This is a genomic window from Halobacillus amylolyticus (genome assembly GCF_022921115.1).
Classification (GTDB): Bacteria; Bacillota; Bacilli; order Bacillales; family Halobacillaceae; genus Halobacillus_A; species Halobacillus_A amylolyticus.
Map to the genome: position 1 here is coordinate 2,267,672 of NZ_CP095075.1, position 57,671 is coordinate 2,325,342.

The 57,671-nt window shown below is 41.9% G+C and carries 57 protein-coding genes, 3 pseudogenes and 1 riboswitch (2 of these 61 running past the window's edge); of the genes and pseudogenes, 17 read left to right on the forward strand and 43 right to left on the reverse strand.

All coding sequences use genetic code 11. The features are described from left to right. On the forward strand, window positions 1-1,505 hold the 3' portion of the coding sequence (locus MUO15_RS11695) for a BCCT family transporter (RefSeq protein WP_245029468.1). The gene continues 16 nt to the left of window position 1, outside the view; the window shows 1,505 of its 1,521 coding nt (coding positions 17-1,521); its start codon lies beyond the left edge, outside the window; the stop codon is at window positions 1,503-1,505. Window positions 1,506-1,745: 240 nt separating this feature from the next. Here MUO15_RS11695 and MUO15_RS11700 read toward each other — a convergent pair whose 3' ends face one another. The 4 genes and pseudogenes from MUO15_RS11700 to MUO15_RS11715 all read right to left on the reverse strand — a co-directional run. Beyond that, the gene (locus tag MUO15_RS11700; RefSeq protein WP_245029469.1) at window positions 1,746-2,357 is read right to left on the reverse strand and encodes a metal-dependent hydrolase; all 612 of its coding nucleotides are present in this window, start codon (window positions 2,355-2,357) and stop codon (window positions 1,746-1,748) included. Between the two features lie 68 nt (window positions 2,358-2,425). Beyond that, the gene (locus tag MUO15_RS11705; RefSeq protein ID WP_245035983.1) at window positions 2,426-2,956 is read right to left on the reverse strand and encodes a chromate transporter; all 531 of its coding nucleotides are present in this window, start codon (window positions 2,954-2,956) and stop codon (window positions 2,426-2,428) included. Beyond that, window positions 2,956-3,537, reverse strand: a complete 582-nt coding sequence (locus tag MUO15_RS11710) for a chromate transporter (RefSeq protein ID WP_245029470.1) — start codon at window positions 3,535-3,537, stop codon at window positions 2,956-2,958. Before MUO15_RS11710 ends, MUO15_RS11705 begins: the two co-directional genes overlap by 1 nt. A gap of 12 nt (window positions 3,538-3,549) precedes the next feature. Next, window positions 3,550-3,959, reverse strand: a pseudogene (locus tag MUO15_RS11715) (gamma-glutamyltransferase); the annotation flags it as partial. Window positions 3,960-4,299: 340 nt separating this feature from the next. Here MUO15_RS11715 and MUO15_RS11720 point away from each other — a divergent pair. Continuing rightward, the gene (locus MUO15_RS11720) at window positions 4,300-5,310 is read left to right on the forward strand and encodes a nuclease-related domain-containing protein (protein ID WP_245029471.1); all 1,011 of its coding nucleotides are present in this window, start codon (window positions 4,300-4,302) and stop codon (window positions 5,308-5,310) included. Between the two features lie 157 nt (window positions 5,311-5,467). On the opposite strand, the gene MUO15_RS11725 is transcribed toward MUO15_RS11720, so the two are convergent. The 5 genes from MUO15_RS11725 to MUO15_RS11745 all read right to left on the reverse strand — a co-directional run bounded on the left by MUO15_RS11725 (window position 5,468) and on the right by MUO15_RS11745 (window position 8,273). Beyond that, window positions 5,468-6,379 carry an IS3 family transposase gene (locus MUO15_RS11725; RefSeq protein WP_245029472.1) on the reverse strand — a complete coding sequence of 304 codons (912 nt, stop codon included), beginning with the start codon at window positions 6,377-6,379 and terminating at the stop codon, window positions 5,468-5,470. Then, on the reverse strand, window positions 6,379-6,684 hold the full coding sequence (locus MUO15_RS11730; protein WP_245029473.1) for a transposase: 306 nt from the start codon (window positions 6,682-6,684) through the stop codon (window positions 6,379-6,381). Before MUO15_RS11730 ends, MUO15_RS11725 begins: the two co-directional genes overlap by 1 nt. Window positions 6,685-6,926: 242 nt before the next feature. Next, on the reverse strand, window positions 6,927-7,211 hold the full coding sequence (locus tag MUO15_RS11735; protein ID WP_245029474.1) for an iron-sulfur cluster assembly accessory protein: 285 nt from the start codon (window positions 7,209-7,211) through the stop codon (window positions 6,927-6,929). A gap of 291 nt (window positions 7,212-7,502) precedes the next feature. Further along, a complete protein-coding gene (locus MUO15_RS11740; RefSeq protein ID WP_305853244.1) occupies window positions 7,503-7,919 on the reverse strand; it encodes an organic hydroperoxide resistance protein in 417 nt (138 codons plus the stop codon). 75 nt (window positions 7,920-7,994) lie between these two features. Further along, on the reverse strand, window positions 7,995-8,273 hold the full coding sequence (locus MUO15_RS11745) for a YkvA family protein (RefSeq protein ID WP_245029475.1): 279 nt from the start codon (window positions 8,271-8,273) through the stop codon (window positions 7,995-7,997). A 169-nt stretch (window positions 8,274-8,442) separates the two neighbouring features. On the opposite strand from MUO15_RS11745, the gene MUO15_RS11750 reads away from it, so the two are divergent. Next, complete coding sequence (locus MUO15_RS11750; RefSeq protein WP_245029476.1) at window positions 8,443-8,982, forward strand: NADPH-dependent FMN reductase; 540 nt, start codon at window positions 8,443-8,445, stop codon at window positions 8,980-8,982. Window positions 8,983-9,050: 68 nt separating this feature from the next. On the opposite strand, the gene MUO15_RS11755 is transcribed toward MUO15_RS11750, so the two are convergent. The 7 genes from MUO15_RS11755 to MUO15_RS11785 form a co-directional block, all read right to left on the reverse strand. After that, on the reverse strand, window positions 9,051-9,395 hold the full coding sequence (locus tag MUO15_RS11755; protein ID WP_245029477.1) for an ASCH domain-containing protein: 345 nt from the start codon (window positions 9,393-9,395) through the stop codon (window positions 9,051-9,053). A 147-nt stretch (window positions 9,396-9,542) separates the two neighbouring features. Then, a complete protein-coding gene (locus tag MUO15_RS21675; RefSeq protein ID WP_256464122.1) occupies window positions 9,543-10,199 on the reverse strand; it encodes a lytic transglycosylase domain-containing protein in 657 nt (218 codons plus the stop codon). Window positions 10,200-10,302: 103 nt separating this feature from the next. Continuing rightward, window positions 10,303-11,181 carry a diacylglycerol/lipid kinase family protein gene (locus MUO15_RS11765; protein WP_245029478.1) on the reverse strand — a complete coding sequence of 293 codons (879 nt, stop codon included), beginning with the start codon at window positions 11,179-11,181 and terminating at the stop codon, window positions 10,303-10,305. A gap of 14 nt (window positions 11,182-11,195) precedes the next feature. Continuing rightward, window positions 11,196-11,657 (reverse strand): GNAT family N-acetyltransferase, encoded by a 462-nt coding sequence (locus MUO15_RS11770; protein ID WP_245029479.1) that lies wholly within the window; start codon window positions 11,655-11,657, stop codon window positions 11,196-11,198. A gap of 89 nt (window positions 11,658-11,746) precedes the next feature. Next, complete coding sequence (locus MUO15_RS11775; protein WP_245029480.1) at window positions 11,747-13,186, reverse strand: carbon starvation CstA family protein; 1,440 nt, start codon at window positions 13,184-13,186, stop codon at window positions 11,747-11,749. A gap of 138 nt (window positions 13,187-13,324) precedes the next feature. Continuing rightward, a complete protein-coding gene (locus MUO15_RS11780; protein ID WP_245029481.1) occupies window positions 13,325-14,050 on the reverse strand; it encodes a LytR/AlgR family response regulator transcription factor in 726 nt (241 codons plus the stop codon). After that, a complete protein-coding gene (locus tag MUO15_RS11785; protein ID WP_245035987.1) occupies window positions 14,047-15,792 on the reverse strand; it encodes a sensor histidine kinase in 1,746 nt (581 codons plus the stop codon). Before MUO15_RS11785 ends, MUO15_RS11780 begins: the two co-directional genes overlap by 4 nt. A 120-nt stretch (window positions 15,793-15,912) precedes the next feature. Here MUO15_RS11785 and MUO15_RS11790 point away from each other — a divergent pair, with 120 nt between their 5' ends. Beyond that, the gene (locus MUO15_RS11790; protein WP_245029482.1) at window positions 15,913-16,695 is read left to right on the forward strand and encodes a carbon-nitrogen family hydrolase; all 783 of its coding nucleotides are present in this window, start codon (window positions 15,913-15,915) and stop codon (window positions 16,693-16,695) included. A 104-nt stretch (window positions 16,696-16,799) separates the two neighbouring features. Here the strand turns inward: MUO15_RS11790 and MUO15_RS11795 are convergent, their stop codons facing one another. The 3 genes from MUO15_RS11795 to MUO15_RS11805 form a co-directional block, all read right to left on the reverse strand. Beyond that, a complete protein-coding gene (locus MUO15_RS11795) occupies window positions 16,800-17,531 on the reverse strand; it encodes a class I SAM-dependent DNA methyltransferase (RefSeq protein WP_245029483.1) in 732 nt (243 codons plus the stop codon). Window positions 17,532-17,613: 82 nt separating this feature from the next. Next, a complete protein-coding gene (locus MUO15_RS11800; protein WP_256464123.1) occupies window positions 17,614-18,693 on the reverse strand; it encodes a nitric oxide synthase oxygenase in 1,080 nt (359 codons plus the stop codon). A 649-nt stretch (window positions 18,694-19,342) separates the two neighbouring features. Continuing rightward, a complete protein-coding gene (locus tag MUO15_RS11805) occupies window positions 19,343-20,677 on the reverse strand; it encodes an FAD-dependent oxidoreductase (protein WP_245029484.1) in 1,335 nt (444 codons plus the stop codon). A gap of 142 nt (window positions 20,678-20,819) precedes the next feature. Here MUO15_RS11805 and MUO15_RS11810 point away from each other — a divergent pair, with 142 nt between their 5' ends. After that, window positions 20,820-21,998: a pyridoxal phosphate-dependent aminotransferase gene (locus MUO15_RS11810; RefSeq protein WP_245029485.1), complete on the forward strand. Its 1,179-nt coding sequence runs from the start codon at window positions 20,820-20,822 to the stop codon at window positions 21,996-21,998. A 39-nt stretch (window positions 21,999-22,037) separates the two neighbouring features. Here the strand turns inward: MUO15_RS11810 and MUO15_RS11815 are convergent, their stop codons facing one another. Both MUO15_RS11815 and MUO15_RS11820 read right to left on the reverse strand, forming a co-directional pair. Beyond that, window positions 22,038-23,492: an aldehyde dehydrogenase family protein gene (locus tag MUO15_RS11815; protein WP_245029486.1), complete on the reverse strand. Its 1,455-nt coding sequence runs from the start codon at window positions 23,490-23,492 to the stop codon at window positions 22,038-22,040. A 79-nt stretch (window positions 23,493-23,571) separates the two neighbouring features. Beyond that, window positions 23,572-24,015, reverse strand: a complete 444-nt coding sequence (locus tag MUO15_RS11820; RefSeq protein ID WP_245029487.1) for a GNAT family N-acetyltransferase — start codon at window positions 24,013-24,015, stop codon at window positions 23,572-23,574. A gap of 352 nt (window positions 24,016-24,367) precedes the next feature. On the opposite strand from MUO15_RS11820, the gene MUO15_RS21680 reads away from it, so the two are divergent. Continuing rightward, window positions 24,368-25,003: a DUF2254 family protein gene (locus MUO15_RS21680; protein ID WP_256464124.1), complete on the forward strand. Its 636-nt coding sequence runs from the start codon at window positions 24,368-24,370 to the stop codon at window positions 25,001-25,003. 20 nt (window positions 25,004-25,023) lie between these two features. Further along, window positions 25,024-25,557, forward strand: coding sequence for a DUF2254 family protein (locus MUO15_RS21685; RefSeq protein WP_256464125.1), 534 nt, complete (start codon window positions 25,024-25,026; stop codon window positions 25,555-25,557). A gap of 156 nt (window positions 25,558-25,713) precedes the next feature. On the opposite strand, the gene MUO15_RS11830 is transcribed toward MUO15_RS21685, so the two are convergent. Then, the gene (locus MUO15_RS11830) at window positions 25,714-26,139 is read right to left on the reverse strand and encodes a pyridoxamine 5'-phosphate oxidase family protein (RefSeq protein ID WP_245029488.1); all 426 of its coding nucleotides are present in this window, start codon (window positions 26,137-26,139) and stop codon (window positions 25,714-25,716) included. A gap of 149 nt (window positions 26,140-26,288) precedes the next feature. On the opposite strand from MUO15_RS11830, the pseudogene MUO15_RS11835 reads away from it, so the two are divergent. Together MUO15_RS11835 and MUO15_RS11840 are read left to right on the forward strand one after the other, a co-directional pair. Then, window positions 26,289-27,010: pseudogene (locus MUO15_RS11835) on the forward strand (Bax inhibitor-1/YccA family protein). A gap of 129 nt (window positions 27,011-27,139) precedes the next feature. Beyond that, the gene (locus tag MUO15_RS11840) at window positions 27,140-28,009 is read left to right on the forward strand and encodes an alpha/beta fold hydrolase (RefSeq protein WP_245029489.1); all 870 of its coding nucleotides are present in this window, start codon (window positions 27,140-27,142) and stop codon (window positions 28,007-28,009) included. Window positions 28,010-28,232: 223 nt separating this feature from the next. On the opposite strand, the gene MUO15_RS11845 is transcribed toward MUO15_RS11840, so the two are convergent. Both MUO15_RS11845 and MUO15_RS11850 read right to left on the reverse strand, forming a co-directional pair. Beyond that, entirely contained in the window at window positions 28,233-28,760 is a 528-nt protein-coding gene (locus MUO15_RS11845) for a hypothetical protein (RefSeq protein WP_245029490.1), read from the reverse strand. 58 nt (window positions 28,761-28,818) lie between these two features. After that, window positions 28,819-29,997 carry an MFS transporter gene (locus MUO15_RS11850; protein WP_245029491.1) on the reverse strand — a complete coding sequence of 393 codons (1,179 nt, stop codon included), beginning with the start codon at window positions 29,995-29,997 and terminating at the stop codon, window positions 28,819-28,821. Window positions 29,998-30,112: 115 nt separating this feature from the next. Here MUO15_RS11850 and MUO15_RS11855 point away from each other — a divergent pair, with 115 nt between their 5' ends. After that, the gene (locus MUO15_RS11855) at window positions 30,113-30,937 is read left to right on the forward strand and encodes a helix-turn-helix domain-containing protein (RefSeq protein WP_245029492.1); all 825 of its coding nucleotides are present in this window, start codon (window positions 30,113-30,115) and stop codon (window positions 30,935-30,937) included. Between the two features lie 112 nt (window positions 30,938-31,049). Here the strand turns inward: MUO15_RS11855 and MUO15_RS11860 are convergent. The 5 genes and pseudogenes from MUO15_RS11860 to nagE all read right to left on the reverse strand — a co-directional run bounded on the left by MUO15_RS11860 (window position 31,050) and on the right by nagE (window position 36,427). Continuing rightward, window positions 31,050-31,864, reverse strand: a pseudogene (locus tag MUO15_RS11860) (SIS domain-containing protein). Next, on the reverse strand, window positions 31,785-32,510 hold the full coding sequence (phnF, locus tag MUO15_RS11865; RefSeq protein ID WP_245029493.1) for a phosphonate metabolism transcriptional regulator PhnF: 726 nt from the start codon (window positions 32,508-32,510) through the stop codon (window positions 31,785-31,787). Before phnF ends, MUO15_RS11860 begins: the two are co-directional and overlap by 80 nt. A 16-nt stretch (window positions 32,511-32,526) precedes the next feature. Next, window positions 32,527-33,258 carry a glucosamine-6-phosphate deaminase gene (nagB, locus tag MUO15_RS11870; protein ID WP_245029494.1) on the reverse strand — a complete coding sequence of 244 codons (732 nt, stop codon included), beginning with the start codon at window positions 33,256-33,258 and terminating at the stop codon, window positions 32,527-32,529. After that, complete coding sequence (gene nagA / locus MUO15_RS11875) at window positions 33,255-34,439, reverse strand: N-acetylglucosamine-6-phosphate deacetylase (RefSeq protein ID WP_245029495.1); 1,185 nt, start codon at window positions 34,437-34,439, stop codon at window positions 33,255-33,257. Before nagA ends, nagB begins: the two co-directional genes overlap by 4 nt. 56 nt (window positions 34,440-34,495) lie before the next feature. After that, complete coding sequence (nagE, locus tag MUO15_RS11880; RefSeq protein ID WP_245029496.1) at window positions 34,496-36,427, reverse strand: N-acetylglucosamine-specific PTS transporter subunit IIBC; 1,932 nt, start codon at window positions 36,425-36,427, stop codon at window positions 34,496-34,498. A 267-nt stretch (window positions 36,428-36,694) separates the two neighbouring features. On the opposite strand from nagE, the gene MUO15_RS11885 reads away from it, so the two are divergent. Further along, window positions 36,695-37,000, forward strand: coding sequence for a hypothetical protein (locus tag MUO15_RS11885; RefSeq protein WP_245029497.1), 306 nt, complete (start codon window positions 36,695-36,697; stop codon window positions 36,998-37,000). A 42-nt stretch (window positions 37,001-37,042) separates the two neighbouring features. Here the strand turns inward: MUO15_RS11885 and MUO15_RS11890 are convergent, their stop codons facing one another. Beyond that, a complete protein-coding gene (locus MUO15_RS11890) occupies window positions 37,043-37,990 on the reverse strand; it encodes an NAD(P)/FAD-dependent oxidoreductase (protein WP_245029498.1) in 948 nt (315 codons plus the stop codon). Between the two features lie 280 nt (window positions 37,991-38,270). Between MUO15_RS11890 and MUO15_RS11895 the strand changes: the two genes are divergently transcribed. Continuing rightward, window positions 38,271-39,101 (forward strand): halocarboxylic acid dehydrogenase DehI family protein, encoded by an 831-nt coding sequence (locus MUO15_RS11895; protein WP_245029499.1) that lies wholly within the window; start codon window positions 38,271-38,273, stop codon window positions 39,099-39,101. A gap of 205 nt (window positions 39,102-39,306) precedes the next feature. Then, window positions 39,307-40,296, forward strand: a complete 990-nt coding sequence (locus tag MUO15_RS11900; RefSeq protein WP_245029500.1) for a TIGR00341 family protein — start codon at window positions 39,307-39,309, stop codon at window positions 40,294-40,296. A 106-nt stretch (window positions 40,297-40,402) separates the two neighbouring features. Here the strand turns inward: MUO15_RS11900 and MUO15_RS11905 are convergent, their stop codons facing one another. The 11 genes from MUO15_RS11905 to MUO15_RS11955 form a co-directional block, all read right to left on the reverse strand. Then, complete coding sequence (locus MUO15_RS11905; RefSeq protein WP_318036230.1) at window positions 40,403-40,555, reverse strand: DUF3953 domain-containing protein; 153 nt, start codon at window positions 40,553-40,555, stop codon at window positions 40,403-40,405. 148 nt (window positions 40,556-40,703) lie between these two features. Next, window positions 40,704-41,018 (reverse strand): hypothetical protein, encoded by a 315-nt coding sequence (locus MUO15_RS11910; RefSeq protein ID WP_245029501.1) that lies wholly within the window; start codon window positions 41,016-41,018, stop codon window positions 40,704-40,706. Window positions 41,019-41,175: 157 nt separating this feature from the next. Further along, window positions 41,176-42,588, reverse strand: coding sequence for a LysM peptidoglycan-binding domain-containing protein (locus MUO15_RS11915; protein ID WP_245029502.1), 1,413 nt, complete (start codon window positions 42,586-42,588; stop codon window positions 41,176-41,178). Window positions 42,589-42,733: 145 nt separating this feature from the next. Next, complete coding sequence (locus tag MUO15_RS11920) at window positions 42,734-44,191, reverse strand: MDR family MFS transporter (protein ID WP_245035993.1); 1,458 nt, start codon at window positions 44,189-44,191, stop codon at window positions 42,734-42,736. Between the two features lie 49 nt (window positions 44,192-44,240). Further along, window positions 44,241-44,858, reverse strand: coding sequence for a TetR/AcrR family transcriptional regulator (locus MUO15_RS11925; RefSeq protein WP_245029503.1), 618 nt, complete (start codon window positions 44,856-44,858; stop codon window positions 44,241-44,243). Window positions 44,859-45,039: 181 nt separating this feature from the next. After that, window positions 45,040-45,597, reverse strand: coding sequence for a beta-class carbonic anhydrase (locus MUO15_RS11930; protein WP_245029504.1), 558 nt, complete (start codon window positions 45,595-45,597; stop codon window positions 45,040-45,042). 156 nt (window positions 45,598-45,753) lie between these two features. Beyond that, window positions 45,754-46,740, reverse strand: a complete 987-nt coding sequence (locus tag MUO15_RS11935) for a bile acid:sodium symporter family protein (RefSeq protein WP_245029505.1) — start codon at window positions 46,738-46,740, stop codon at window positions 45,754-45,756. Beyond that, window positions 46,737-48,131 (reverse strand): FAD-binding oxidoreductase, encoded by a 1,395-nt coding sequence (locus MUO15_RS11940; protein ID WP_245029506.1) that lies wholly within the window; start codon window positions 48,129-48,131, stop codon window positions 46,737-46,739. Before MUO15_RS11940 ends, MUO15_RS11935 begins: the two co-directional genes overlap by 4 nt. Window positions 48,132-48,301: 170 nt before the next feature. Beyond that, window positions 48,302-49,024, reverse strand: a complete 723-nt coding sequence (locus MUO15_RS11945; protein WP_245029507.1) for a nucleotidyltransferase domain-containing protein — start codon at window positions 49,022-49,024, stop codon at window positions 48,302-48,304. Between the two features lie 241 nt (window positions 49,025-49,265). Beyond that, a complete protein-coding gene (locus tag MUO15_RS11950) occupies window positions 49,266-49,592 on the reverse strand; it encodes a YnfA family protein (RefSeq protein ID WP_245029508.1) in 327 nt (108 codons plus the stop codon). A gap of 93 nt (window positions 49,593-49,685) precedes the next feature. Beyond that, a complete protein-coding gene (locus MUO15_RS11955; RefSeq protein ID WP_245029509.1) occupies window positions 49,686-50,366 on the reverse strand; it encodes a class I SAM-dependent methyltransferase in 681 nt (226 codons plus the stop codon). Window positions 50,367-50,897: 531 nt separating this feature from the next. Next, window positions 50,898-51,077, forward strand: a riboswitch (cobalamin riboswitch). 229 nt (window positions 51,078-51,306) lie between these two features. Between MUO15_RS11955 and MUO15_RS11960 the strand changes: the two genes are divergently transcribed. Continuing rightward, window positions 51,307-53,538, forward strand: coding sequence for a ribonucleoside-diphosphate reductase subunit alpha (locus tag MUO15_RS11960; RefSeq protein WP_396266219.1), 2,232 nt, complete (start codon window positions 51,307-51,309; stop codon window positions 53,536-53,538). A 15-nt stretch (window positions 53,539-53,553) separates the two neighbouring features. Continuing rightward, complete coding sequence (locus tag MUO15_RS11965; RefSeq protein ID WP_396266221.1) at window positions 53,554-54,594, forward strand: ribonucleotide-diphosphate reductase subunit beta; 1,041 nt, start codon at window positions 53,554-53,556, stop codon at window positions 54,592-54,594. Window positions 54,595-54,653: 59 nt separating this feature from the next. On the opposite strand, the gene MUO15_RS11970 is transcribed toward MUO15_RS11965, so the two are convergent. Beyond that, window positions 54,654-55,559 (reverse strand): SDR family oxidoreductase, encoded by a 906-nt coding sequence (locus MUO15_RS11970; protein WP_245029510.1) that lies wholly within the window; start codon window positions 55,557-55,559, stop codon window positions 54,654-54,656. 189 nt (window positions 55,560-55,748) lie between these two features. Here MUO15_RS11970 and MUO15_RS11975 point away from each other — a divergent pair, with 189 nt between their 5' ends. Beyond that, window positions 55,749-56,333, forward strand: a complete 585-nt coding sequence (locus tag MUO15_RS11975; protein ID WP_245029511.1) for a sigma-70 family RNA polymerase sigma factor — start codon at window positions 55,749-55,751, stop codon at window positions 56,331-56,333. After that, window positions 56,326-56,988, forward strand: a complete 663-nt coding sequence (locus MUO15_RS11980; protein ID WP_245029512.1) for a hypothetical protein — start codon at window positions 56,326-56,328, stop codon at window positions 56,986-56,988. The genes MUO15_RS11975 and MUO15_RS11980 overlap by 8 nt, the downstream gene beginning before the upstream one ends. 61 nt (window positions 56,989-57,049) lie before the next feature. On the opposite strand, the gene MUO15_RS11985 is transcribed toward MUO15_RS11980, so the two are convergent. Further along, on the reverse strand, window positions 57,050-57,671 hold the 3' portion of the coding sequence (locus MUO15_RS11985) for a uracil-DNA glycosylase (RefSeq protein ID WP_245029513.1). Its footprint extends 17 nt past the window's final position; 622 of the gene's 639 nt are visible here — the last part of the coding sequence; its start codon lies off the right edge, out of view — the gene reads right to left on this strand; the stop codon is at window positions 57,050-57,052.

Sequence of the window (57,671 nt, forward strand, 5' to 3'; positions counted from 1 at the left end):
TTAACCCCGTTTTTCTTGTATCCGCAATTATTGTAGGTATACTCGTAATCATCGGTGCCGTTAATCCTAGTGGTTTCGGTGCGGTAGCTTCTACACTTTTCGACTTTACTACCACTAACTTCGGCTGGTTCTACTTAATCGCCGTATTTGTGTTTGTTTTCTTCCTATTTGCATTAGCCATTAGTAAATATGGAAAGATTAGACTTGGTCCGCCGGATTCAAGACCTGAATATCCATTCTTCACTTGGATCGGTATGCTATTTTCAGCAGGTTTTGGTGCAGGACTTGTATTCTGGGGCGTAGCTGAGCCTATGAGCCACTTCTTTAATACCCCTTTTGCTGACTTAGAAGCTCAGACAGAAGAAGCGGCTCGTGTAGCTATGGGATATGCATTTTTCCATTGGGGGGTAAGCCAATGGTCCGTTTTTGCCATTGTTGGTCTGTTAATTGCCTTCCTTCAGTTTAGAAAGAATAGGGATGGTTTAATTTCTACAGCCGTTGAGCCCGTTGTTGGAAAAAATAAAGGAATTAAACATACAATTGATTCCCTAGCCGTTATCGCTACCGTTATGGGGATTGCAACATCCTTAGGGCTAGGAATTTTACAAATGAACGGTGGACTCAATGCCGTTTTTAATGTACCAAATTCCATTTGGGTACAGCTTGTCATCACAGGAGTCCTGCTCGCCCTTTATCTTACATCCTCAAGTACGGGATTAGATAAGGGGATCAAATGGCTCAGTAACTTAAACCTTGGTTTATGCTTACTTTTACTGGCATTCGTATTTATTGCTGGACCTACTGTGTTTATTCTGAACACATTTACGTTAGGTCTAGGTGATTATTTTGCTAATTACATCACTTACAGCCTCAGATTAACGCCCTACAAAGGGGGGACCTGGCTGCAAGACTGGACAATTTTCTACTGGGCTTGGGCTATTGCATGGTCTCCATTCGTAGGTGCATTTGTTGCTCGTGTGTCTCGGGGCCGTACAATACGTGAGTTTGTCGTTGGCGTACTTATTGTTCCTCCTTTAATTGCTTGTTTATGGATCGCCACATTTGGTGGAACAGCCTTAAATAGTGATTTAATGAACGGAACAAATATCGCTGAAGTAGTAAACAGTGATTTAACGCTTGCTCTTTTCGAGACCTATAACTATCTGCCAATGACAGATATCCTATCTATTTTATCTATTGCGCTGATTGCAACCTTCTTAATTACGTCTGCTGACTCTGCTACTTACATCTTAGCAAGTATGACGGCTGAAGGAAGTCTTGTTCCACCATTAATCGCCAAAATGGTATGGGGCGTGTTAATGGCAGCGATTGCCGCTGTCCTCTTAGTTGCCGGTGGGCTTGATGCACTGCAGACAGCTTCACTTGTATCTGCTTTACCATTTGCTGTAATCCTATTCATTTTCATGTATGCCTTTATGAAAATGATTCGTCATGAACCGATTCCACAGAGGAAATTAAAACAGCCTAAAAAGAAAGAGTCATAAAAGAAAGAGTGCCTGATCATAGCCAGGCACTCTTTTTGATTAGCGAAGTGTACTTTTATAATCTTGTACAAACTCCGACAGATACCTCGGATCTCGTTGCAATATCCGATTCAGGCAAGCTCTCTACCGACGTGACTGGTCATTCCTGTAATCAACATGATGTTAGTGCCCCTTCCAAAATTCATTATGCTTAGTATATACACTATCATTCACTCTTCAAATCCTTTTAGCGATAAAAGTTTAGAAAGCTTGGGTTATAAGAAACCAAACATTCCAGATACTTAAAGCGAATACAGTAATTTTTTCCACTTGAGACCCAGTTCTAAAGGTCAAAAGAAATCGATAATGTCTTTTGGTGAGGGGATAGAATAAAGGAATTCCTTTACTTGTAACCACATCTCCGAGTAAGTGAGATAATGTCCCTATCATTAAACCGAGAAAATAATACGATGGTACAGTCACGAGATAACCAATTAAGTAACTATATACTCCTAACAGCACAATAAACGATAAGGAATGCGTCATTTTTCTATGAGTACGAACCATAATGAGAAGAGGCAGCATGAGTATAGCAAAGATTTTCAACTCATCACGATACACATTGAAAAATTCCGGTGCAAATAAATACAAAAGAAATGCCGCTAACAGAATGAGCATGAGTATTCTCCAGAACTTTTGGCCGAGCGTTGACCTTGGTGTATCAATGTCTGGAAGCAGCGACCCAAATAAAACAAATACAAAGAACAAAATGGTTTGCAGCGGTGTTTGTGGCAGCAAGGTTAATTTAGGTAAAAGTGTCACCGTTGCCACTCCACATGTAAAGCCAACGACTTGGTGCCCTGGTGCCATCATGTTGTCAAACCCTCTAATCATAATAATATAGGGACCTTGATCATGATTAGATCAAGGCCCCTATCATCCTATCCTAAAAACAAACCACCGTAAACTAGTGAGATAAGTATCACAAAGGCAGGATGGACTTTCATACGTTCAATAAGCAAGTAGCTGCTTCCCGCGATCAACAGCATTTGAATCCAACCAATTTGCGCCTGTGACTCTGCAAAGAATCGGTAAGCTATCAGACCAAGTAGAATAGCTATAGCCGGGCGGACATATAACGTCATACGCTGCACTTTTGGCGAGTCCTTATATTTATATAACAGCCCAAGTAAAAAGACCATAATGATTAAGGAAGGAGCAACTGTAGCAAACACACCAACGGCTGCTCCGAGAATTCCACCTTGCTCATACCCGATATAACCAGCTAATTTTGTAGCAATCGGCCCAGGTAAGGCATTTGCCAACGCCAGCACTTCACTAAACTCCTGTACATTCATCCATCCATAACGACTGACGACTTCATTTTCTACTAACGGAATCGAAGCGGGGCCACCGCCATAACCGAGCACACCTGGTATGAAGAATGCGAGGAAGATTTTCCAATACAAAATCACCCCTCATCCCCTCCTTTCACTGCATCCTTCTTTTCTTCATTCTTCGGCTCTTTGCGTAAGATGGCCGCACCTAATAGAACCGCAATAATAATACCAGGGTGCACATGTAACAGTTCCAACAAAACAAGGACACCTATAGTGAACAGGATCGTCTGTATCCAGCCCATCCCTTTTCTAGCTTTATTAAAAAACTGCCAGGTTAACACAGCCATCATCACCCCGACCACAGGCATAACCGCACTCGTCATGCCTTCCACCCAGCCGACCCCTTGAACTGATGTTAAGGAGCCTAATAAGACAATCATTAAGAAGATGGTTGGGATCATCACGGCCATCACCGCATTAATGAGACCAATCCAGCCACTTACCCGATAACCGATATAACCAGCCATCTTCGTAGCAATCGGGCCAGGCAGCGTATTCGCAAGCGCCAATATATCACCAAATTCGGAATCGTCCATCCATTGATATTTTCCAACAACCTCTTTATGAACAAGTGGGATCGAAGCGGGTCCTCCCCCGTAACCAAGCATCCCTACTCGGAAAAAGGCGACAAATAAATGCCATTGTGTTTTCATGCTCTCATTCCTTTACCAAACAGCAATTGTTCCATCCGTACGTGATTCCGTACCGCCAGGCAGGACACCTGTTTCATTATTTCTTAATATAATTTGACCACGGCCGAAGCGGCCTGTGTCCAGTTCTACGCGAATAAGATGCCCTTTTCTTTCTAGTCCTTGGGCAATGTAAGTCGGAAACTCAGGCTCAACAGAACTCCCTTTTCTTTTATCCACTGCCACCTCGGAGCATCCAGAGCCATTTGTGGATTTAACTGGCAGTCGATCAAATGACTAACCACTTGCATATGACCTTGGGGCTACATAAATCCACTCATAACACCAAATGGCCCCATGGCCTTACTATCTTTTGTTAAAAAGCCTGGAATTATGGTGTGAAAGCTCCGTTTACCACCTTCGAGTGCATTCGCATGCTTTGGATTCATCGAGAGGTGGCGACCATTCCCTTAGTCCCGTAAGTTGTCAGTCTTGTGGCGGGGTATGGATTATACAGAGAATCGTACGTGTTCATTCACATCACCCTTTCCTGTTTAGTTGGTATGCTCATTATCTCAAATACAAGATTAATAGTGAAATATTCTCGACTTTGGAGTTAGGGGAGAATCATTGGGATTTTGGGAAGAATCTTTATGACTACCGGCAGAATAACATTCATTTTGGGTAGAATCCTTGAAGATTCAGGAAAAATCACCATGACTTTCAGTAGAATAAAACTTGATTAGGGGAGAATCATTTAAAAGACTCTTCAAAAAGAGGAAATGGGTGACCTGTAGCGAATATTATAGTATGGAAATGGAGAGTGATCTATTGATTGTTAACAAAAGAAGCAAAACATTACAACATATGCAACTTGAGGCCGTTTTAAACCGCTTATCGTCTGAAAAACCGATTTACAATGAAGTCCATGAGCATTTATTAAAACAGTCGGCTGGACATTTCGGTGAAACCACCTTGGACTTTTATCTTCAATATCTCCCCGAACATTTTCATGTTGCCCAAGATATCCGCTTGTTTGATGGAATACACTATTTTCAAATAGACGCGTTGGTCATCTGTCCTGATTTTATCCTCATCCTTGAAGTAAAAAACTTCAAAGGAGAATTAACCTTCGACCTCGAGTGGAATCAGCTTTCTCGTGTTTATAACGGGCAAAAGGATATTTTCCCCGATCCCTTTCTACAAGTGGAACACCAAACTCGACAGCTTACCCGATGGCTTGAGCGCTTCAGCTTCCCGTCTGTCCCCATCTATTCTTTTATTGTCATTTCGAACCCCTATACCACCATTGCCGTGCAAGGACAAGACCCAGCTAATTTAAAGAAAAGAATCGTCCGACCGAAAAATCTGCTGACTAAAATGGAGAGTATCTCTCAGCATTTTAGTGAATGTACCTGGTTACCGAAAGAATTCCAAAAGTTAATCCATTTAATCGAAAAAGAAAACCTTCCCTATCAAGCTGCCATTATGGACCGTTATTCCCTCTCGATCAATGACCTTATTATTGGTGTGCAATGCGAACAATGCCAAGCTTTCCCCATGCGAAGGAGACATGGTCGTTGGTTCTGCCCCAGCTGCTCTTACATCTCTAAAAATTCCCACATAAAAACCCTTAGGGATTATCAGCTCCTCGTTAAAAACACTATTTCTAATCGTGAATTCCGGGAATTTGCTTTTATCCATTCAAAGAAAGTAGCCAGGACACTTCTTTTAGACGTATGCCACCAATATACTGGTGATACAAAAGACCGTAAGTATGTGCTTGATCTAGTTTAGTAAGAATACTTATGTGTTTGGGCATAATTGGAGATCTGTCAATATAGTGGACATTCATAGACCGGTATTTGAACCATTCTTTTTCTTCCGCGCGTCCTCTTTCGAGACGCTTGGATGCCTCCGCCTAAAGGAAAGAATCAAAAACCAATTCATTCCTTTAGGCAGAGGACATTCGGTTCTTTTTGAGCTTTTTATCATGGTTCATTTTATAGCTCTTTTCTTTTTCTAACGGAGTTAAATAGTCCAATGTAGAATGGATTCGTTTTTGGTTATAAAAATTGATGTAAAACTGAATGGCTAGTTTGGCTTCTGCTTTTGTCTCATAAACATGTTTGTACAGGTATTCTTTTTTCAGAGAGGCAAAGAAACTCTCTGCACATGCATTGTCGTAGGGGTTTCCCTTCCGACTCATACTTATGGTCGCTCCTGCCTCCTTAAGTGTATCTAAATAAGCCTTAGAACAGTACTGAGAGCCACGATCTGAATGGTGAATCCAACCCGACTTAGGGTTACGAATGGCCAAAGCCTTTTCTAAAGCTTTTAAGCACAGGGTGTGATCCATATGATCGTCTAACTGATAACTTATGATCCGTCGGGAAGCAAGATCAATGACAGGATTCAGATATAAAAAGCCTTCTCCTGTGTGAATATAAGTAATATCAGTAGCCCAAACCTGGTCTGGGGCCTCTGGAAGAAAGTCACGGTTTAAATGGTTTGAGTGAATGGTTTCATCGTGATCAGAGTCTGTCGTATTGATGAACTTTTTAGGTGGTGTGGCATAAAGGTCCAGTTCTCTCATTCGATTCGTCACTTTCTTTTGAGAAACCTCCACCTGATCCACTTCTCGAAGCATAAAGTGGATGCGAGGGCTGCCGTAACACCCATAATTATCATGATAATGGAAGAGGATCCGTTCATCGATATAACGGTTCCAAGCCTCTCTTTTCGTTTCTTCTCTGTCCAGGCGATTCAAATAATCATAATAACCAGATTTAGACACACCAAGAACTTGGCACATCCTCGAAATGGTGTGTTCGTGTCGGTGTTCATGAATGAACTCGAACTTCACTACTTTTCCTGATTGAAGATGTGCATGGCCTTTTTTAAAATGTCGACTTCCTCCTGGAGCTCTACGTTACTTTTTTTCTCTTTTTCATACATTTCCTTGTACTCAGAGGCGGTCAACAGTTGATTCTGTGCTTCTTTTTCTTCCTTCTTTTTTTGGTCACGATACTCCGTCTTCCATCTTTTAAGGTTACCGTAGGGAATATCGAGTTTCTGACTAAGGTCCGTCATTTTGTGTCCGTCCAATTCCATTAACTTCACAACATAAAGCTTAAACTCAGGGTCATAATTTCTGTACTTTTGGGTCAATGTGAACACGTCCTTTAATGCTTTGTGATGATTAAAACATGGTTCAATACTTGTGTCCACTTTTTATACTAACTCTATAATCATCAGCATTTCGGGCATAATCCCAGTGAATTTGGATAGAATACCTGAGCTTCTGGAAAGAATCCTTAATATTAAGGGTAGAATCTATAACAGCATGACCTTTTCACAAACCGCTAACCCCGCACACAAAATAAAAGCTACTGTCTAACCAGTAGCTTCTACTAACAGTCTTTCTCAGGGAGCCCGAGCATTTGAAATTTAGGACCTTCCATCGTTTGTTTTCCTTCAATAGTCAATTTTTCCGTTAAATGAATAATCTTTTGGTCAATGGCCACAGGTATCGAATTAATATGATGAATCTCATCATCCGCTTCAGGTTCAGCTAACGTCATTCCAATATCAGGTTCACCACAACCGAACCCTGCGAAGAACAGGCGCAAACAACTGGCTTCTTCATCCTCAAGCAGCTGGTCAAGCAGATCACGAGCCTGATCGGTTATTTCCATAAAATCGTCCTCACTTTCAACCACTATACTATTATAAAACCTTTGTCACCTTTCTATCCAAACTGTACACTCTAAGTTGAAAGTAGCACGATTACGGCATCAAGAAAAGTATAACGACTTCCTCTTTATATCCTAGGAAAAAGAACAGCCCCATAATCTGTGGTCACTGACAAGGCTGTCTAGATATAAAAAGAAGCTAATCACCTATATACTACGATAGGTGATTAGCTTCTTTTAAAAAATCGTTACTTTTTCTAGTAACCTCAAAAAAAGTCCTGAGTTCATCTTACATTATACGGCTTTAGCATTGAGCTCTACATCGATGTTTCCACGTGTTGCTTTAGAATAAGGGCAAACTTGATGGGCTTCTTCTACAAGTTCTTCTGCTTCCTCCTGGGAAACCCCTTTAACATTCACGTTCAAAACAACTCCTACCTTAAAGCCGCCATCTGACTCATCTTTTAATAAACTGACATCTGCAGTAATCTCAGAATCGATGTCTTTCTTTTTCTTACTTGCAACTAAGTTAAGAGCACCATCAAAGCAAGCAGAATATCCAGCTGCAAATAATTGTTCAGGGTTAGATCCTTGTTCATTGCCGCTGCCTGGTTGTACAAGATTTAGATCGATTAAACCATCATCAGATTTAACATGACCCTCACGTCCACCTTTTGCTGTAGCATGCGCTGTAAACATTACATTACTCACTATCAACCACTCCTTGATTATTTAAAATGATCGCACAACCTTTATGTTCCTCAAAAGCTGCCCTTTTAAACCTTTTTATTCTTCCATGTCATACTCCTTCTTTAAAGATGCGGGTGCCATTTTTACAATTTGCTGTAAAATAAAAGTTAAAACAGCTACATCGTCAACTAGACCGAAGATTACTAGGAAATCCGGAATCACATCCCAAGGAAATAAAAGATAACCGATCATAAGTAAAACGGCAGTCACCTTACTACCTTTTGCTACTTCACGTGAACGAAAAAAGCTGAGTAGGAACGGTACTGATTTTCGTATATTGAATAAAAATTTAATTCTTCTCCATATTCTGCTCATAACAATTGCACCTCTTGTTGATCATTTATTATTCTATACCCTTTTACCAATAAACTCTACACCTATAGTAACAATTGCTTATTTGGTGCGTATGATTTAACATAATGGATGAAAAACATTTAAAAAAATCGTGCCCACACTTGGAAGATTAAAGGGGAGAAAACTGGCTATGAAGGTCTTATTACTAAACGGCACCATCGTTGGAACAAAGACAAAAACGTTATTGGAAGAAATTCAACTATATATCAGTCAGCTTGCCAACAAATACGAGACGACTATCATTAATTTAGAAAATTATGAGATGCAATTCGTAGATGGACGTCCGTTTGACCAATATAATGAAGATATGCAAAAGCTGATAAGTGAAATGGAAAACGCAGATGCTTATGTCATTGCCACGCCCATTTTCCAAGGCTCCATCCCCGGGACATTGAAAAACCTTTTTGATGCCGTTTCACCCTTGACTATGCGGTATAAACCTGTATCCATTGTAGCAAACGGCGGTACCTTACAGCATCATTTAGTCATCGAGAGTCAACTTAAGCCAATTCTTGACTATTTCCGTTGTTTAGTGACACCTAATTACGTTTATACGCACACGAATCACTTCTCGACGAATGGAGAACTCATTGACGCGGATGTGCACAATCGCTTAAAGGAAATGACTAAAGTATTCGACCAATACATCCAAATGAGTCAGCAAATATAGGAATATCAGGTTATAAAAAAAGCGAACCAGGCCATTTCCCCCTTGGTTCGCTTTTTTTACATGTTTATTTATCTCAAAAGTTGAATCGATATAGCTAAAGCACCCCATTGCTTTTCTTGTTCAGGTGTATAAATTTTATACGTGCTATTCACCATTTCGTTCAATGACAAAACTTCCAAACCAAAATCCTCCCTTGGAATGTGCTCATACATCTCTTGAAACGTTGAATATGATTGAAGATTTATGACCTCCACTATCACCGTTTTGCTTACCTCTGAAAGGTTCCTAAACTCAATGACATCACCGATCTTAACTTTTCTCCTTTTTTCATCATTCAAACGGACTTCTACATGCTTCCTTCCTTCTTTAATTAAGCGAAAAGGATTCTCATATAATTTCATGGCATGCTCCATTTAACACCACTCCTAAACCATGTACATCTCTCTTAAGTTAAAAGTAGGTTTATCCCAATTCTTGATTCTAATCCCCAATCGTACTTTTTTAATTAAATAAAACGAACCTCCCTGACGTGCTGTAAATCACGCAGAAGGTTAGCTCATTTAAGCAAGGCCTAATACTTTATCCACATAGTTCCGTGTTTCTTCAAAGGGCGGGACTCCTCCATACTTATCGACATTGCCTGGACCAGCATTGTAAGCTGCCAGGGCAAGTGTAGAGTTGCCATCGTATCGATCGAGCATTTGTTTCAAATATTTCGTCCCACCCATGAGGTTCTGTCTTGGATCAAATGGATCCGTCACACCCAGCCCCCTTGCTGTCGCCGGCATTAATTGCATAAGGCCCTGGGCGCCTGCATGGCTGACTACATCAGGGTTAAAATTCGATTCAGCTTTAACGACGGAACGAATTAAGTTCTCGTTGACACCATATTTCTCGGAAGCTTCCTTTATAAGTGATTCAATTGGCTTGTTGTCCACTTTCACTTTTACTTCAGGAGCTTGAACAGGAGCCTGAGAAATTACCGGAGGGGATTGATATTGAATATGTAATGGCTGCTGTCTAAACGCATGAAAGTTTGTTAAGTTAGAATTATTTTTCTGAACTAGAGTGCTTGGAGGCTGGTCAGACATAATTGAATGTAGAATACTTTGAAAGGCTGTATCACTTACTGAATGATTAAGCGAAGAAGTGGCTCCTCCACTCAATGTCGACATCGCCTGCATTTGGATCATAAAACGGATATTGTTAAAGTCCATGCGTTCACCTCGTAAAATTGATTAACTTAATTTTACAAGAATCGAGGTGAAGTGACAATATCATCCTGAAAAACTTTCCTTTTGCGTGAAATGCAGCATCCTACTATTCTATAACGACTTCAATATGCTGTGGCTTTACTTCAATGGAAACGGGGAGTCGGTCGCCTTCTTCTCCGTCAACATTAGTCACGAGGTCTTCAGATGATGCGATTTTCAAGTTCTCGGCAGTGAAATATTCTACATCCTTTTGATTCCTTAATTCCCCTCTTGCCATAGATGAAGCAATCGAAGCCAGCCGGATCATGTTTACTTTTTTTATTATATAGCAATGCAGCACACCATCATTTACTTTGGCTTGCGGAGAGAGCTTTTCAAATCCTGCCGTGGAGTTGGTTAACGCTGCTAGGAAAAGAAAAGAATCACCTTCCCACACTTTTTCATCGTGTTCAATCCGAAGTGGGTAAGTTTGGGTCGAAGCCATTTTTTTCAACCCCTCCGTGAGATAAGCAAGCGTACCGAATTTCGTTTTTTGCTCAGGGGTCACATCATAACTTGCCTCTGCAAGCGCACCCACGGCCACAATATTAACGAAGTATTGATCATTGAAGCGGCCGACATCCACTTTTTTCGTGCGGTCTGATTGTAAAACCCGAATCGCTTTTTCTGGTTCTAACGGAATTTGTAACGCTCTCGCGAAGTCATTCACTGTCCCTAAGGGAATAATTCCTAGCTTCGGACGATGCTGCTGATCGACCAACCCATTAATTGTTTCATTTAGTGTTCCGTCTCCGCCGAGTGACACAACCAGATCAAATTTATTTTCGCAGGCATTCTGACAATACTTTGTCGCATCAAGCTCTTTCTCCGTTTGAACGGTCTTTATTTCATATCCTTTCTTTTGCAAAATGTCTTCGATTTGTTTTACGTAATCTACAGCTTCTTCTCTACCCGAAGTAGGATTCACAATTATCATGGCCTTCATGAAACTACCTTCTTTCATAAGTATTTCTGATAGACTTTCCCGACGAGTTTGAACCCTAGCGAGGTCATGAACCTTTCTAATTTTACAGATCCAACGGGAGGAGATAATTCCACTACACTCGTTCCCTCTTCGTTCATCCATTGAGTGAGGGCCTGACTTAAACATTTTCCAATCCCTTCCCCACGGTAAAACTCATCGACATAGATTTCCCGGATTTCTCCTGTCTTTTGCTCGTTAATCATCCCATATATATAGCCAACCATTTTGCTTCCAGACTCGGCCATTAATAGTTTTTTCGTATCATCATCATCGAATAAGCGGTCTGCTGCCCAAAATTTCCGCTCTCTTACCCATTCATTCACTTTCGGACTGGATGCCTGAGGAAATTCAATGGTGTAACGAGTGAAATGCATAAGGTCTTTTTCTTTAGGCTTACGGATAATAGCCGTCATACGAATCCCTCTCTTCCTATTCATCTCATACCCTTTTCCATAGTTATCTATACCTCTGCTCCTAAAAAAGAAACCACCAGGCTCGCAAACCTGGTGGTTATATTCCGTATAAATTAGGCTGATTTCAAATCATCTTCAAGTGGAATGTTTTGACTCAGTCTACGTCGTGCTGCCATAAAGAAAGCTGTTACAATAACGACAGTAATCACCGCTGCGATCACATATGATAGATTTAAAGCTAGTCCAAATCCAATGGGTGCATTAAGGATATACGTGAAGGTTGCCATCGTTATAAACGTTGCTGGGATAGCAGCAATCCAGTAATTTTTCCGTGCCAAGAATAAATACATAGCTCCCACCCATAAGGCAATCATCGCTGTCGATTGGTTCGCCCAGGAGAAGTACCTCCACAGTAACGTAAAGTCAATTTTTGTTAAGGCAAAAGAGACCACAAACATTGGCAGGGCAATCCATACTCGGCTCAATACCTTCTTCTGGGAAACCTTAATATAATCAGCAATAATCATACGAGCACTACGGAACGCTGTATCACCAGAGGTAATTGGCAGAACAATGACCCCAAGAATTGCCAGTGTACCACCGACAGCTCCAAGCATGGCAACAGACACTTCACTTACAACCGCCGCCGGTCCGCCATTCGCCAGTACTTCATTCAATCCAGTCGGACCATTGAACAAGCTCATTGCTGCAGCTGCCCAAATCATGGCAATAATTCCTTCGGTAATCATCATGCCGTAAAAAATTCGACGTCCTTGCTTTTCCTGCTGTGTTGTCCGGGAAATGATCGGTGTTTGTGTAGCGTGAAAGCCAGACAAAGCCCCACATGAAATTGTCAAAAACAACAAAGGGAAAATCGGCGCGTTATCAGGATGCATATTAGTTAACGATATTTCCGGGATCGGTGCGCCCGTGAAAACCAATGCCGCCCCCACACCGATAGCACTAATTAGTAAAAGAGCGCCGAATATCGGATAGAATCTGCCGATAATTTTATCAATAGGCAGTAAGGTTGCCAGTAAATAATAAGCGAAAATAACAAGCAAAATAATTGGAAGAGTTAACCAGCTGCTAGTCAAACTGTGCAGCAAATCGGCAGGGGCTGTTACAAATACCGTACCTACCAACACAAGTAAAAGAATCGAAAAAGCATTAACAACGTGCTTCATCACTTTTCCAAGAAACTTACCAGCTAACTCAGGTAAGTGAGCACCACGATTTCGAATTGAGATCATACCTGTTAAATAATCATGAACGGCTCCGGCAAAAATCGCCCCGAACACAATCCATAGAAATGCAACTGGACCATATAGAGCACCTAAGATTGGGCCAAAAATCGGGCCTACACCGGCAATATTCAACAACTGGATGAGGGAATTTTTCTTCCCTGACATTGGCAGATAATCTACCCCATCACTGTGTGTAAAAGCAGGGGTTTGTCGGTCCGTATTCACTCCGAAAACCTTCTCAACATATTTCCCATACGTAAAATAACCTATAATTAAAAGTGCGATACTTACAAGAAATGTAACCACATTGGGTTCCTCCCTTACTATATTTGTAATCGTTTTCATTATCATAGCAAGAGAACGCTTTCATAAGATGAATTTATGTTCAACATGTCGAAAATGAGTGTTAACATGTAAAAAAACCAGTCCAACGCACGACCGGTTTTATAACTCTAGTTGGTTCCTTAAGTTTTTTACATAGTTGCGGCTGACGGATAGCTTTTCCTTATGCCCTCTCAACTCAAGCTGATAGGCACCGTTGAACCATGGGATAAGTCGCTCAATGTAATCAAGATTAACGAGATAACTTTTATGAATTCGGAAAAATGAAAAAGGCGTAAGACGTGCCTCTACCTCTTTAAGCGGCCAATTCACTTCGTAGCTTCTGCTCTTCCCAACGACCTTCGTCACCCTTCCTTCCCTGTAAACATATAAAATGTCGTTAGGATCAAGATAACGGATATCGCCGTCTTCTTCTATTGCCAGCTTTGTCGGCGTCCAGGTCTTTCTTTGATACCCCTGGTCCATCAACTTCTTCTCCAGTCTCTCGATTGTGTGTGACAACTGCTCTTCATCAAAAGGCTTTAATAAATAATCAACCGCATTATGACGAAACGCCTCAACAGCGAAGTCAGAATAAGCGGTTGCAAATACAATTTCAGGTACCTTCTTTAACTCCTGAACAGACTTAGCTACTTCCATCCCATCCATTTTCGGCATCTCAACATCAAGAAATAACACATCAGGCTGCAGTTGAATCGTCTTCATTATTGCAACCTCACCAGAATCAGCTTCCCCTACAACCTCAACAGAAGGGTAATGTTCTATTAAAAAGATAAGCTCCTCACGGCTGAAACGTTCATCATCAACAACTATGGCACGAATACTCATGCAGAAACCTCCTCTCTTTTTTCATATAGAATAAAAGAAATTTCGGTTCCCTTTCCTGGTTCACTTGTAATGTGTAATGTCGAACGCTCCCCGTGCATATGCGCAAGACGCTTATTCACATTAAACAAACCGAGACCTGTCCCTTTTTCGGACTCTACCTCTTGATTTCCCAGTGTCTTCAATCGTGCTTGATCAATTCCGGTTCCGTTATCCATAATGGAAATCTTCACACCTTCTTCTACACTTTTAATGCGTATATGAATTTCACAATCTTCTTCCTGGTCCTTTATCCCATGCTTAATACAATTTTCCACTAAAGGCTGAAGTGTTAGCGGTGCAATTTTCATATCCAGCGCACGATCATCCACATCATATTTTACGTGAAGCCTATCGACAAACCGTGTCTCTTCAATGGTTAGATAGGACTTTACATGCTGGAGTTCTTCTTTAAGTGATGTCCACGTCTTCGTAGTTGCTCCAAGGTTTTGCCGAAAGAACTTGGACAAGGCAATCAGCAATGACCTTGCGCGATCAGGCTCCGTCCGCGTTAACGAAACAATTACATTTAATGAATTAAAGAGAAAATGCGGATTTACTTGAGCTTGGAGCGCTTTCACTTCAGCCTCTCGGGCCAATTCCTGTGCTTTCTCAGCTTCTGCAATTTCGAGCTGCTGACCAAGCAAGGCACTCAAGCCCTGTATCAATTCAAGCAGTACGTTCGATACGTCCTTCTCAGACCGCACATAAAACTTCAGCGTCCCGACGACCTCCCTCCTCCGTTTAAGCGGTGCAATCACAGCCGCTCCTAGCGGACAGTTTGGTTCACTACAATTGATATCTTCATAACGTGCTACAATGAGCTCGCCTGTATGAATCACATTTTTTGTCGCACGTGTCTGTATTACCTCACCTGCCTTGTGATGGTCATCTGCCTCTCCGACATGGGCAAGGATTTTCTCTTGATCCGTCATTGAAATCGCGCGGACACCTACCTCATCATAAATGATCTGACAGGCTTTTTGAGCGGAGTCCATCGTCAGACCTTTACGCAAATAGGAAACAGTGGATTCTGCCAGCCTGAGCGCTTTTTGCGCCTGAATCGCCCCCGCCTTTTCCTCCTCATTCAACACATTCCGAATAATAAGCAAGAACAAAGCTGATCCAACTCCATTCGCCATAATCATTGGCAAGCCAATCTCCTGAACAAGATCCCAGGCACGAGCAAATGGATTTGATAACATCAGAATAACCCCCATTTGGACCGTCTCAGCAAGTGCTCCAACCATTAGAGCCGTCTTCAATTTAAGGGGCTGATCTTTTTTATGAAAAAGACCGGCAATTAGACCTGCTATCACCGCTGAGATTCCACAGGCTATGCCGGTAAACCCGCCAAGAGAAATACGATGCACTCCGGCAATTAGACCCGCCCCCACGCCAATACGGTACCCGCCAAACAAACCGGCAGCAACCACCCCGATCACACGTGAGTTGGCAAGTGCCTCTGACTCACCGAGATTAATTGCCCAGCTGCTGTACTCAAACGAACTGATATCATAAGTAATTCCCGTATATGTTCCAATAATCCCAAACAAACCGAAGAACACAATCGCCATATATTGCTGAGGGCGATCAAGTGTTTTCTGATCGATGAGCTCACGAAAAAATCGAAATCGAGTAACGATAAAGGCCACTGTCACAATAATCCCCAAACGTTCAAGCATTGGCAAAAGCAGCTCAAACATAGTCTCATCACTCTCTCCTTTTGAAAGTTCATGCTTATATTTTAGCATGGCTATCATCTTTTCATACAAATAGAGAATCATCGGCCATTTTCTGGTAAACTAATGGAAAGAGGTGAAACGATGACAACTAATTTAGCAATTATCCAAATGGACATCGCTTATGGGGATCCTGCCGTAAATCGCAGGCAAGCACGTACACACATTAAGGAAGCTGTCGCAAAAGGTGGTGAAGTCATTCTTCTTCCAGAGATGTGGACAACAGGCTATGATTTAAGCCGTTTTGATGAAATCGCAGAAACACTCGATGGACCTACACATCAACTGCTAGCCGAATTAGCCGAGAATCATCAGGTTACGATTGCAAGCTCCATCGCCGAGAGAGAAGGGGAGGATTTTTACAATACCTTTGTCGTCTATGACAAGAATGGTGAGTGTTGTATGAAGTATCGAAAAGCTCATCTGTTCAGATTAATGGATGAAGAGAAATATTTAAAATCCGGAGATCAACAAGGGAATTTTCAGTTGGGCGAAACACCTGTGGCAGGAGTGATCTGCTACGACATCCGTTTCCCTGAATGGATCCGTACCCACATGCTTGAAGGAGCTCGCGGGCTGTTCGTCGTCGCCGAATGGCCGAAATCACGTGTTGCGCATTGGCGCAATCTATTAATCAGCCGCGCCATTGAAAACCAGTGCTTCGTCATTGCCTGTAACCGTGTTGGAGCAGATCCCAACAATGAATTCGGTGGCCATTCGATCGTAGTAGATCCATGGGGTACAGTTGTCGGTGAAGCGGGTGAAAATGAAGAAATTCTAATGGTTGAGGTTGACTTTTCAAGAGTAGAGGCGATCCGTGAACAAATTCCTATTTTTCAAGATCGGCGACCAGACCTGTATAAGTGATTCGCGGCTATTCACCCAAAAAACGCGGCTATACTGGGATTTTAACGGCCAATTTAAAAGTTCCGCGGCGAAAGTGGAAAAAGCCCGCGGTTTGCGGGCTTTCCTTATTTTTGGCAAGCAAAGACAAGAAACAATGGAATACGCTTCCGTCTCTTATACTCTTCCTCCTTACTAAAGTTCTCTTTCCTTGGCCCACATTCGCTTACATCCTGAATCATAAACCCTGCAGCTTTTATTAACCTGAAGTATTCTTCAAATGTCCGGTGATACTTCACTACCTTTTCATTGATCCACGGTTCCACACGTTTTCCGCAGTCAAAATAATCATCGACGATCCAATCCGTCTTTCGTGCTGTTTGCTCAGCACTCGCTTGAGAAGAAGTTAATAGTGGATGCTGGACGCTGAAAAGAAATCGGCCTTTTTCATGAAGAGCATGATGGATTTGCTCAAGAATGCGTTCGAGTCTTTTTATGTAATGGAATGAGACTCTTGATACAATTACATCATAATGATCAAGAGGATACTCCCATTGCTCCATAGAAGAATGAAATACTTTCCCTCTTGTTCCAGCGAGGTTCAAAATAGCCTGCTCTGCCATTTTACGAGACCCCTCCACCCCTTCATATGATAAACATCCCTGCCTAAGCAGCTCTACACCGAATTGGGCATCACCACATCCGAGGTCAAGAATCCTTTTCTGACTAACATCGCCGAGTAACTCCATAAAAGCTGGGTATTCCATCGTATTATTAGGACTCTCTTCACGGTTTCTTCTTGCTAAAAAATTACTGAAAAACTGCTCATTGTCGTATACTGACGAACCTTTATACTCCATAGGAGGCCTCCTTTAACGGATAAAAAATTGAATTTCGCAGTTATATCCTGAAAGTCGCGAATACCGCATTCTCTCCCTCTCTTCAAAACGCTTTATCTTGATAGAAGTAATTCGGTGTATCCATTCGATCCTCAAATGACTGGTGAAAGATGTCCGTTGACGCTGGTGACATCGGAGGGACAAGCCATTTCCAATCACCTGTCGCTTCACGGCCGCATTTCGCTTCTTTATTTTGAAAAAGTTGGAACTGTTGGGCAGCTGTGTGATGATCGACGATGCTTACTTTATCTGTTTTATATGAATAAAGTACGGCCTGATTCAGTTCTACAAGGGCACGGTCTTTCCAAAGGGAGGCATGACGTCTGATATCCAACCCCATTCCTTCTCCAACTGGTGGCAATAGGTTGTAACGAGAGTCGTCAGCTAGATTTCTTGCCCCAATTTCAGTTCCCATATACCATCCGTTAAAAGGAGCCGCGGTATATTCCAGACCGCCAATTTCAAGACACATATCCGAAATAAACGGAACGGCATACCATTTTAGCCCAAGGTATTCGAACCACTCATACTCAGGATGACGAAGCGGGACTTCGAGCACCTTTTCTTTCGGTATAGTAAACCATTTAGGTGGATCGTTATTGATTTGTATAACGAGCGGAAGAACATCGAAGCTCCCACCCTTGCCCTGCCAGCCTAACTCTTGGCACTTTTTTGTAAATTCAACTGAGGCCGGATCACCTATAATCTGATTTCCCTCTTCATACCCAGCATATCGAACAAGTTGATGATTCCAAATGCGGATTTCCTCGTCTTGCCGCTTCGGTTTAAATATCGATATAGTCGAACGGATTTTACCTCTATTTGTAGCGTAGTCCATATGAGCAAAGAGGGCATCACGTATCTCCTCTTCCTCCCCAACTTCACGCTGGTCAAAAACTTTTAAACCATCCCAAAACAAACGTCCAATGCAGCGATTGCTGTTTCTCCAGGCCACTTTAGCGCCATACTCAAGTTCTTCATATGTATGATGATAGGTTCCTGTAAGATCTATGGCCTCTTTCACTTCTCTTAATCTTTCGTCGATATGTTCATTCATTTTGCCAAGTTCTTTATGACACTGGCAAATAAATGTTTCAGCCTCCTGCCATAAACTAGTACTCAAAACGGATTGCCTCCTGTGCTTTGTGATTTCATTTATTTTACCACATCTAATATACCTTTATGGGTATACAGGGTTTTTTAGCAAAAAAAGCACCCACATCAGTGGAGTACGCTGAAAGAGAGACTGACGTTTGTTAATTTTTATAAGGAATGGTGGGGTCCGTTATAAAAAGAGAAAGGTGGCTGGGGAAAGACGAGACTCCTGCGGAAAAACTGGCGCGTCGAGACCCCGCAACGAAGCGAGGAGGCTTGGGAACAAGGAAGTTCGATTAAGAACGATGACAGAAGAAGTTCGGCTAAATCGAAACGTCCTGTTTCAACGCCGAACTACCCCACGTCGTGTGGGGTATGTACCAACATCGAACGACCTCACATCGTGTGAGGCCGCGGAAAGAGCGAGTCGTTCCCTGACCCCTGGCTCCGTTTCTAACCTTTATTCCAGATAACGGCTCTTTAATTCAATAACTACATTCCTATTATTCCTGCGATCATCTATTACATTATATAGTGAGTTTCCTTAATGGAGTGGGTCATCTTCTTTTTTTACTATACACAGACTTTTTAGTGGCCTCCATCAGTGGATGCTTCTTACTTATTCAAAAAACAAATCAAAGATATTGCTGCCTTTTGATGCGTACCACCCAAAGGTATCACTTTGCCCGACGAGCCACTTGCTGAATCGGATCCCATACACTGTTATAAGGGGGTGAATACGCGAGGTCAAGATCGATGAGCTCATCAATGGTCATATGTTGATAAATGGCTGTTGCTAGTACATCAATCCGTTTATCTACACCCTGGTGTCCGATGATCTGGCCGCCTAGCAACTTCCGTGACTGCTCATCGTAAATTAATTTCAGGGTCATCGGGTTGTCTTTTGAGTAATATCCGGCCTCATGTGTCGATTCAATCGAAACGGTCTGATAAGAAAAATGCTCTTCCTCTGCCTCTCGTGATGACAAACCCGTCCGAGCAAGTGTCAGATCAAAGAATTTCAGAATCGATGTACCTACAATCCCATGATAAACTCGCCGTTTATCAATCATATTTAATCCCGCAACTCTCCCTTGTTTATTTGCATGAGTCCCAAGCGGCACATAGTCCGGACGCTGCTTCACACGATGGAACTGTGTAGCACAGTCCCCGGCTGCGTAGATATCCATAATGCTCGTTTCCATAAATGCATTGACTTCAATCGCCTGATTATAACTCGTGTAAATTCCCGTTTCGTTTAGAAATGATGTATTCGGCGCTACCCCTACAGCAGCTAAGACTAAGTCCGTTTCATATTCTCCCTTGTCCGTGATAACACTTGATACCTTATTGTCTTCCCCGGAAAACCCTTCAACCGATTCACTAAGCAAAATCTCCACCCCTTGCTTTTCCGCTTCTTCATGTATTAATTCACTCATATCTTCGTCAAAAATCTTTCCTAAACGGTCCCCGCGATCAATCATCCGTATCTTTTTTCCAATGGCAGCTAAATTTTCGGCCATTTCAAGGCCAATATAGCCACCGCCGATGATGGCAACTTGATCCACATCGTCCTGCAAATCATCCATGATTGCCTTTGCGTCGGGAATCGTTTTTAACGGGTGAACTCCTGAAAGGTTCTTTCCTTCCCATGGCGGCAGCACCGGATCTGCTCCCGTAGCAATTAGTAAACGATCATACGACTCCTCAAACTTCTTACCACTGCTATGATCGATCCCATAAACAATTTTGTGCTCACAATCCACCTCCATAACTTCATGCAACAATCGAGCGTCAATCCCGTACTTTTCACGAAACGTCTCAGGCTTTCTTGCAATTAAATCATCAAACGAATCGACATCCCCGGAAAACACATACGGCAATCCACACTGACCGTATGAATAAACCTTTCCGCGTTCAAGAGTGACAATTTCATTATCCTCACTATTTCGAACAATTTGCATAGCAGCACTCATACCGGCAGCATCACCGCCAATAATGACAAATTTCATTCTTACACGCCCTTTCATAGTTTCTATTGTTATTATACCCTTCTATAAGTCCAACAAATTCACGTTCACTTTACAAATCACCGCCCACGCGTTAATATGACTTATTAGACTTTTCTAAAATCTCTTGCAAAGGTGTGATCATATGAGGAACTTCCCTCAGTCTGAAACCCTCAAGCGGCTGCCAGATCAATTTTTTGCTAAACTTGTTAAAAAGTTGAATACATACCAAGAAAAAGGCTACGATGTGATTAACCTTGGTCAAGGCAATCCTGATCAGCCCACACCAGATCACATCGTTCAATCGTTACAAAAAGCCGCTGAAAACCCTGTCTATCATAAGTATTCGCCATTCCAGGGATTCGATTATCTGAAGGAAGCAGTGGCTCAATTTTATAAACGAGAATATAACGTGACGCTTGACCCTTCATCTGAAGTGGCGATCATGTTCGGGAGCAAAGCCGGGCTTGTCGAGCTCAGTCAATGCTTCTTAAATCCAGGCGACATGGCTCTCGTTCCTGACCCGGGCTATCCTGATTACTGGTCAGGGTTGGCGATAGCGGATGCGGTGATGAAGTCCCTGCCACTTCTCCAAGAAAACGACTTTTTGCCGGATTATAATGGACTGGATAAAGAAACATTAGAAAAAGCCAAGTTAATGTTTTTGAATTACCCTAATAATCCAACAGGTGCTGTCGCCTCTGAAGAGTTTTTCAAAAAAACAATCGAGTTTGCTGACCAGAATGATATATGTGTCGTCCATGACTTTGCTTATGGGGCAATTGGATTCGATGATCATAAAAAGCCGCTCAGTTTTATGCAAGTACCAGGTGCTAAAGACATAGGTGTTGAAATCTATACGATGTCAAAAACATACAATATGGCGGGATGGCGGGTCGCTTTTGCTGTTGGAAATCCGAGTGTGGTCGAAGCGATCGAGAAAATTCAAGATCACTACTATGTGAGTTTGTTCGGGGCGATTCAGGAAGCCACGGCCACTGCCTTGCTTGATTCACAAGAGTCGGTTAAAGAATTACGTGAAACTTATGAATCGAGAAGAAACATCTTAATAGATGGGTTTAAAGAAATAGGCTGGGAACTCATGCCATGTAAAGGCTCTTTCTTCGTATGGCTGAAGGTGCCTGAAGGTTTTACATCTCAATCCTTTGCTGATGAGTTGCTCGAGCAAGTTGGGCTATTCGTTGCTCCTGGTATAGGCTTTGGTGCTTACGGAGAAGGATATGTCAGAATTGGTCTAAACAACTCTAAGGAAGATCTACACGAGTCCTTACAACGGTTTAAAAAATTCCATCAACAATACTAGAGTCAGAGCGATGATCGCTCTGACTCTATTTATCACTCATTAAAATGGAAATTCACGATAGCCACTCATAACACCGATCGTCTTGACTGTCGTAAATTTATCGATCGCAAAGGGGCCGCCAAAGCGTCCTAAACCAGACTGTTTTTCCCCGCCAAAGGCGACGTGACCTTCATCGTTTACAGATTGATCATTAACATGAATCATACCCGTTTCGATTTGTTTCGCTACCTCAACACCACGGTGGACATCTTTAGTAAACACAGATCCGCCTAAACCATATGGTGAATCATTGGCCACTTGAATGGCTTCTTCTTCATTGGCAACTTTAATGACTGCAGCTACAGGACCAAAGATTTCGTTTTTAGCAATTGGCATCTCATTCGTAACATTTATTAACAAGGCAGGCTGCATCAAATTCCCTGATCCCTCTCCACCGACAATTCTTGTAGCCCCTTGTTCCATACTCTCGTTCATGTCCTTTTGAATTCGTTCGGCGGCCTCCTGATTAATGAGCGGACCTACAACCGTTTGTTTTTCAGCAGGATCCCCAGCCTGTAATCCTTCAACCTTTTGCTTCAAGGCTTCCACAAATTGATCATGAATCGATTCGTGAACAACGATACGGTTTAAGGCGATACAAATTTGCCCCTGGTGTAAAAACTTACCGAAAGCAGCAGCCTGGACTGCTTTTTCAATGTCAGCATCCTCAAGCACGAGCATGGCATTATTTCCGCCTAACTCAAGAGCTGTATCTTTGATATGCTTTCCTGCCAGTTCTCCGATATGACTGCCCACTTCCGTAGAGCCGGTAAATGAAATAAGTTTCGGTATTGGATGAGTGACGAATGCATCACCGATTTCAGACCCTCGCCCGACGACAGCATTGATAACCCCTTTGGGGAAACCAGCCTCTTCAAACAGCTCGGCAAGAAGCAAGCCTGCCGTAGCCGGTGTACTTGATGCAGGTTTAACCACAACCGTATTACCTGTTGCAATCGCAGGGGCGATGGACCTCATCGCTAAATGAAACGGGAAGTTCCACGGCCCAATGACACCGATCACTCCCTTAGGTGTGCGATAGATACGGTTTTCTTTTCCCGGTATATTCGATGGTAAGATCTGACCATCCATTCGAGTTGGGAAAGAAGCGGATTCTCGTAGTATGCCATACGCTGATTGAAACTCGGCTTCCGCTTTAATGAGCGTACTACCAGATTCTTTCACCAACCAATCAACAATTTCATCCTTACGTTTAGTCATAACCCCAAGTAGAGCATCAAAGTAAGCCTGCTTCTTCCCAGGTGTAACCCTTTGCCAATCTTTCTGTGATGCCTCAGCAGCTTTATAGGCTTCATCCAAGTCTTGCTCATTAGCAGATTGGATGATTGCGATCGTTTGATTTGTATAAGGGTTCACGTTTTCGACTGTTTTTTCGCTTGAACCAGTCTTCCATTCCCCATTAATATATTGTTTCGTAAATGTTTGTGGACTCATATGAGCACCCTCCATGTTATAAATAGGTTACAGAGATACCTATTCCACCTATTTACCTGTGGCAAACATCACCTAACTACTATAACTTCATCACCATATCTACATGCGGAATGTCATCTTCGAGATATACCTCAGATATTTCCTCAAAGCCAAATGACCCATAAAAGTAGCGTAAATGTTCCTGTCCATGCAACGAAATCTTCGCAACATTTCCTCTCTGCTTCAGGGTATCAATCGCTCTATTCATTAGATCTCTTGCATACCCCTTGCCGCGTGCCTTTTTAGTAACGAGGACACGACCGATTGCGTCATATTCATCACTGGTTTGCGGCGGGACAATCCGGCAATAAGCGATCATTTCACCATCATCCTCAAGCCATATATGTACGCATTCATCGTCACGCCCATCTACTTCTTTATACGGGCAATTTTGCTCCACTACAAAAACATCCGTTCTATGCTCTAAGATGGTGTATAACTCGTTCGTTGTTAGCTGGTCAAATGTCTTCTGTATCCATTTCATAATCATTCTCCTTAGTTGTAGAATACTTTTACTATACAAAAACTCTTTATCACCTCAAAGAATCCCGCTCAAAATTCGAGTTTGAATCACACCAATAAGGGAAAGCTAGCCGTCTCTACTTAAAAAGGAGCCATATTGGTCATGCTCACAAAGTTACTACCCATACCAGTCAGAAAATACTTGGAAATGTCCAAACGGCAACGTAAGCATGAGGTTCAGTTAACACTCTGGCATATGCCTCTTTTGTACATACTCTTCGCACTTGTTCTCGTTGCGATCACCCTATTTTTAGATCTATATATTTTTAGATCTATATGTAGAAGTCTCACAGTACACCTTTGAACTTTTAAAAATGGATGCCTCCGTAACAAGAATGCTCGTCAGTACACTGATTGGTGGCATCCTCACTCTCAGTGCCTTTACACTCAACTCCTTGCTCGTTGTGTTAACTACATTTAGCGGGCAATTCTCGCCACGGATGCTGCTGAACTTCATTTCCGACAAGCATACACAACATGCACTCGGTATTTTTAATGGCAGTTTTATTTACGTTCTCGTCGTCTTCTTATTTATTGGTAATTCATCAAAAGAAATGTTCACAGCAACACCAACGATTACAATTGGTCTTGCTTTTATAGCCTCCATCACCTTTATCTTTTTTATCAATCATGCGACAACATGGATGCAGGTTCACAATATTACCTACAGTATGAAACAGGTTTCTAAAGAGATGATTAACCAAACCCTCCGTAAGGATTTAGAAGCCCATCGGACGAAAGAGAAGGGCGACCTAATGGAGGAGGAAAGGAAAAACGCACAATCCATCACTAGCAAAAAATCCGGCTACATTCAGCTTGCCGACTACCGCACTATGATCAGAGAAGCAAGAGAAGATAATATTATCTTCAAACTTCACTATAAGGTTGGGGATTATATCCTTGAAGGAAATCAAATCATAAGCTTTTGGGGCCAAATACTGATAATGTAAATGAAGAAAAGTATATTAAAATGATTGAAATAGGTCATAAGGAAACAGAGATTCAAGAGCTGCAAATGGGAATGCATAAGCTGGCTGAAGTCGCCATCAAGGCGATCGGAAATGATGATCCAAAGACTGCCTCTAACACCATTAATCAAATGGCTGAGCTTATGCTGACAGTAGAAGACTACATTACATTCACACCTTATTTAATAGATAATTTGGGACAAGTACGAGTAATCCTTCAATCAGAGAGCTTTGATTATTATATTTACCGGGGGTTTGGGTACATTCGACATTATGCAAAAGGAAATCATTTGATCATTACAGAGATTGTCCGTGCCTTAGCCCTTGTGGCAGAGTCGATTGATGAATCTAAACACGAATCATTATGGCAATTTGCATGCAATACACTTGACCACACGGAACGAGAAGTTGTTTATGAGCTGGATAAGACCTTTCTTTTACAGGAGGTTCATAAGCTGGCCGAACTTACGGGTAACCTTGACGATTACAAGGACATTGAGAGGAATTTTTATCCATTTGCCAATGAGAATACGTAATGCTTATTAAAGCCTGACTTTTGTCAATTTTTAAACGTTCATTCACTGAGATTTATTTCCTTAAACCATCGTATGATTATCGTATGATTACCGTGCTCCACGCACTTTACCATTAAAAAGAGCTGCCAGCTTTTTTGCTGACAACTCTTTTCGTGTTTATAAATCCAATTTTTCCGGCGTATCATTGCCACTATTCATTAACCGAATGTTCTCCGGATAAATTTCAAGTACAATATATTCTGGATCCTCTTTCCCGGTGAACCAGCGTTCCATGTGATTATTCCATAGCCAGTTTTTCATTTTTTGATCATCACGAATCCTCGCTTGCCCCTCCACTTCAAGGTATACGTCACCAACCCCTTCACCCTCATATCCAATCAAGATATGAACGTTAGGATTAGCCTCAATTTCATCCGCTTTATGTGTTTCTCTATTCGTCGGAGTGTAAAAAGTAAATTCATCGTCGTTTGAAAAAGTCATAAATCTTGAGTGTGGCTTGCCATTTTTAACCGTAGCGAGTGTACCTATACGGTGTTGCTCCATTATGTCAAAAATTTTCTTCTTAAGTTCTTTTTGATTCAATGGTATTCTCCTTTCCACTTGGGAGCTTCTTAGGTAGTATTCCTGTACTAGGGAATAGATAAACATACCGAAACCTTTTTTACTCACTTGCTTTTGCTTTGTTCTGTTCCTTTTAAACATATATAATTAAGAAAAGGAGTGACAGCCTCATGCGAAGTGGAAATCCCGTTTTAAAGGATAAAGCTTTTCAAAGATCTAATACTGGTGCAACGATGTCTCTTGGGGAACAGTGGCAAAAACCTTCTTCCTGTTTCTTTTCTTGCTAGGCTCAGCATTTTACACATGGCATCAATTTTCCCAAGGGGTAAATGTCAATCTCATGATGATCATTGGAGCCATTGGGGGATTAGTTTTTGCTTTGATCACGGTCTTCATTCCAAAAGCAGCTCCCATTACTGCACCTATTTATGCAACGCTTGAAGGATTTTTTATTGGAGGAATTTCTTCTTTTGCTGAAGCTAACTATCCGGGTATTGTCATTCAGGCGGCTTCACTAACCTTTGCTGTTATGGGTGCACTGCTCTTTCTATATGCTACGAGGGTGATTAAGGTAACAAAGAACTTTAGATTAATGGTTATCTCGGCCACTCTCGGTATATTCCTCGTTTATATCGTTAACTTTGTGTTAAATATATTTTTTCAGGCAAGTGTACCTTATCTTCACTCAAGCGGTCCAATCGGAATTGGAATTAGTTTAATTATCGTTGCGATTGCAGCATTAAACCTTGTGCTTGATTTTGATTTTATTGAAAGAGGTGTCGATAGAGGGGCTCCTAAACACATGGAATGGTACGGGGCTTTCGGACTAATGATTACCCTCGTTTGGTTATATATCGAAATTCTGCGATTATTACAGAAATTAAGAAGATAATATTAATCAGTTCCTTTATAAAGGAACTGATTCTTCATTTATATTACTTTTGTAACAATTGTAATGGTACTGTAATATAAATCCTGAAAATATGTTAAACTGAAGAAAGAACACATCAGGAGGAAAGTTATGCGCAATCCTTTTTTTTATCGCCAAAGAAAATATATTTTCATCCCCATCTTGTTCTTTCTGTTAGGTAGTTCCCTCTTTTTCCTTAACTCTACACCTACACGTTCTGAAGATACCACCCAGATGACACCAACCGTTTTTATTCATGGGTTTAAAGGTGGGCCCGGGACGTTCAATACCTTACTTGATCGGTTTGAAGAAAATAATTGGGGAACTAAGCAGATGGTTATACACGTGTCTTCCTCAGGCAATGTACAAGTTCGTGGAAGTATCCCCTACACGATGAACCCTTTTATTCAGGTTCTTTTTGAAAATGACCGTGCGAGTATAAGATCTCAAACATTTTGGCTGCAGAAGGTAATGTGGACGTTAAAAGAGGACTATGGGATAAGCCAGGTTAACCTTGTCGGCCACTCTATGGGAGGGCTTGCTTCAACAAACTTTTTATTAAATAACCAACGGGGAAGTTTTCCTACAGTGAATAAACTGGTCACCATCGGCAGTCCGTTTCTGGGAATTGAGCAGGAAACTTATTTTGCTACAAATACCGGGGCAGCCACGGTCGACTTAAAAGTGGATTCTAATGCATTAACGTCTATGATGGAGAATAAGGAAAAAATCAGCCCAAAGGTTGGTGTGTTGGCTATTGCAGGCGTAATTAATCAAGAAGCTGCTCCTGCTAAACAAACGGACGGCCTTGTATCCAAACAAAGCGCGCTGGGGCTTAGCTATATCATCCCCGCTGTGAATTATCAGGAAAGAATTTTCTTCAATGAAGCCGCGACACACTCTGGCTTACACGAATTTGCCGAAGTGGACCAAGCAATCGCACAATTCCTCTGGAACATCCAAAGCGAGCAAGACATTTAAAGAGGTTTTTGCGTATTTGAGGGAGCTTTGGCATATTTAATTCGTTTTATGCACGATTTGAAGTGATATATGCTGATTCACAAAAAAATTCACTAAACTAGGAGACCACTCAATATTACAATTTTCTTCAGCGGCAAGAGTTAAGAGCCGCTGTTTAATTGGGGTTATTTGGATGACCTGAGGTGGAAGTAAAATCCACCTCAGGTCATCCAAATAATGGGATTTAAAGTTCTTGGTAATGTTTCTGGACGGTTTCGGCTATGGCGCCCATGGTTTGTTTTTTGAATGAATTAGCTACAGCCGTGTAAGCTGGATTACAATAGTAAAGGGCGCCTTCCTGGTTTTGATCCTCTCGATATCCTAACGATTTTAACTTTTTTGCGAGCTCATACGGAATTGCTGTTAACCCGGTTTTCTCTACAAAATACTCGCCAGGATATATCTTCACATCAATATCATCAGGTCCAGTGGAAACAACGAATAAATCAGTGGGCTGTTGAGTCATCCATTGACCTTTAGAGTACAACGAAATTCTACTTCTTTCTAAACCAGATATCCCCTCTAGATTGATCCTAAATATATCAAGGATCAATCTTCTAATTTCCGAGGGGGAAATTTTTTCACCATAGTCTTGAAGATATAGATCCATGGCTTCCACCTTGGTTAAAGATGCAATATAACTGTCTGTTGCTGCTGAAGCTTCTTTATTTAAAGCTGAACGAATTCCTTTCATCACTTCATTTGAGTACATCAATCTTCCTCCTGCTCCCTTTAAAGTATTTCAGACTCTTCCATTATACAAAACTTTCCTATGATTGTATTTTCAGTAATGTCTTATATTGCCCCCATCCTCCAGCTAATACAAGGGTCATCACAGTTAAAAATAATCCAATCCCTCCCATTTGTGAAAGCAGCCAACCACCAATAAACGGCCCAACTGATCGAGAAATATCCCAGTGTGTACCGAATATCGCAAAATATCTCGCTCTTCCGTTAGCTGGAGCCAGTTTGCTAATCGTTCCCTGTAAGTGGTTTAAGCTAATCATTGATGCAAGGCATAACAGGATCTGCGCCACCACAAGAGCAATGATATGTTGTTCTAATCCAAAGATGAATGCGGCCATCGCATATAAGATATAGCCAGACCCAACTACCTTTTCAATCCTAAATCTGCTGGTTTGATTTACGATTACGACTTCCAAAAAAAGATAAACGACTCTCCCCACTGTTTCAAGCAAGGCAAAAATTAAGAGGTAGTTCACAAAATGTGCTTCTAAATATATCGGCCAATTGGTTTCCATCTGTGAATGAAAGAAACTAATTGGCAGAGCGCCTGCCATCATCCATAGTAACAAACGGGTCGGCCTTTTGTTATCAGGAGAAATAATCTCTTTGTCTTGGGACCCTTGACCACCCTTGTCGTTTGACTCTGGAAGATATTTTACACATAGCAATAAGTATAGAAACAGGAGTGCCGCCGCGAACAGGAATAGACAGCTCCTCGATACTTGGAAGAACAACGCCCCAACAACCGGAGCTAATAATGAACCTAAACTCTCCGCCATTCCTAATATCGCAAACGTTTCAGCTTGTTTTTCCATATGAATTAAATCTGCAATTTGTGCTCTTGCCACCGGGACATAAATGAATCGTCCGAAGGCATTTAGTACACCAAGAGTAGCAAACATCCATACCGTTTCTGCAAAAGCAAAACCCGCAACGGCAATGACTTGCAAGCTGAGTGAGGTGAAAATAATGGGACGCCTCCCCATCGAATCCGCCCATTTTCCGAGTGTTACGGTAAGCAGAATCTCGCTCAGCGGTTGCACGCCTATGATTAGTGTAGTAAGAACAAGGTTTCCGCCAAATTCATTGTACATATGTAACGTTAAAAATGGCAGCAGGATGACCGATATAAATGCTATAATGGCATGACCAACTGTTTGAATCCAAACAATGGGTTGAACACTTTTCAAGTAACGAAGCATGGCATGAATGACTCCCCCATTTCTTAGAATAAATTGATCATAATAAATTGGGGCCGGACATACTTTTCAATTCTTGCTCCTTATTTGAGCAAATCTTGCTAAGGTGGTGACGAACATGGAAATGAGACTTGATTTGGTCCATACGGGTTTTATTCATTTTGACTTACAGAATGGAGAGGCAGACGAAGTACATACACACGATCACTTTCAGTTAAGCGTGCCTCTTAACGGGGATCTTTTGACACATCACAACGAGAAACCCCTGTTGCTTCCCGGACATGAAGGTTTATTAGTTCCACCATCAGATTCTCACCAGCACGAAGCCACCGACCTTCGAAAAGAAATTCTATTAATTAGTGTCAGTGAGGAGATTTTGCGAAGCGTGTACGAGAGAGAAACAGGTCATTTCATTGATAATATCGCCTTTTATACAAGGCAGCCTACTTCAAGTGAGTTGCTGCAAGAAGTTAAAAAGATTTATCAAATAGCTGCTCAAGATGGTATCACGTCCGCCATTGATTTAGAAGAGCAGTTCGCTCGTATTTTTCTTAATTACACCTCCGGAAATCATTCCGAACGGTGGAGAGGAAGATCTGTACCAGGGATTCAGGAGGAAATTGCGAAAAGAGTACAGGAGTACATTCAGGCCTTTTACTATAAACCACTCACTCTTGAACAAATGGCTTTAGGAACAAATATTAGCAAGTACCACCTTCATCGCTGCTTCTCGAATGAAACAGGGCGATCCCCCATTGAATACTTACATCTCATTCGATTAAAAAAAGCCAAAGCACATTTGTTGAGTGGTCAAAGCATTACGCAGACAGCCTTTGATGTAGGCTATCAATCCCTCAGTACTTTCAACCGCGCCTTTAAAAAATTTAATCATTGTACGCCAAGGGAATACATGAAAGCTGCTGCTAAAGAAATCAAATTTTAATGAAAACCAATCCCGGGCATGCTTATATCCCGGGTTATTGATTGGAAATATATGTATGACCTGAGGTGGAAATAAAATCCACCTCAGGTCATACATATAAAGGAAGTCAGGATTAGAATTTAATTCTGTCTTTATATTTCTCGACAAGGGTTTGGTTGTGCTGTTCGACACCGTCTATGTTGCCGCTCAAGAAAATCGGAGGATCTTCCCCTAACTCTTTTAAACAAATGATCGTCTTTGCAAATAGATCTTGGATGAGAGCTGTCCCAACCACGGATGAAGCAGGTGCAAATGCCTCGGCAATTCCTTCCTTTTCTATAGTTGAATCCCCAACTGGCACTTGGGTATCAAGAACGACATCGACTACTTGCTCTAGCCTCTTCCCCGAAGGATGTCTCGATGGCTGTGATAAGGTATATTTCTTTGACATCAAGCCGATCACGTATGCCCCTTTTTCCTGACCAAACAAAGCAACATCAATCGGTGCAGGATTACGGCCAGAGGTGGAGATAACAATCACCACGTCGCCTTCCCGGATATCCTCTTCAAGCAAATAGTCATCTACAAAATCAACTGTTTTCTCCTTTATACTTGACCGAACAGCCCCTGATGAAGCATAAGAGGCTCAATTGTAATCGGCCGAACGGGCACTAAGCCGCCTGCCCTGTAAAAAGGCTCCTGTGCAAGCAAGCCGGAATGTCCACAGCCAAACAAGTGGATAACTCCGCCTTGTCTAAGCTGTTCAGCAATCGCCCCACCGATAGAAGTAAGCTGCCCACTTGTCGATGCGTGGAGGTTCTTAAGCTGTTCGGCTACCTTCAATAAGTAATCCACAAAAACCCTCTCCTTAAGCGCGGTAAATATCACTAATAAATTTGTAACGGTCGGCTCGGTAGGACGATTTAACAACTTCAAAAGGTGTTCCATCTGTTAAGAAGCTGTTCCTCTCAATATGCAAAATGGCAGACAAAGCAGATACGTCTAGCAAGGAAGACTGATTCTCATCAGCAGTTGTTGCTTCAATCATTTGACTCGCTTTCCCAATCTTTAGTTTCTTCGTTCTTTCAATATAATCATATAACGATCCTTGGACAACGCGTTCACTTAGTCCAGGAAGCATGGCGACAGGAATAAAGGTCGTTTCAATCGCCATTGGTTTCTGGTCAGCATAGCGGATTCTTTGTATTTTATATACATCTGCTTTTTCATCTATTTGTAATTTACGGGCAATATCAAAGGGAGCAGTTATTTTTTCAAAAATCAACAGTTTACTGCTCGCGTCCATCCCTCTTGACTTCATATCCTCTGTGAAGCTTGTCATCCCTTGGAGAGGCTGTTCGATTTTCTTATCTGCAACAAACGTCCCTCTCCCTTTTTCCCTAAACAAAACACCTTCGTTCACCATGTTTGTGATCGCTTGTCTGACTGTCATGCGACTTACTTCATAGGTTTCAGAAAGCTCACGTTCAGAAGGAATCATATCTCCTGCACGGTATTCATCTTCAGCTATTCGCTGTTTAATCTCTTCTTCAATCTGATAATACATCGGGAGTGGTGACTGTTTATCTATCATAAAAAAATGTCTCCTCTCAAAGCTCAAGCTTTCCATAAGCTTGTTCATCAACAATTAACGTCACATCATCATGATCTTTTAATGCAGAAGCTGGAAAATTTTCATTTGGTTCATCTTCCAGTAAGCATTTTATGGCTTCGGCTTTCCCTTCCCCTGAAGCTAGCAATACGATTTTTTTACTTTTTAAGATGGACCTGATCCCCATCGTAATTGCTTGTTTAGGGACATCATCAATCGAAGAAAAGAACCTGGCATTAGCTGTTCTTGTTGATTCAGCTAGATCTATGATGTGTGTTTCACGATCAAAAGGAGTACCAGGTTCATTAAAGCCGATATGTCCATTTTGTCCGATTCCAAGTAACTGTAAATCAGGCGGTCCTATTTCTTCAATTAACCGTTCATAGCGCTCACACTCATCGGTAAGATCATTTGTTTTCCCATTAGGTATAAACGTATGACCAGGGTCGATATTAATCGAATTAAATAAATGGTTATTCATAAAGAAATGATAGCTTTGAGGATCTGATTTGTCCAATCCAACATATTCATCCAAATTGAGCGAATAGGCTTGATGATAATCAACAGACCTGCTTTTATGCCCTTCAATTAATTCTCTATACGTGCCAAGAGGTGTCCCCCCTGTTGCTAAACCAAGGACAGAATTTGGCTTGCTGTTCACCTGACCTTCAATATATTCACAAGCCTTCTTGCTTAAGTCATTATAATCCTTCATTACGATGATCCTCATGCTGTATCCCTCCTGCGATCATGTGTGACTACACCACGGCACACCGTCATCACTACATTAAAATCCTCATCTAATAGGACTAAATCTGCATCTTTTCCTACGGCAATGCTCCCTTTTCGGCCCTCAACCCCTAGTTGACGAGCTGCATTCGTTGAAGTAATACGGACGAGATCTTCTATCTTCAAGTTCGTATTTTGTTTCATATTAGAGACAGCTTGTTCTAATGTCAAAATGCTCCCCGCCAATGTCCCATCAGGTAAACGAGCTTCATTTCCTTCCACGTTCACATTCTGCCCGCCTAGATCATACGTGCCCTCTGGAAGACATTTCGCTCTCATAGCATCTGTAATCAAAATTGTTCGATCTGCCTTTGTATGTTGGTAGGCTAGTTGAACCGCTTCAGGTCTTGCGTGTACATGATCGACAATCATTTCTACCATTAATTTTTCATTTAAAAAGGCTGAACCAACGATGCCTGGTTCGCGATGATGCAATCCGCTCATCTGATTGTACAAATGAGTAATATGCCGGGCACCGGATTGTACCGCTTCTGTTACTTGGTCAAAAGTAGCTGAACTGTGACCAATAGAGGCCACGATCCCATTTGTACTTAAGTATTTAATCAGTTCAATACCGCCTGGGGCTTCAGGAGCTAGGGTTACAAGCCTAATGTTGGCATCACTCTCCTCCTGCCACCGATCAAACTGCTCAATAGAAGGTGGAACAATGTGTTCTAATGGCTGGGCACCCGCTTTTTCCTGTGAAATAAATGGTCCTTCTAAGTGAACACCCAGGATTTCAGATTGCCCTGCTGCTTTTTGTCGTTTCATGTATTCCCCAACCGTTTTTACTGCCCGGGAGATATTTTGTTTTGATTGCGTCATCGTGGTAGCCAAAAAACTCGTTGTTCCTTCCTCAGGTAAACGAGCCGCCATGCCCGCAAGCGCCTCTTTGCTTGCATCCATCACGTCATGCCCATCAGCCCCATGGATGTGGACATCAATAAAACCTGGAACGATCGTCCAGCTTTCACCTTCCCCATCAATAACAGAATCAGCTCCCCCAATAGGGTGATCGGATATAACACTAACCTTTCCATTGTTCACCTGCAAACAACCAGATTTAATGGTTTTTGCTTCCGTTATAATCTTTATATTTATAAATTCAATGGTTTCGGACATGGTCCCACTCCCTTGTCAGTAGTTTAGGGAGAAGCTGATTGGCTTCTCCCTGACATTTAATGAACAGTAATAATCCCTAGTTCACCTTTTTCCTGTTTCCCTTTTTTAAGAAGATGGACGGTTTCACTTTCTAAGTTCGTAAAAATGACTGGGGTGACTACAGAAGGAGCCTTCCCTTTCACTAAATCTAAATCCACCCGTATAAGGGGATCCCCTTGCTTAATTTGTTGCCCGGCCTCAACAAGGGTTTCAAACCCTTCGCCTTTAAGCTGTACTGTGTCAAGACCAATGTGAATAAGAATTTCCAAACCGCCTTCTGTTTCTAAACCAATCGCATGTTTGGTTGGAAACACTTGAACAACCTTTCCTTTAATAGGTGACGTGAACGTGTCACCTTCAGGATCAATGGCAAAACCCGGCCCCATCATCTGTTGTGCAAACACTTCGTCTGGAACATCCTCAAGCCGCATAACGAGACCTGTGTTTGGCATAACAAAATCAGTCTCAGTGAGCTGACGGCTGCCATGGGAGGCTTCTTCTTGTGTTTCTTCCTTATTAACCGCTTCGGGCGTGGCTTCACTGCCTTGTTCCATTCTTCTTCTCATCGCATCCGCCAAAAATTCGACCGTTGTTCCTACGATGACTTGCAAGTTCTGCTTCCCGACTTTCATTACTCCACGTGCCCCGTACCGCTTCAATGCTGTTTCATTTACTTTGTCACGATCGGACATTTGTAAACGAAGTCTTGTCGTACAATAATCCAATGATTTAATATTCTCAGGTCCGCCAAGAGCTTCAAGATATTGATAGGCTTTTGCTTCGTAATCATTTGTTGCCCCTTCAGGCTGGTGACCTACTGCTTGTGTTTCTTCTACTAAATCTTCGTCCTCGTCTTCTCTTCCTGGTGTTTTTAAATCAAGCTTAATAATCAGGAAGTAGAAAACAACAAAATAGATAGCACCTAAAACTAGTCCTATTATAATCAACATGAATGGATTCTCAGCAATACTATAGTTTAGTAAATAATCGATCAGCCCTGCTGAAAAGCCAAAACCGTGCCGAATATCCAGCATATAGGCTGCAACCATGGATACACCTGTCAATAAGGCGTGTACCAAGTAAAGCAGTGGTGATAAGAACATAAACGTAAATTCAATCGGTTCAGTCACACCTGTCAAAAATGCTGTCAGGGCAATACTTAACAACATTCCACCGACGGCTGCTTTACGATGTTTCTTAGCAGCTGCATACATCGCTAGACAGGCAGCTGGCAAACCAAACATCATGACAGGGAAAAACCCTGCTAAGAAATGTCCTGCTTCAGGATCTCCATTTAGGAAACGGTTGATTTCACCTCTAACCACTTCTCCTGTTTCCGTTGTAAAAGTACCAAAATCAAACCAAATTAATGTATTCATTACGTGGTGAAGTCCTACTGGAATAAGTAAGCGGTTCAGAACTCCATACACACCAACACCAAGTTCACCAGCATTTAATATCCAGTTCGCTGTTGCATCAAGCACATTTTGTGGATAGACCCATAAATACCCAAACACAAATGAGAGGGCAACCATAACGAGCGACGTTATAATCGGGACGAATCTTTTGCCCCCGAAGAACGATAGAAACTCTGGAAATTTAACATCGTGGAAGCGGTTGTATAACATTCCGGCAACAACACCGGAAATAATACCCGAGAATACTCCCATGTCAATATTTTCATTAATTGCTCCAATACCACCTTCAAGAACTAAAACCCCGACTGCACCAGCAAGGGCAGCAGCTCCGTTTCCATCCTTTGCAAACCCCATCGCAATACCAATCGCAAAGATCATGGAAAGGTTGGTTAAGATTCCATTACCCGCTGCCGTAACAAACGGAATATCAAGCATGTCCTCCATACCAAGGCGCACAAGGAGTGCGGCCGCTGGCAAGGTTGCAATTGGGAACATTAACGATTTACCAATTCGCTGTAAAAAGTTCAACATTGTAAGTCCACCTCTTTATTTATTAGAAATGATATGAAAACGCTTCATATAAACACTGTATCATTTATATATATAGTTGTCTATACCAATATTATCATTCTATAGTCATTTCCGAAATTTACATTTTAGTTACCCAGGTAGACCTTCCATTCTTACTATGGGGTCACGTGACAAGGACAAGCAAAATTCCCGATAAAGGGTCATGTTTCAAAAAGCTTTACATACGTATTTATAGAAGCCGACTTGGCTGGAAAGGAGAGAATTGCTATGAGCGACGAAAGGAATAACAGGAAAGACGATAATCTCTTTAAGAAGACTTCCCAGGAAGCCACAGACTTATTTGGCCATACTGTGGATACATCAGGGAAGATCATCAAGTCCGTTTCTGGAGAAGGAGGACTTGTTGGGAAAACGGTTGATTCTTCAGGAAGAATTCTAAAAGGAACCGCCGGAAAAGCAAATGATGTGATTGGAAAAACATCCGAGGCACCAGGGAAGTTTTACAAAGGGGCTAAGAGCAGGTTTCGTAAAAAAGACGAGGGACATAAAGGGTCAGATGATAAGGAAGACTAAAATCCATATGTGAAATGGTCCTTGCGAACGAACCCATGGGGGTTACACCTTGGGTTCGTTTTTTCTTTTGTCTGACTCTTGGCCCCAGTCTTCCAGCACAAGTTCATGGTTAATTACGACCCCAGCTTCATACCCCTCTCCTACAGCACCAGCTAGCCCTACGAAGGCATTTTTGGCATCACCAATAACATATAGCCCCTCTACACCTGTCAGCCCATGGTCATCGGACTCATATCCTCCTCGCTCATTTTTCGGAACTCCCAGGTCTTTTGGAATAGCAGAGGCTTGTTTTTCTCCTGTATCCACGAGAAACCCACCTGTTCTATGAAACATTTCCCCACTCTGTACTAAGACCTTCTCTAACTTCCCTTTGGTTGATTGAAGTTTTGTTATTGGAGATTCTACAACGAGAATATTATAGTCGATAAGTTCTCGCTTCTGACAGTCATCAAAGCGTGGAGTTCCATTCGTAAATACGATAAGATCTTTACTCCAATTATAAATTAATTTTGTAAAATCCACTGCTTTTTCCTCCCCTCCAAACACTGCTAAGGGTTCTTCTCGCCGCTCCCATCCATCGCAGTATGGACACGGGAAAACGGACTTCCCGTAGACATCTCGTACCCCTGGTATGTCAGGCAGTTCTTCTATCATCCCTGTTGCCATAATCACTCTCCTGCTTTGAAACATGTTTCCTTTTTGAGTCCATACATTAAATGTGTGACCTTGTTGCTCCACCTTCTCAACCACGTCCTCGATACACGAAACGTTCCTATATTCCGTTAATTGCTGTTTAGCAATGGTCCGTAGTTCCTTTGGTTTGATTCCGTCCCTAGTGAGATAGCCATGTGTTTTAAACGTAACACTATTGCGAGGGTTACCCTCGTCAATTACGACTACCTTTCTACGTGAACGCCCTAATACAAGTGCAGCGCTCAGCCCTCCAGGGCCCCCTCCGACTACTACAACATCATAAATAGCTGCTGTCATTTGCTCATCTCCTCCCCTTTTCCGGATTAAGACTCTCTAGCTAGTTTTGTTCAGAAGAGTGGGTTCTATCCTATTTGGAAATATGTGTGTTAAACCCGAGCTTTACCCTATGCCATTTATAAAAGCATAATTCCTGCTTTGGTCCATCTATGCCGTTATCGCTTACTTTAAATTAGGACATATAGAGACAGACTCCAAACCCGGCTTTTGTTTCCTCAAGGATCGCTGTCATGCAGTAGCAGTGCTAACAATAGCCTTATAGGGAGGGGAGGAAGACTATTTGAATCCATACGGAATTCCTGAAGTGTTTGAATCGGAGGCTAAAGGCCAAGTTAAAGAGGTGTACGAGGACATTAAATACGTTTTGAAGGTACCAGTGGTAAACTTTATCTTTCGTACATTAGCCAATTACCCAGATTTTCTAGTAGAAGCTTGGAAGCAAGTAAGACCAAGTATGTTAACAACAAACATGGAGGAAGCAGCGAGATATTTAAGGACTCCTGCAATAAATGGGAGGATTCCCACAATAGGATGGGATCCTGCCTACAGCCAAACCACTCTACAACAAATCCATCAAACCTTATTTATTTTCTATTATGTGAACCCCAAATTATTACTCATAGCCAGCGCATGGACAGAAAGTCTAAGCAATCGGCCAATTACTGGAGAGAAGAAAGTGAATGGATTTATTCCACCAGGAGTTTTGAACGGTCTGAAGCCTGTTAAATTAGTTCACATCTCAAATGCTCCAACAATAATGAAGCAGCTCCTTAAAGATATTGCCAAAACACATCGGGCCTTTGATGTTGCAAGTGACTTTCGAGCACTTGCTCAATACCCGCTCTTTTTAGAGAAAACATGGGGAGAACTAAAGCCATATGTTCAAACTTACGAATATGACCTTCTAAAAGCACAGCTTAGTACACAGTCCATGTCAATGGTTCATAACAACATGCCCTATCCAGTTACAATAAACAGCAGTGACCTGAGCCGCATTTATTCCCCCGCTGAGACGGCAGGCATTATAGGCCTAGTTTCTTTATTTCAAAGTTTTCTTCCAGCGCTGATCGTTGATGGGGAATTTATGCGAAGAACCCTAGCAGCTCAATAAAGCCGGCTAGCACACGCGAATTCTGACTACGCACTTCCTAGATAAAAAGAAGACAACTAAAATAATCTCGGAAAACCATCTAAAAGGTTTTCTGAGGTTATTTTTTTGCACTTTTGGAATCTACATTCGCCCGCCTGAAGAATGATAACGAAAGGATACGGTTAAAATAATGGGTATAGTCACAAGGGGATATTGAGGGATAACAATGGAACTGCAATTAATCGAAGTATATGCACCAAAAAATTTCAGCTATCAAAATGGCCTGTTGGAGAAATTCTCTTTCATTTCGTACTGGGTATCCCATGAGGAAGATCATGATTTGCACATTCGAATTTTGGTTGAAAAAGAGGATGCAGAAAAAATCTTGAACTACTTAGAAAAGGCTGCTTATGATGAAAACAGCGAATTTGATGCTATGCTCTACTCAGTAAAGGCATATATACCTAGTAAATATAGTGAGAAGAATACACCCAGTGATGATCAGGAGCAATTTGAAAGAGCCAGCAAGCACGAGTTATATTCCATTGTTCATACATCGAGTAAAATTGACGTCAGCTTTTCCTGGTTTACGGCATTTGCCGCACTTGTCGCTGCTGTTGGTATAACCCAAAACAGCCCAGCCCTAGTGATAGGAGCTAATATCATTGACCCATCAATCAGACCGATTATAGGTATTTCATTTGCATCTGTTCTTGGTGAACAAAAACTTGTACGTCAATCGATCATGACTGCAATGTTTGGCCTGTTCATTCCGCTTGCTGTCGCTGCATCGTTCGGATTTCTATTTCCATTACCGCTTCATAGTAATGAATTCATTTCTCAAACCAATGTACAAATTATAGATCTTATCGTTGCTATTTCAGCAGGAGCCGCAGGGGCCTTATCTTTTGTTAAACGATCACAAGGGCAATTAGTTGGAGTAATGGTCTCCTTAGCCGTATTGCCTCCAACCGTCGTACTCGGAATGATGCTTGGTGCTGCTCAATGGCAAAATGCTGTCATACCATTCCTATTACTAGTCATTAATATTAATGCCATTCTTTTAGCAGCTATTTTAGTATTTTGGCTTAGCGGCATTAAACCTGTTAACTGGGCAGAAATCCAAGACGCGAATACGTCACGTATGAATTCATTATTATTCACCGGAATAATTGGTGTAGTATTGATTGCAACTGTGATATTAATACAATTTTAGCTTTGATTATATGAGGGTCCTGATTAATAAGGCTCAGTTCCTCTTTCAAGTGCACCTTACCCCATAACATTTTGTTGAAGATAATATGTGATTAAAGCGTCAACCTTTAATTTAATAAGAACCACTGTATGGAAACGAAAAAGACGAATACCGAAGCGATAATGTTTATATATCCCCATAATTGTTTTGGACCTTTTTGAAGTTCGGCTACTCCTATCACTAACACTAGCGCCCCCAGGCACAACATTAAGGATGGCATCGACTCAAAGTTTTTGGTAATTAGACTATAACCGGACAAAACAACTGCAACTATTGCTAAGATAATTCTGCTAATTTTGAGCAATGTTTCTCCCCCTGAAATGAAAATTGCACGTTTTTCACTTTCCTACATGTTAGTAAGATAAAGTTTATAAGACTTCATTTATGCTATCGCCTATTACCTGTAGCGATGATGATCCCCCCACAAACGCTCCTACCACGGTCCCAGCAATGGCGAAAAGAGCCATTAAGCTTAATCCCATACCGCCTGATCCATTTATAAACATGCTTGTAATATCCATTAATATGGCTAATACAAAAATTGCCATGCTCGTTTTTACTACCATGCCAATAAATCGTTTAGATTTAGTTTCAAAGTTTTTTCGTCTTGCAACTATACTTAATACAATGATGAACAATGTAATAACTGCACCAATAAACATGAATAGTTCATACTCACCCACTCTAAATACTCCTCCCCTAATGCAACATTTCTTACCGAAGCACCTTATTGTTACCTTAATTCAACCACCATAATTTGTAAATACATAAAATAAAGACGCGATTTAGTGAATCGCGTCCGGCTAATGAAACATGCTAAATTAGTTAATAGTATGTGTCCTACAATTTTCTTACTTGAAAATTATCTTGGAGGACAGCCCAATTTTGCGGGAATGGATTGCCAAGCACCCAAAAGCCAGCTCCTCGCAGTTGATAATTTTTTATCGTATTATATTTAGCTTGGACGCTACGGGCATCTTCAAACCAAACTTCGTACTGTTGTCCACTTTCATCTGCATAGCGAAAAAAAGGAGATTGATATTGCTCATCATACTGAATTTCAACCCCATACCTCGCTGCCAGCTGTACGGCTTCTTTAGGGCTGATCGTTCGGGCGGTTGTTCCTTCTACCCAAGGAATTTCCCATTCTCGACCGTATAGCGGCATCCCCATAAGGATTTTGTCACGAGGAATGACGGTCACGGCATAGTCGAGAACTTCACGGACCTCGTTAATTGGGGCAATGGCCCATGGCCGCCCGCCAGCCCAGCCCCATTCATAAGTCATGATCACAACAAAATCGACAATTTCACCGTGGGCCTGATAATCATGTGCCTCATAAAGCAACCCCTGTTGATCCGCACTATCCTTGGGAGCAAGAGCTGTAGAGACAAGCAGTCCTTCAGGATGAAAGCGAGCCACAATCCTACGAAGAAACTCATTGTAGTTTTCACGATCTTCTGGATAAACATATTCAAAGTCAATATTTATCCCTGAATATCCCTTCGCATTGATTTTTTCCAAAATGTTAGTGATGAGAATTTCCTGCAAGTCGGGGTTGCGTAGAATGGAAGCGGCCAAATCAGAGCCAAAGCTACCTTCAGAAAAGTTTGTTAGTACTAAGAGCGGTGCAACATTATTGGCCCTTGCTGCCTCAAGAACCGGGAGTTCCTGCAGTTCTGTTATACTGCCATCTTCTTGGATCGCGTACATAAATGGGGACAGGTACGTCAAGTTCCCTCCTAACGCTAACACTTCCTGTGTCCCCTGCTCATTCAACCGCGTTGTATAGGCATTTGTTTCTGTTACCGGCCTAGTTGCTGCAGGAATTCTCAAAGCGCGGCCGGGATAGATGAGAGAAGGATTTGTGATATTGTTGGCTTGAGCAATTTGATTGACGGTCACTCCATACGTTTGAGAAATGCCCCAAAGGTTTTCCCCCGGCTGCACTAAATGTGGGAAATAGGGAAGTTTGAGAATTTCCCCAACATAAATCAGGGAAGGGTTGGAAATATTGTTGACTGCAGCCAGCTCTTCTATGGTTACACCGTACCTTTGGGCAATGAACCATAAGTTATCTCCTGACTGGACAACATATTCACGATTAGGATTAGGAACGACAAGCGCTTGCCCCACTACAAGAATATTCGGATTATCAAGCTGATTGGCTAATATAACTTGGTTAATATTCGACCCATACAGCTGTGCTATACGCCATAATGTCTCTCCTCGTTTTACTACATGAATTTGCATGTCATCTCTCCCTGTGAGCAGTATCTATAGACCATGATATTCAGAGGAAACTCGTCCTATTTAATAGAAACTGGAAAGAACATTTTATTAAAAAATCCAACGTAAAAAACGACCACTCAAAAAAGTGGTCGTTTTCCTATAGTAGTTAGCTTTCGGTAACTGTCCGATTGTTTGCCTTTGATTTAATTTGATCAGGATCGTCTTCTTCTGGACGTGAGCGTTTTATGAAGAACGATAGTACGAGACCAATAATTGAGGTAATACCTGCTACGATAAATGAAATATTCACACCATGTACCAGTCCATTTACACCTTGCTCTGGCAGTGTATTATTTACCATGACCGTTACGAGCAAGGCCGTTCCGACTGCCCCTGATACTTGGCGCATGGTATTGTTCATCGCTGTTCCGTGGGGGATTAAACGCTGTGGCAGCTGATTTAATCCGGCTGTGGTTACAGGCATCATGACCATTGCCACACCAAGCATCCTGACCGCATTGACCACCGCTATATAGGTAAATGTTGTCTGAGCTGTTAAGTTGGTAAACATGAACGTGGTAATGGTTAGGATAGCTAATCCAATAATCGCAAGCCACTTCGCACCAAATTTATCAAACACCCGTCCGGTCACAGGGTTCATAACCCCCATTAACAGCGCACCTGGTAATAGCGCCAACCCTGATTCAAATGCTGTAAAACCGAGCATATTTTGCATAAGCAACGGGAGAACCGTAGCTGCCCCGATCATAGCAATAAATACAACCATACCAAGGGCGGTAGTTAGGGTAAACATTTTATATTTAAATACCCTGAATTCAAGAATCGGTTGTTTTAATTTCGTCTGTCTAAGGATAAACCAAGTCAGGGCAAGAGCACCAACGACCATAGAGATAATGACCTCTTGACCACTCCACCCACTGCTGCCAGCAGAACTAAATCCATATAACAAACCGCCAAACCCTAAGGAAGAGAGGATGATGGATAAGATATCAAGCTTCGGAAATGTCCGTTCGGTCACATTTTTTAGAAGGATATAAGCGAGAATGAAATCAATGATGACGATAGGCAAAATCACATAAAATAAGCTTCTCCACGGAAATTGTTCCACAAGCCAACCTGATAAAGTTGGACCTATTGCCGGCGCGAAAGCAATAACCAACCCGAACATCCCCATCGCTGTCCCTCGTTTTTCAACAGGAAAAATGAGAAATAGTATAGTTTGCATCAATGGCATGATAATTCCAGCACCTGAAGCTTGAATAATTCTCCCTACCATCAATAAGGAGAAGGTTGGTGCAATAGCACAAATCAACGTACCTACAGCAAAAAGGCCCATCGCCGTCAAAAACAAAGCTCTCGTTGTAAAACGGCCGATCAAAAAGGCCGTGATCGGGATCATAATTCCATTTACCAGCATAAAAATAGACGTTAGCCACTGGGCTGTATTTGCTTCTAAATTCAAATCGGCCATAATATGCGGTAAGGCTGTCGCTAAAAGAGTCTGATTCAATATGGCCGCAAAAGCCCCTGAAATTAAAACAAGCATTAATGGTATTTTATTGACGGTTTCTCCTGACTGTGCTTGATTGTTATTGTTGACCATACTCTTCCTTCTTTCTTTATTGTTAACTTCCATTTAATTTTCTTCTATATCAGGACTTACTCAAAAGTCCCTTCTTTAGCAAGCCTAGCTCTACCGTATAGTTTTTCATTGCTGCATCTATAGGTAAATCCCTTGCAAAGCTTTGAACAAGATTCTGCATGGTCACCGCTACAATTATTTGCAAAACATGAAATAATTCTTGCTCACTTGTTATGTTCAGTTTTTTGGTATCAACTAAATGATAAATTTCCGTATATCGGTTACTAAATGTTTCCTCGCTCAAAACTTTAGCAAATGTATTTTCAATTTTATAGTTCATATTTAAAATAGCATTCCTAATAAAGTCATTTTTTCCTCTGTCTTGGGAGTACTCCAGTGCATCTTGAAATAAACCTGTCATCGTTTCAAATAAATCTCCCTCATATTTCTTTAAATAAGAAACGAAATGTTCATGCCTCTCTTTAGCATCCTCATTTAACAGATAGAAGAAAATATCTTCCTTATCTTCGAAGTATTGGTAGAAGCTCCCTCTTGGGATACCTGCTGTCTTAAGAATATTTGAAATGGATGCATCATATAATGACACCCTTGAAAATTCTTTTTTTGCCGCATCTATCAACGTTTGCCTTTTTTCTTCCTTTAAATTAAAAAACGTTTGTTTAGGCACTTTTTCTCCCCCAATCCATTAAAAAGTGACAACATGTCATATAAGAACAAGATCAACTATAAATGACAGTGTGTCACATGTCAACAGTAACAAATTCATTCAACACTAAAGGGTGCCTGCTTCCTCCGTGCTTTAGCACAATGGAAACAGACACCCTTCTGGAATCACTTATTTTAAGCCGCTATTCAGCTTTCTCAACGACAGTGAGTTCTCCCGTTTCAGGGGAGATGGCAAGTCCGTGGACCGGAGTGTTGGCGGGTAGAAACGGGTGACGACGAATGATATCAACACTGTTACGCACATTCTCTTCAACATCCTCGAAGCCTTGAAGCCACTTTTCCACATCAACACCGGCATAATTTAAATCATCTAGACTGGAAGGATCCATCCCTTGTTCTAGAGCTTTTTCAATAATAGGTTCAGACTTTAAGCCAGTCATGCCGCAGCCATAATGTCCAATCACAGCTACTTCATCGGCTTGCAACTCATACAGTGCTACAATAATGCTTCTCATCGTGTTCCCAAAAGGATCAGAGATAATGGCACCAGCATTTTTAATGATTTTTGCATCACCATTGTTCAAATCCATAGCCCGAGGAAGCAATTCCAAGAGTCTTGTATCCATGCAAGTCAAGATCACCATCTTTTTATCCGGAAATTTTGTAGTTTCATATCTTTCATATTCCTTGTTTTTCACAAACTGTTTATTGTAGGCCAATATAGAATCCATTACGGACATGTGATGCACTCCTTTTTTTTATACTAAAATTTGCTTCCAGTTGCTTTCATACTATTGTATCAAAAAAAGCAAACTTCTATATATATTCTATCATCATTCCAGCTTAACAAAAAAAGGCAACAGAAGCCCGAATGAGTTTGCAGCCTTTTTCTCTATCTATTTTCCTACATTTTGCACCCGAGGCTCGATAGGGTTGACTGGTGAATCTTCTTCAGTATCCACTGGTTTTTTTGACCAAAATGTTGCGAGAATTGGGCCAGATATATTGTGCCATACGGCTGCGATGACACTAGGTAACGCGGCTAACGGACCAAAGTGTGCAGCAGCCAAGGTTACACCAAGCCCAGAATTTTGCATCCCAACTTCTATTGAAATGGCGCGCCGTTTGCTTTCATCCAATCTCATAAGTAATGCGGTCACATATCCTAGTAGAAGCCCTGTTAGATTATGAATCATAACGGCTGAGAAAATAAGCAGGCCTGACGTTGCAATGCTCTCAACGTTTGCCGATACGACAGCAGATACGATAACAATGATGGCAACTACTGAGATTAGCGGGATAGCCGAACTGCTTTTATCAACGACTGTTGGGAGTAACTTTCTAATAATAATACCGAGCGTTATCGGAATAATGATGACTTGAACGATCGAAATAAACATGGAAATCGGATCCACAGGTAACCACTGCCCAGCTAGCGCCAATAAAATCAGTGGTGTGGCGACAGGAGCAAGCAATGTAGAAAAGGACGTCATAGCCACTGAGAGGGCCAGATTCCCTTTGGCTAAATAAACCATTACATTTGAAGCAGTTCCACCAGGTACTGAACCTAGTAACACTAACCCTGCAGCTAGTTCATTAGGTAAATTTAGCGCAAATGCAATTGCGAGTGCTGCTAGCGGCATAATTAAAAATTGGGCTAGTACACCAATAATCACAGGAAGTGGTTTGCTTGCAACTAACTTAAAATCAACCGGTTTAAGTGTAAGCCCCATTCCAAACATTACTACCCCTAACAGGATCGTGATATAGCTATTTAAAAAGAGGAAAGGTTCCGGTATAAAATAGGCTACAGCAGCCACTCCAATGACCCAAAAAGCAAAGTACTTTCCTGCTAGGTTACTAATCGTCTCTAAAAGCTTCATAAGCTGCTCCTTTTTTGATGGACAAGCTTGTAAGGATTAAGAATCTCTTTTTGGTCTAAGGCTAGTTTGATTTTCTCCATCACTTGTAACGCTTGACCATGTTCTTTTTGTTGATATTTCATTTTCCCTACACCTACTCCATGCTCACCTGTACAGGTGCCGCCACGTTGTAAAGCATATTCAACAATTTTCTCATTCAATTCTTCCGCTTTTTTCACTTCCTCAGGGTTATCCATATCTAACATAAGCAGAATGTGATAGTTTCCATCACCTACATGGCCAAGAATCCCTCCATTAAGCTCTAATTCATTCACCTGTTCCCTGGCATGTTTGATCGCACCAGCCAATTCGGAAATAGGAACACAGACATCTGTAACCATCAACTTTTTACCTGGATTTCCATGGACATAAGCATACGCAAGATTGTGTCTCGCTTCCCATAAGCGGTTTCTCGCTGCATTATCATCCTCGAAATCAATGCCCTCACAGTGGTGATCTTTTACAATTTCTTTTGTGAATTCTACGTCATGGTTCAGTCCTGCTTCATTACCGTGGAATTCTAAAAATAAAGTAGGTTGTTCTTTGTAATTTGTTTCACTAAACAGATTAGCTTGCTTCATTGAAGGCTCATCGACAAGCTCCACCCGGGCAATCGGAACACCTGCCTGCAAAATCGATACAACCGCTTCAACTGCATCATCCACGCTTCGAAATGATGCTCTAGCAGCAACAACATGCTCAGGATTACCATAAACCCTTAACGTTAATTCTGTAATACAGCCTAACGTCCCCTCTGACCCCACAAAGAGACTATTTAAGTTGTAGCCTGATGACGATTTTTGTGCCATGTTACCTGTATGGATCACTTCCCCATCCGCAAGAACGACCTCCAAATCACGTACTTGATCACGCATGACACCGTATCTTACGGACGTCGTACCACTAGCGTTGGTAGCAGCCATACCGCCGAGCGTAGCATCTGCACCTGGATCAACCGAGAAGAAAAGTCCATATTTTTTGAGTTCCTTGTTCAACTGTGATCGCGTGACACCTGGCTGAACTTTGACTAGAAAATCCTTTTCCTTGATCTCTAACACCTTACTCATCTGTGAAAAATCTATCGTAATCCCATGTTGATATGGAATCACATGCCCCTCTAAACTGGTTCCAAGTCCATAAGGAACGATTGGTGTATTATACGCGTTTGCAACTTTAACAACAGCGCTCACCTCGTCTGCACTCTCTGGAAAAACGACCAAGTTAGGTGAACTAGCTTTATGATAGGATTCATCATGACTGTGTTGTTCAATTTGAGTTTCATTTTTCGTTACCTGATGGTCTTGCAAAAATCCTCTTAATTCTTCGTATAAGTTGCTCTCTGTTAGGTTCATATGTAAGTCTCCTTCTATAAGGTGAGCTAAATCTAGCAACTACAATTATACTAAATAATCAGATAATTACAACAACACGATGAAGCCAGCAACATTTGTTTACTACTCTCAAAGAATGGACCAGTACATCGTTATAGGAATCTTGAGTTTTTTAATAAAATCTCACATCTTCAGAGAGCCTTAGCTTTTCCCACGGAAAATCCTGCAAACAAACGCCCCCCATATTTTTCTAGCACGCTGTCTGCAATAGCTATCACTTGCTTTTTATCGCCCACTTTATAAAAAGTGTCGAAGGCTTCTACTATTCGGTCAGCGAACTTTTCATCGTATTGCCTCAACGCGCGTATCGTCCATTTTGACTGCCCAGTCCATTGTTGATTTGTTCTTAAGTAGAATTCAATAAGTAATTCTGCTAGCACTGAGGCAACAAATAGATCCTCTTCTCGTTTAGAGCTTCCTAAGAAGTCGTCTAAGGTATCTGTTAAGAAGTAACGCTTTACCTCAATTGTTTTCTTAGACCATTCTTCAGGGCCTTTCGCCAAAAGCTGCTCCGCTTCTTTTTTAACAGCAAAAATAAAGGGATGCTCTTTTACTATGATCCCTTCTGCCACCATCCTGGGCAAAGATGGTCTGCCACGATCTACATCACTCTTAAAAAATTCCTTATAGGAACTCAGATTATGAACAAACACTTCGATCGGCCATCCTTGGTCGACAAGTGATTCTCGATATGAACTCTTGTATCCTTCGTCAAAAATAACGATGTCTAAATCCGATGTTGCCGTTTCTTCTCCGCGCACAACACTCCCGGAAAGTAATGCTCCTGTGCAGTTAGGGAATTGTTTCTTAATAAACTGTTTCGCCGATTCTATCGGATGTGGTCGTTGGTTCATCTTCCTCCACCCCCTTTTCTAAAAAAGTTTTCATATCGGGCAGCAGTGTTGGGTCACTCCAATGCACATAATGTCCTCCACGACTTTCTGTATTCAACAGGGAGTGCTTTCTGCTTCAGCTTACGGATATTTTTGTATGTAATTTTACGTTCTCTTTCATTTATATTCTCAAAAGAACCATAGGCCAGATAAGTTGGCACTGCAATTTTCTTTAAAAGCTTTGAGATATTTAAGTTAACAACTAGTTACGGGGTGCCCATAACATCACAGACACTCCTATTAAACATATTACCGCGCCAACCCAATCATATGTATCTGGGGTTTTCTTATCAATTAGCCATCCCCAAAGGACGGATAATATAATAAAAACTCCTCCATAGGCTGCGTACACCCTTCCAAACGAAGGAAAGGTTTGAAACGTTGCGATCACCCCATACATAACTAGAGAAAATCCGCCAACTATCCCCCAATAAAAAGGTTTACCATCCCTAAGCCAAAGCCAAATGAGATAGCCACCGCCAATTTCAGCGAGTCCGGCTAAAAGAAACAGCATAAACACCATGAACATTCTAAACTCCACCTCTTTTTTACAGCAGGATTTACCCGGGTGTAATTTCTTAACTTCCGTAAACAACCAATAGTAGTGAAATAGAACGGCCTTTTACTCCTTTTCAAAAATAAAGACCCACATAAACGTTAACGCTTGTCGAAGTTCAACGGGTAAACCAGACAAGTCCTTCTTCTCCACCTCACGTTTATAAACGCCATGTCCGTCTGTAAGTTTCCAGCCTGTTTCCCCAGCCATTTGCTCAAGCTCCCACGGCATCATTGTGTTGCAGATTACTTTTTCTCCATAAACGCGACGATAACTGTTCATTCTAGGCTTCGCAGTTGGACCTAACACCCCGATGCATAGCTTCCCACCTGGTTTAAGTACGCGTTTCATTTCCTCAAGTCCCTTGTAAGGTACTTCTGTCCATTCCAGACTATTCACGGCCATAATTCCATCAAAGCTCTCTTTTTCAAAAGGGAGATTAACGAGATCCCCTTGAACGAACTGCAAGTTATCTTGCTCAAGCCGGGAATTAGCCCGTTTTATCATATCCTCAGAAAGGTCGAGCCCTGTCACGGTATATCCTGCCTTTCCAAGCTTGTAAGACCCGTATCCGTCGCCACATCCGAGGTCAGCTACTTTACTCCCAATTTGTACATGTTTCTGCAAAAAAGGAATGATCGTTTTTCGACTGCCCTCATCCCACATATTCTTGCTGTTGGCATTCCAGAATTCTGCTCGTCCGTCCCATTGTTTTTCTGCCTCCTGATGCCAATTGAATGAATTCATTAATGTTGCCTCCTTATGGTTTTCGTGTTTATAATTTGCTGGAACGCTTTATAGGGTAAGTAGTATTACTAAGAGTACGCTGCTTTCTCAATACTTAACAAAAACTTATGATTAAAGGAATCAGCAAACTATATATCCGGCGAAATCAGGGGAATTCCAATCACCGTGGATACAGCAATTCCTTCAAGAACGCCAAACGCCCCATAAAAGTAAATGATACCACCGACTATAACAAGGAGAATAGGATCAAGTATCTTCGCTTAGACTTCATGGCCCATAGTAATCCGATACAGCCATAATCGATAAAATCAGAGGAATAATGAAATAGATGAATTATCGATGGGCACACGGTTCTCCCCTTTCTCACTCCCTCTTAGTAGTAATTCTACATCTGCCATTCTATTCCTCTGTGATCCGTTACATTTAACACTTCTTTATTCCCATTCAGTAAAAAACTGTTGCACGGTTCTACAATCTTCGTTATGATAAAAACACAAGATAAGCTAACAAAACATTAAAATAACACTATATATTGTATTAGCGAAGAGAAGATGCCACTAGGCTTAATAGGGAATCCGGTGTAAGTCCGGAACTGCCCCCGCAACTGTTATCGCTCTCGAAACGGAGAATCCACTGTGCACAAATGCATGGGAAGGGCCGGAGTCGAAATGAGCGTTAAGTCAGGAGACCTGTCTTTCTACGCTAGAAAGTTTCTACTTCTTCGGGGATTGAGAAGATGAGGCGATGGAATGAACAGGCGTCTTCATTTGCTATTTGGGGACGTGTACACTTTCGTTTCATGGTTTCATCCGCTCAATTTAATGAGCGGATTTTTTTATGGCTAATTATTCAGACAGCGTGAATGCGATGTGGCGGACCCTTTCTCATCAGGGATTCCCACATGACCTTTTCCAAAAGCTGTTGTAAAGGAGTGATTTTGATGGAGATGGTACATACATTAGATTGGCATGATTGGTTGGAACGTCAGAGGGGAAATTTCCTGTCGCTTGATATCCAGCGATTGTTGGACAAGCTGCCTTCAATGAATCTGGGTCAGATGGGGCACGATGAGCAGGCGAAGGCGCTGATCTTGGAGTGTTTGGCGGAGATTAGTGAGACGGAACCGGACTGGACATATCTCGCAGCGCGGATACAGCTTGAGCTGATGTATGAGGAGTCGGTCCGTAATCGCGGGATAAATGAGCCCTATGCGGGACTGCATCATTTGATTGAGTTGTTAATGGACGAGGAAATTTATAGTTCGAATCTACTTACTTCTTATTCGAAACAGGAAATCGATGAGCTTGAAGCAGCGATTGCGCCTGATCGTGATCATTTGTTTACTTACATTGGTTTAAAAACGCTCGGGGATCGATATTTAGCGCGATCGAAATCAGGGCTTGTATTTGAACTTCCTCAGGAGCGGTTTATGATCATTGCGATGACGTTAATGGCACAAGAAGATCATTCGAAACGTTTAGATTTGGTAAAAGAATCGTATTGGGCCTTGAGTCATCTCTATATGACGGTGGCGACACCGACTTTGGCAAATGCAGGCAAACGTTATGGTCAGCTGAGCTCATGCTTTATTGATACCGTCGATGACAGCTTGCAGTCAATTTATGATACGAACACGGATGTGGCAAATTTGAGCAAACACGGTGGCGGAATCGGTGTTTATTTAGGAAAAATCCGCAGCCGCGGCAGTGATATTCGTGGCTTTAAAGGCGTTTCCTCCGGGGTGCTACCATGGATGAAGCAGCTTAATAATACGGCCGTCAGTGTGGATCAGCTCGGTCAACGGCAAGGGGCGGTGGCTGTATACCTTGATGTGTGGCATAAGGATATTTTCCCTTTCCTCGACAGTCGATTGAATAATGGTGACGAACGACAGCGGACACACGATTTGTTTACAGGCGTATCGATTCCGGATGTGTTTATGGAAGCCGTTGAGAAGCGTGAGGATTGGTACTTGTTTGACCCACACGAAGTTCGCTCCGTAATGGGCTTTTCACTCGAAGATCATTTTGATGAAGCACGCGGGAATGGTTCGTTTCGTCAGCGTTATTACGCTTGTGTTGAGAACCCTGATTTGTCAAAAGAAATCGTACCCGCGATTGAAGTGATGAAGCGAATCATGGTTGGCCAGCTTGAAACGGGAACACCATACATGTTTTACCGTGATGAAGTCAATCGCATGAACCCAAACAGCCATAAAGGGATGGTATACTGCAGTAATTTGTGTACGGAAATCACTCAAAATCAGAGCCCTACCGTACAGGAGGAGCAATACATTAAGGATGGCAAAATCATTACTGTTCAAGAACCAGGTGAGTTCGTTGTTTGTAACTTATCAAGTGTGAACCTAGGTCGCGCGGTTCCAGCTGGTGTTCTTGCAAGGCTGATTCCGATCCAAGTCCGGATGCTTGATAATGTCATTGATCAAAATTCGATTCCTGTAAAACAAGCACAGTTAACGAATCAATCCTATCGCGGCATTGGCCTCGGTACGTTTGGCTGGGCCCACTTGCTCGCTCAGGAAAAAATCGCCTGGGAATCAGATGAAGCAGTTGACTATACGAAGGAAGTGTATGAGGGAATTGCTTACTACTCCATCCTTGCCAGCAACCAGCTTGCCCGCGAAAAAGGAAGTTATCCGTTATTTGAAGGGTCGGATTGGGATACAGGAGCATTTTTTGTTAAACGGTCGTTTGATCAAGATAGTACTTGGAACTGGGAACAGTTGCAACGTGACGTGGCCGAGAGGGGAATGCGTAATGGATATTTAATGGCTGTGGCCCCGAACTCCAGCACCTCAATTATTGCCGGAAGCACAGCGAGCATTGATCCGATTTTCAAAAAGTTTTATTCCGAGGAGAAAAAGGATTACAAAATTCCTGTGACGGCCCCAGATTTAAGCGCAGAAACGTATTGGTATTATAAGTCAGCGTACGATATTGATCAGCATACAAGCATAAGGCAGAATGCGGCGCGCCAGAGATATGTCGATCAGTCGATATCCTTCAATATCTATGTTCGTAACTCAATTAAAGCTAAGGAACTGCTTGCCCTGCATTTGGATGCTTGGAAACAGGGATTGAAGACGACTTATTATACGCGCTCTACCTCTAGTCAAGGGGAATATGACGATTGTGAGAGCTGCTCATCCTAAAGGAGGTTGATGGAATTGGATACTGCCATTCATAAGCGAAAACTTGTCGATCTTGAAGCGCCGAATGCTTCGACAGGCATTGTTAACGGCCGAAGCTCAAACGTACTCAATTGGGATGATACCCGTTACTCTTGGGCTTATCCCATGTACAAGCGAATGCTCGCGAACTTTTGGATTCCAAACGAAATTAATATGAGCAATGATTTAAAACAGTGGCCTCAGTTAACGGACCAAGAACAGGCTTCTTTTAAAAAAATTATCGGTTTGCTTGCGTTTCTTGATTCGATTCAAACCGATTATGCTGGAAAGGTTACGGACTATCTGACTGATTCGAGCTTGTCGGCACTAATGCAGGTGCTGGCTTTTCAGGAAGTCGTCCATAATCAGTCCTATTCATATGTATTGTCAACGCTCGTTGATCAAAGTGAGCAGGAACGTATTTTTGAATATTGGAAGCATGACGAGGTACTGGTCGAGCGAAACCAGTTTATAACGGACGGTTACCAGTCTTTCGCTGACGAGCCTACACTCGAGACCTTTTTAAAATCACTGGTGTATGATGTCGTGCTTGAGGGATTGTTCTTCTATGCGGGTTTTGCATTCTTCTATAATTTGGCACGCAATCAGAAGATGGTATCGACGAGTACGATGATCAATTACATTAATCGTGATGAACAGATTCATGTCAATTTGTTTACGCGAATCTTTAAGGAAACTTTGACTGAAAATCCGGAGCTCGATCGTGTGGAATATGAGACGTTTGTAACGGAGACGTTCGCTGAAGCGGCGGAACTTGAAATAAAGTGGGCCCATCATATTATCGGCGATCGCTTCCCAGGGATTCCGATTGGCGACCTTGAGGATTACATTCGGTTTATGGCTAATAACCGCTGCAGCCAGATGGGTGCTGAGAAGCCCTTTCCCGGCTACCAGGAGAATCCGCTCAAGTGGATTCGTGCCTATCAAGAAGTCGATGAAGGGAAATCAGACTTCTTCGAACAGAAGTCAAGACAATACACAAAGGTCTCAGAAGACAACGGCTTCGATGACTTATAATTGGATAATTAACCCACCTCAGGTCATCCAAAATTTGGATGACCTGAGGTGGGTTTTATTTACGAACTTACCATTTTTCCTCCATTCACATGGATCACTTGGCCGGTAACGTAGCGGGAATCGTCTGAGGATAAATACACATAGGCTGGGGCGAGTTCAAACGGCTGCCCTGCCTTTTTCATCGGGGTATCCGCACCAAATTTTTCAACATCCTTCTCGGGAAAACTCGCTGGAATAAGCGGTGTCCAAATCGGCCCTGGCGCAACCGCATTTACTCGAATACCTTTATCTGCAATATTTTGGGACAGGGCTCTGGTGAAACCTACAATAGCCCCTTTAGTAGCTGTGTAATCAATGAGTTGTTTGTTGCCTTCATAAGCCACAACAGACGTCGTGTTGATGATGGCATCCCCATCGTTTAATTGTGGCAATGCTGCTTTTGCTAAGTAAAAGAAGGAGTAAATGTTCGTTTTAAATGTATCGTCAAATTGTTCATTTGTAATATTCGTTAAACTTGTTTGCGGAAATTGAACACCGTGATTATTGACAAGAATATTTAACTTGCCAAAACTTTCTATCGTTTGATTGATAACGTGTTCACAATGGTCCGGTTTCCGAAGATCACCTGTTATGAGAAGACACTTGCGTCCAAGTTCTTCAATCCGTTTTTTCGTGCGGAACGCATCCTCGTTTTCATGCTCATAAAAGTATGGGATGACTAGATCAGCTCCCTCTTTCGCATAGGCAATCGCGACAGATGCACCAATTCCACTATCTCCTCCCGTAATAATGGCCACTTTGTTTTGTAATTTCTCACTGCCGTTATAATCGGGGTTTTCAATAATTGGCTTTGGATCCATAGCATTTTCAATCCCAGGTTGTTGGCCTTGATGTTGAGGCTTGAAGGTCAATGGCTGTTTTTTAGTTTCGTTGGTTTCCTTGTAGTAAGGGTACTTAGGGTACATAATTATTCCTCCAGTAAAAGTATCCCTTTACTTTCTCCTAAAATCCATTATTCATTCCTTCCAATTTCCAACTATGTAAAATCAATAGGAAATCCTATGTTAAACTAGAATTAATAGGAATCTATATAATTTTCATTTTATAAAAACCTTACTGAAAGGGGTGTCGTCTATTCTATGAGGTGGGACAAGTTGATTAGCAAAGAGCAAGCAGAAGATATTCCACAAGTGCCGAATGGGAAGCAGAATGAACCAACGATTAATGAGTTAGTTGAAGAATGGATTCACGTGTACAGTCATGACCTAAAATGGCTCGCCTACTCTTATGTGAAGGACCACTCCTTAGCCGAGGATTTAACTCAAGAGACATTCATTAAAGCCTACCAAAAGTATGCAACCTTCAAGCAGCAATCCAGTGTTAAAACCTGGCTCTATAAGATCACGATAAACTTATGTAAGGATCATCTCAAGAGTTCATACATAAAAAGAGTGATTAAGAAAAGTACAGAAGTTTTCCGAAGTATCCCTTCCCCACACGCCACACCAGAGGAGTATCTGGTTAATAAAAGTGAGGATGAAGAGCTTCTTGAACATGTTCTTAAATTGGATGACAAATATAGAGAAATGATTATTTTATATTATTTCGAGGAATTGGATGTAAAAGATATTGCCCATGTATTAAAAGTCAGTCCGAACACGGTTAAAACGAGACTGAGGCGGGCACGTCAGCTTCTGCAAGAACAGCTGACCTCAGAAGGGGGTTCACAAGATGAATGATTTATTAGATCGTCGATTAAAGAAAATGGATCATAATGTGAAATATCAAAAGGTTCCAATGAGAGAACGGGATATTGAGAGTATGATACATCAAGTCACTCATCACCCAGCGAAAAGGCCAGCAAAAAAATGGATGAAGCTCACTTTTCCCATGCCTGCTGTAGCCGTCATCGCTTTTCTTTGCTTCCAGGTAAGCAATCAACCTTCCGAGTCAACCACACATAAGTCTGTCCCACTCTCAGAGCGATCGTTAGTCACTGAGCATAAAGCACAGCAGACGAGCGGGTCGAGCACGAATGTCCAGTCAATCCAGCAAACGAGCAGCATGGATATCGCTGAACAGAAACAGAGCTCAACAATGGTTCGACAAACTTATGTCATGTTTGAAGACGACATGTTCGCTCAAACAGGAAACCGCGTGACAGAGACAGAGCTTAGCAAGGTAATTGGCACTGTGAAGACAAGTACAGCGCTAGAACAGCAAAGAAATAATGCCTTCTTCCCTGAAGCAGATATTTACAGCATTAAAGGAATGGATGCCTCAGAGAAAATTGCGATTCACAGCAGGCGCAGCACCGGCATCGGCTCAAGCTCAATTAGCCAACAAGGCTACTTCATCTTCGAGAAAAAAGAACCCTTACCAGCAGCCCAATAACCCCATTAACTTCCACCTCAGGTCATCCATAATTTGGATGACCTGAGGTGGAAGTTTTTCCCTATGGCTTTTCTATAAGACTATGATCAGCCAAATAAGCTTTAAGGTTATCTAGGGAAGCATAAATATCCTCTTTAATTTTGGGATTATAGAAGACAGCAGCAGGATGATACATTGGAAAAATGCTAAACTTCTCGTATGAAAGCTGATATTCGTCATCTTGAAACTTCTTGATCGGTGTTTCGATCACCTCACCAAGGACGTCTGCCAGCTTATCCCCCCGACCTGTTAAACGTTCGTAAGCGACTCCGCCTAAGGTAATAATGAGCGAAGGTGATAGTTTTTCAAGTTGATAATCTAAGATAGGCGCATGTGCTAAGACTTCCTTCTTATTAGGCTTACGGTTAGCTTTACGCTTCCCGCCCTTATTCGTTTTCACCCACTTATACGGGCGGCTCCGTACAGCACTCGTAATATAGATTTCCTCTCTTTTAAGTCCCACATAGGCTAGCTGCTTATCAAGTTCATCACCAGCCCTTCCAATAAAAGGTTGTCCCTCCACCGCCTCATTCTCACCGGGTGCCTCCCCTACAATAACAATCTCTGCATTTTCATTGCCTTGTCCGAGTACAAATCCTTCGACATCATAAGACTCCATTCGATCTCTAGCTTCGTCAAGCAGC

Excerpts from the sequence above, each read along its gene's own strand:
- MUO15_RS11700 (WP_245029469.1), bottom strand. The coding sequence starts at position 2,357 with ATGATGGCACCAGGGCACCAAGTCGTTGGCTTTACATGTGGAGTGGCA.
- MUO15_RS11710 (WP_245029470.1), bottom strand. The coding sequence starts at position 3,537 with ATGAAAACACAATGGCATTTATTTGTCGCCTTTTTCCGAGTAGGGATG.
- MUO15_RS11735 (WP_245029474.1), bottom strand. The coding sequence starts at position 7,211 with ATGGAAATAACCGATCAGGCTCGTGATCTGCTTGACCAGCTGCTTGAG.
- MUO15_RS11745 (WP_245029475.1), bottom strand. The coding sequence starts at position 8,273 with ATGAGCAGAATATGGAGAAGAATTAAATTTTTATTCAATATACGAAAA.
- MUO15_RS11750 (WP_245029476.1), top strand. The coding sequence starts at position 8,443 with ATGAAGGTCTTATTACTAAACGGCACCATCGTTGGAACAAAGACAAAA.
- MUO15_RS11755 (WP_245029477.1), bottom strand. The coding sequence starts at position 9,395 with ATGGAGCATGCCATGAAATTATATGAGAATCCTTTTCGCTTAATTAAA.
- MUO15_RS21675 (WP_256464122.1), bottom strand. The coding sequence starts at position 10,199 with ATGGACTTTAACAATATCCGTTTTATGATCCAAATGCAGGCGATGTCG.
- MUO15_RS11765 (WP_245029478.1), bottom strand. The coding sequence starts at position 11,181 with ATGAAGGCCATGATAATTGTGAATCCTACTTCGGGTAGAGAAGAAGCT.
- MUO15_RS11770 (WP_245029479.1), bottom strand. The coding sequence starts at position 11,657 with ATGAATAGGAAGAGAGGGATTCGTATGACGGCTATTATCCGTAAGCCT.
- MUO15_RS11780 (WP_245029481.1), bottom strand. The coding sequence starts at position 14,050 with ATGAGTATTCGTGCCATAGTTGTTGATGATGAACGTTTCAGCCGTGAG.
- MUO15_RS11785 (WP_245035987.1), bottom strand. The coding sequence starts at position 15,792 with ATGTTTGAGCTGCTTTTGCCAATGCTTGAACGTTTGGGGATTATTGTG.
- MUO15_RS11790 (WP_245029482.1), top strand. The coding sequence starts at position 15,913 with ATGACAACTAATTTAGCAATTATCCAAATGGACATCGCTTATGGGGAT.
- MUO15_RS11795 (WP_245029483.1), bottom strand. The coding sequence starts at position 17,531 with ATGGAGTATAAAGGTTCGTCAGTATACGACAATGAGCAGTTTTTCAGT.
- MUO15_RS11805 (WP_245029484.1), bottom strand. The coding sequence starts at position 20,677 with ATGAAATTTGTCATTATTGGCGGTGATGCTGCCGGTATGAGTGCTGCT.
- MUO15_RS11810 (WP_245029485.1), top strand. The coding sequence starts at position 20,820 with ATGAGGAACTTCCCTCAGTCTGAAACCCTCAAGCGGCTGCCAGATCAA.
- MUO15_RS11815 (WP_245029486.1), bottom strand. The coding sequence starts at position 23,492 with ATGAGTCCACAAACATTTACGAAACAATATATTAATGGGGAATGGAAG.
- MUO15_RS11820 (WP_245029487.1), bottom strand. The coding sequence starts at position 24,015 with ATGAAATGGATACAGAAGACATTTGACCAGCTAACAACGAACGAGTTA.
- MUO15_RS21680 (WP_256464124.1), top strand. The coding sequence starts at position 24,368 with ATGGATGCCTCCGTAACAAGAATGCTCGTCAGTACACTGATTGGTGGC.
- MUO15_RS21685 (WP_256464125.1), top strand. The coding sequence starts at position 25,024 with ATGATTGAAATAGGTCATAAGGAAACAGAGATTCAAGAGCTGCAAATG.
- MUO15_RS11840 (WP_245029489.1), top strand. The coding sequence starts at position 27,140 with ATGCGCAATCCTTTTTTTTATCGCCAAAGAAAATATATTTTCATCCCC.
- MUO15_RS11845 (WP_245029490.1), bottom strand. The coding sequence starts at position 28,760 with ATGTACTCAAATGAAGTGATGAAAGGAATTCGTTCAGCTTTAAATAAA.
- MUO15_RS11850 (WP_245029491.1), bottom strand. The coding sequence starts at position 29,997 with ATGCTTCGTTACTTGAAAAGTGTTCAACCCATTGTTTGGATTCAAACA.
- MUO15_RS11855 (WP_245029492.1), top strand. The coding sequence starts at position 30,113 with ATGGAAATGAGACTTGATTTGGTCCATACGGGTTTTATTCATTTTGAC.
- phnF (WP_245029493.1), bottom strand. The coding sequence starts at position 32,510 with ATGATAGATAAACAGTCACCACTCCCGATGTATTATCAGATTGAAGAA.
- nagB (WP_245029494.1), bottom strand. The coding sequence starts at position 33,258 with ATGAGGATCATCGTAATGAAGGATTATAATGACTTAAGCAAGAAGGCT.
- nagA (WP_245029495.1), bottom strand. The coding sequence starts at position 34,439 with ATGTCCGAAACCATTGAATTTATAAATATAAAGATTATAACGGAAGCA.
- nagE (WP_245029496.1), bottom strand. The coding sequence starts at position 36,427 with ATGTTGAACTTTTTACAGCGAATTGGTAAATCGTTAATGTTCCCAATT.
- MUO15_RS11885 (WP_245029497.1), top strand. The coding sequence starts at position 36,695 with ATGAGCGACGAAAGGAATAACAGGAAAGACGATAATCTCTTTAAGAAG.
- MUO15_RS11890 (WP_245029498.1), bottom strand. The coding sequence starts at position 37,990 with ATGACAGCAGCTATTTATGATGTTGTAGTAGTCGGAGGGGGCCCTGGA.
- MUO15_RS11900 (WP_245029500.1), top strand. The coding sequence starts at position 39,307 with ATGGAACTGCAATTAATCGAAGTATATGCACCAAAAAATTTCAGCTAT.
- MUO15_RS11905 (WP_318036230.1), bottom strand. The coding sequence starts at position 40,555 with ATGCCATCCTTAATGTTGTGCCTGGGGGCGCTAGTGTTAGTGATAGGA.
- MUO15_RS11915 (WP_245029502.1), bottom strand. The coding sequence starts at position 42,588 with ATGCAAATTCATGTAGTAAAACGAGGAGAGACATTATGGCGTATAGCA.
- MUO15_RS11920 (WP_245035993.1), bottom strand. The coding sequence starts at position 44,191 with ATGGTCAACAATAACAATCAAGCACAGTCAGGAGAAACCGTCAATAAA.
- MUO15_RS11930 (WP_245029504.1), bottom strand. The coding sequence starts at position 45,597 with ATGTCCGTAATGGATTCTATATTGGCCTACAATAAACAGTTTGTGAAA.
- MUO15_RS11935 (WP_245029505.1), bottom strand. The coding sequence starts at position 46,740 with ATGAAGCTTTTAGAGACGATTAGTAACCTAGCAGGAAAGTACTTTGCT.
- MUO15_RS11940 (WP_245029506.1), bottom strand. The coding sequence starts at position 48,131 with ATGAACCTAACAGAGAGCAACTTATACGAAGAATTAAGAGGATTTTTG.
- MUO15_RS11945 (WP_245029507.1), bottom strand. The coding sequence starts at position 49,024 with ATGAACCAACGACCACATCCGATAGAATCGGCGAAACAGTTTATTAAG.
- MUO15_RS11950 (WP_245029508.1), bottom strand. The coding sequence starts at position 49,592 with ATGTTCATGGTGTTTATGCTGTTTCTTTTAGCCGGACTCGCTGAAATT.
- MUO15_RS11955 (WP_245029509.1), bottom strand. The coding sequence starts at position 50,366 with ATGAATTCATTCAATTGGCATCAGGAGGCAGAAAAACAATGGGACGGA.
- MUO15_RS11960 (WP_396266219.1), top strand. The coding sequence starts at position 51,307 with ATGGAGATGGTACATACATTAGATTGGCATGATTGGTTGGAACGTCAG.
- MUO15_RS11970 (WP_245029510.1), bottom strand. The coding sequence starts at position 55,559 with ATGTACCCTAAGTACCCTTACTACAAGGAAACCAACGAAACTAAAAAA.
- MUO15_RS11980 (WP_245029512.1), top strand. The coding sequence starts at position 56,326 with ATGAATGATTTATTAGATCGTCGATTAAAGAAAATGGATCATAATGTG.